This window comes from Anabaena sp. PCC 7938 (assembly GCF_049315035.1).
Classification (GTDB): domain Bacteria; phylum Cyanobacteriota; class Cyanobacteriia; order Cyanobacteriales; family Nostocaceae; genus Anabaena; species Anabaena cylindrica.
This window is the reverse complement of record NZ_CP186034.1, coordinates 2527501-2585171: the sequence shown is the minus strand read 5'-3', so window position 1 is coordinate 2585171 and position 57671 is coordinate 2527501. Positions and strand designations below refer to the sequence as shown.

42 protein-coding genes, 1 tRNA gene, 1 rRNA gene and 4 pseudogenes (2 of these 48 only partly in view) are annotated in these 57671 nt (G+C 38.5%); 22 read left to right on the top strand and 26 right to left on the bottom strand.

Going from position 1 to position 57671, the window contains the following annotated elements:
* A pseudogene (locus tag ACOWPH_RS11905) lies at positions 1-799 on the top strand (ISL3 family transposase) (it extends 493 nt beyond the left edge of the window).
* A 290-nt stretch (positions 800-1089) separates the two neighbouring features.
* Positions 1090-2028, top strand: coding sequence for a serine hydrolase (locus ACOWPH_RS11900; RefSeq protein WP_015215592.1), 939 nt, complete (start codon positions 1090-1092; stop codon positions 2026-2028).
* Between the two features lie 97 nt (positions 2029-2125).
* Here ACOWPH_RS11900 and ACOWPH_RS11895 read toward each other — a convergent pair.
* The 4 genes and pseudogenes from ACOWPH_RS11895 to ACOWPH_RS11880 all read right to left on the bottom strand — a co-directional run.
* A pseudogene (locus ACOWPH_RS11895) lies at positions 2126-2260 on the bottom strand (DUF4351 domain-containing protein); the annotation flags it as partial.
* A gap of 45 nt (positions 2261-2305) precedes the next feature.
* Positions 2306-7039 (bottom strand): FkbM family methyltransferase, encoded by a 4734-nt coding sequence (locus ACOWPH_RS11890; RefSeq protein WP_096713133.1) that lies wholly within the window; start codon positions 7037-7039, stop codon positions 2306-2308.
* Between the two features lie 283 nt (positions 7040-7322).
* Positions 7323-7775: a hypothetical protein gene (locus ACOWPH_RS11885; protein WP_015215589.1), complete on the bottom strand. Its 453-nt coding sequence runs from the start codon at positions 7773-7775 to the stop codon at positions 7323-7325.
* A 237-nt stretch (positions 7776-8012) separates the two neighbouring features.
* On the bottom strand, positions 8013-8465 hold the full coding sequence (locus ACOWPH_RS11880; RefSeq protein WP_015215588.1) for a hypothetical protein: 453 nt from the start codon (positions 8463-8465) through the stop codon (positions 8013-8015).
* 873 nt (positions 8466-9338) lie between these two features.
* On the opposite strand from ACOWPH_RS11880, the gene ACOWPH_RS11875 reads away from it, so the two are divergent.
* A complete protein-coding gene (locus ACOWPH_RS11875) occupies positions 9339-12593 on the top strand; it encodes a hypothetical protein (protein WP_150111026.1) in 3255 nt (1084 codons plus the stop codon).
* A gap of 254 nt (positions 12594-12847) precedes the next feature.
* On the opposite strand, the gene ACOWPH_RS11870 is transcribed toward ACOWPH_RS11875, so the two are convergent.
* The gene (locus ACOWPH_RS11870) at positions 12848-13402 is read right to left on the bottom strand and encodes a hypothetical protein (RefSeq protein ID WP_015215586.1); all 555 of its coding nucleotides are present in this window, start codon (positions 13400-13402) and stop codon (positions 12848-12850) included.
* A 199-nt stretch (positions 13403-13601) separates the two neighbouring features.
* On the opposite strand from ACOWPH_RS11870, the gene clpS reads away from it, so the two are divergent.
* On the top strand, positions 13602-13925 hold the full coding sequence (gene clpS / locus ACOWPH_RS11865) for an ATP-dependent Clp protease adapter ClpS (protein WP_015215585.1): 324 nt from the start codon (positions 13602-13604) through the stop codon (positions 13923-13925).
* A 5-nt stretch (positions 13926-13930) separates the two neighbouring features.
* Positions 13931-14227, top strand: coding sequence for a DUF2103 domain-containing protein (locus ACOWPH_RS11860; protein WP_015215584.1), 297 nt, complete (start codon positions 13931-13933; stop codon positions 14225-14227).
* Between the two features lie 53 nt (positions 14228-14280).
* On the opposite strand, the gene ACOWPH_RS11855 is transcribed toward ACOWPH_RS11860, so the two are convergent.
* Both ACOWPH_RS11855 and ACOWPH_RS11850 read right to left on the bottom strand, forming a co-directional pair.
* Positions 14281-14601, bottom strand: coding sequence for a hypothetical protein (locus ACOWPH_RS11855; RefSeq protein WP_015215583.1), 321 nt, complete (start codon positions 14599-14601; stop codon positions 14281-14283).
* Between the two features lie 214 nt (positions 14602-14815).
* A complete protein-coding gene (locus ACOWPH_RS11850; RefSeq protein WP_015215582.1) occupies positions 14816-15289 on the bottom strand; it encodes a molybdenum cofactor biosynthesis protein MoaE in 474 nt (157 codons plus the stop codon).
* Positions 15290-16475: 1186 nt separating this feature from the next.
* On the opposite strand from ACOWPH_RS11850, the gene ACOWPH_RS11845 reads away from it, so the two are divergent.
* The 4 genes and pseudogenes from ACOWPH_RS11845 to ACOWPH_RS11830 all read left to right on the top strand — a co-directional run bounded on the left by ACOWPH_RS11845 (position 16476) and on the right by ACOWPH_RS11830 (position 24015).
* On the top strand, positions 16476-19319 hold the full coding sequence (locus ACOWPH_RS11845) for a PAS domain S-box protein (RefSeq protein WP_015215581.1): 2844 nt from the start codon (positions 16476-16478) through the stop codon (positions 19317-19319).
* 138 nt (positions 19320-19457) lie between these two features.
* Entirely contained in the window at positions 19458-21515 is a 2058-nt protein-coding gene (locus ACOWPH_RS11840; protein ID WP_015215580.1) for a PAS domain-containing sensor histidine kinase, read from the top strand.
* A gap of 135 nt (positions 21516-21650) precedes the next feature.
* On the top strand, positions 21651-22097 hold the full coding sequence (locus ACOWPH_RS11835; protein WP_015215579.1) for a response regulator: 447 nt from the start codon (positions 21651-21653) through the stop codon (positions 22095-22097).
* A gap of 15 nt (positions 22098-22112) precedes the next feature.
* Positions 22113-24015, top strand: a pseudogene (locus tag ACOWPH_RS11830) (response regulator).
* A gap of 66 nt (positions 24016-24081) precedes the next feature.
* Here the strand turns inward: ACOWPH_RS11830 and pyrR are convergent.
* The 3 genes from pyrR to ACOWPH_RS11815 all read right to left on the bottom strand — a co-directional run bounded on the left by pyrR (position 24082) and on the right by ACOWPH_RS11815 (position 26305).
* The gene (gene pyrR / locus ACOWPH_RS11825; protein ID WP_015215577.1) at positions 24082-24621 is read right to left on the bottom strand and encodes a bifunctional pyr operon transcriptional regulator/uracil phosphoribosyltransferase PyrR; all 540 of its coding nucleotides are present in this window, start codon (positions 24619-24621) and stop codon (positions 24082-24084) included.
* Between the two features lie 214 nt (positions 24622-24835).
* Positions 24836-25798 (bottom strand): adenosylcobinamide-phosphate synthase CbiB, encoded by a 963-nt coding sequence (gene cbiB, locus ACOWPH_RS11820; RefSeq protein WP_015215576.1) that lies wholly within the window; start codon positions 25796-25798, stop codon positions 24836-24838.
* Between the two features lie 63 nt (positions 25799-25861).
* Entirely contained in the window at positions 25862-26305 is a 444-nt protein-coding gene (locus ACOWPH_RS11815; RefSeq protein WP_015215575.1) for an Rrf2 family transcriptional regulator, read from the bottom strand.
* Positions 26306-26989: 684 nt separating this feature from the next.
* On the opposite strand from ACOWPH_RS11815, the gene ACOWPH_RS11810 reads away from it, so the two are divergent.
* Positions 26990-27403, top strand: a complete 414-nt coding sequence (locus ACOWPH_RS11810) for an AbrB family transcriptional regulator (protein WP_015215574.1) — start codon at positions 26990-26992, stop codon at positions 27401-27403.
* 73 nt (positions 27404-27476) lie between these two features.
* Here the strand turns inward: ACOWPH_RS11810 and ACOWPH_RS11805 are convergent, their stop codons facing one another.
* Positions 27477-29381, bottom strand: coding sequence for a chloride channel protein (locus ACOWPH_RS11805; protein ID WP_015215573.1), 1905 nt, complete (start codon positions 29379-29381; stop codon positions 27477-27479).
* 272 nt (positions 29382-29653) lie between these two features.
* Between ACOWPH_RS11805 and ACOWPH_RS11800 the strand changes: the two genes are divergently transcribed.
* Complete coding sequence (locus tag ACOWPH_RS11800) at positions 29654-30025, top strand: hypothetical protein (protein ID WP_015215572.1); 372 nt, start codon at positions 29654-29656, stop codon at positions 30023-30025.
* Between the two features lie 64 nt (positions 30026-30089).
* Here the strand turns inward: ACOWPH_RS11800 and ACOWPH_RS11795 are convergent, their stop codons facing one another.
* Positions 30090-31706 carry an ArnT family glycosyltransferase gene (locus tag ACOWPH_RS11795; protein ID WP_015215571.1) on the bottom strand — a complete coding sequence of 539 codons (1617 nt, stop codon included), beginning with the start codon at positions 31704-31706 and terminating at the stop codon, positions 30090-30092.
* A 258-nt stretch (positions 31707-31964) separates the two neighbouring features.
* Here ACOWPH_RS11795 and ACOWPH_RS11790 point away from each other — a divergent pair, with 258 nt between their 5' ends.
* Positions 31965-33473, top strand: coding sequence for a hypothetical protein (locus ACOWPH_RS11790; RefSeq protein ID WP_015215570.1), 1509 nt, complete (start codon positions 31965-31967; stop codon positions 33471-33473).
* Between the two features lie 283 nt (positions 33474-33756).
* Here the strand turns inward: ACOWPH_RS11790 and ACOWPH_RS11785 are convergent, their stop codons facing one another.
* The 5 genes from ACOWPH_RS11785 to ACOWPH_RS11765 all read right to left on the bottom strand — a co-directional run bounded on the left by ACOWPH_RS11785 (position 33757) and on the right by ACOWPH_RS11765 (position 39213).
* Complete coding sequence (locus ACOWPH_RS11785; protein WP_015215569.1) at positions 33757-35052, bottom strand: recombinase family protein; 1296 nt, start codon at positions 35050-35052, stop codon at positions 33757-33759.
* Positions 35053-35102: 50 nt separating this feature from the next.
* Positions 35103-35462, bottom strand: a complete 360-nt coding sequence (locus tag ACOWPH_RS11780; RefSeq protein ID WP_015215568.1) for a VOC family protein — start codon at positions 35460-35462, stop codon at positions 35103-35105.
* A gap of 185 nt (positions 35463-35647) precedes the next feature.
* On the bottom strand, positions 35648-36508 hold the full coding sequence (locus ACOWPH_RS11775) for a hypothetical protein (RefSeq protein WP_171815802.1): 861 nt from the start codon (positions 36506-36508) through the stop codon (positions 35648-35650).
* A gap of 150 nt (positions 36509-36658) precedes the next feature.
* Positions 36659-37519 carry a polysaccharide pyruvyl transferase family protein gene (locus ACOWPH_RS11770; RefSeq protein WP_015215566.1) on the bottom strand — a complete coding sequence of 287 codons (861 nt, stop codon included), beginning with the start codon at positions 37517-37519 and terminating at the stop codon, positions 36659-36661.
* Between the two features lie 281 nt (positions 37520-37800).
* Entirely contained in the window at positions 37801-39213 is a 1413-nt protein-coding gene (locus ACOWPH_RS11765) for a glycosyltransferase (protein WP_015215565.1), read from the bottom strand.
* 747 nt (positions 39214-39960) lie between these two features.
* On the opposite strand from ACOWPH_RS11765, the gene ebsA reads away from it, so the two are divergent.
* The 5 genes from ebsA (at position 39961) to ACOWPH_RS11740 (ending at position 43501) form a co-directional block, all read left to right on the top strand.
* On the top strand, positions 39961-40335 hold the full coding sequence (gene ebsA / locus ACOWPH_RS11760; RefSeq protein WP_015215564.1) for a type IV pilus biogenesis protein EbsA: 375 nt from the start codon (positions 39961-39963) through the stop codon (positions 40333-40335).
* A 179-nt stretch (positions 40336-40514) separates the two neighbouring features.
* A complete protein-coding gene (locus ACOWPH_RS11755) occupies positions 40515-41609 on the top strand; it encodes a phosphotransacetylase family protein (RefSeq protein ID WP_015215563.1) in 1095 nt (364 codons plus the stop codon).
* 257 nt (positions 41610-41866) lie between these two features.
* Positions 41867-42370, top strand: coding sequence for a hypothetical protein (locus ACOWPH_RS11750; protein WP_015215562.1), 504 nt, complete (start codon positions 41867-41869; stop codon positions 42368-42370).
* 136 nt (positions 42371-42506) lie between these two features.
* Positions 42507-42926: an MAPEG family protein gene (locus tag ACOWPH_RS11745; RefSeq protein ID WP_015215561.1), complete on the top strand. Its 420-nt coding sequence runs from the start codon at positions 42507-42509 to the stop codon at positions 42924-42926.
* An 83-nt stretch (positions 42927-43009) separates the two neighbouring features.
* Complete coding sequence (locus ACOWPH_RS11740; protein ID WP_015215560.1) at positions 43010-43501, top strand: YajQ family cyclic di-GMP-binding protein; 492 nt, start codon at positions 43010-43012, stop codon at positions 43499-43501.
* A gap of 95 nt (positions 43502-43596) precedes the next feature.
* On the opposite strand, the gene ACOWPH_RS11735 is transcribed toward ACOWPH_RS11740, so the two are convergent.
* On the bottom strand, positions 43597-44157 hold the full coding sequence (locus ACOWPH_RS11735) for a glutathione S-transferase family protein (protein WP_015215559.1): 561 nt from the start codon (positions 44155-44157) through the stop codon (positions 43597-43599).
* 12 nt (positions 44158-44169) lie between these two features.
* Positions 44170-44634, bottom strand: a complete 465-nt coding sequence (locus tag ACOWPH_RS11730; RefSeq protein ID WP_015215558.1) for a hypothetical protein — start codon at positions 44632-44634, stop codon at positions 44170-44172.
* A 351-nt stretch (positions 44635-44985) separates the two neighbouring features.
* Between ACOWPH_RS11730 and ACOWPH_RS11725 the strand changes: the two genes are divergently transcribed.
* Positions 44986-45708 carry a tetratricopeptide repeat protein gene (locus ACOWPH_RS11725; RefSeq protein ID WP_015215557.1) on the top strand — a complete coding sequence of 241 codons (723 nt, stop codon included), beginning with the start codon at positions 44986-44988 and terminating at the stop codon, positions 45706-45708.
* Between the two features lie 342 nt (positions 45709-46050).
* Here the strand turns inward: ACOWPH_RS11725 and ACOWPH_RS11720 are convergent, their stop codons facing one another.
* The gene (locus ACOWPH_RS11720) at positions 46051-46461 is read right to left on the bottom strand and encodes a hypothetical protein (RefSeq protein WP_015215556.1); all 411 of its coding nucleotides are present in this window, start codon (positions 46459-46461) and stop codon (positions 46051-46053) included.
* A 252-nt stretch (positions 46462-46713) separates the two neighbouring features.
* Complete coding sequence (gene psaM / locus ACOWPH_RS11715) at positions 46714-46809, bottom strand: photosystem I reaction center subunit XII (protein WP_015141228.1); 96 nt, start codon at positions 46807-46809, stop codon at positions 46714-46716.
* Positions 46810-47049: 240 nt separating this feature from the next.
* On the opposite strand from psaM, the gene ACOWPH_RS11710 reads away from it, so the two are divergent.
* Positions 47050-48306, top strand: a complete 1257-nt coding sequence (locus ACOWPH_RS11710) for an FGGY-family carbohydrate kinase (protein ID WP_015215555.1) — start codon at positions 47050-47052, stop codon at positions 48304-48306.
* Positions 48307-48455: 149 nt separating this feature from the next.
* Positions 48456-50111, top strand: a complete 1656-nt coding sequence (locus ACOWPH_RS11705; RefSeq protein WP_015215554.1) for a serine/threonine protein kinase — start codon at positions 48456-48458, stop codon at positions 50109-50111.
* Position 50112: 1 nt separating this feature from the next.
* On the opposite strand, the gene ACOWPH_RS11700 is transcribed toward ACOWPH_RS11705, so the two are convergent.
* Positions 50113-51267, bottom strand: a complete 1155-nt coding sequence (locus tag ACOWPH_RS11700; RefSeq protein ID WP_015215553.1) for a CapA family protein — start codon at positions 51265-51267, stop codon at positions 50113-50115.
* Between the two features lie 477 nt (positions 51268-51744).
* Here ACOWPH_RS11700 and ACOWPH_RS11695 point away from each other — a divergent pair.
* A pseudogene (locus ACOWPH_RS11695) lies at positions 51745-52208 on the top strand (DUF2267 domain-containing protein).
* Between the two features lie 9 nt (positions 52209-52217).
* Here the strand turns inward: ACOWPH_RS11695 and ACOWPH_RS11690 are convergent.
* The 4 genes from ACOWPH_RS11690 to glyQ form a co-directional block, all read right to left on the bottom strand.
* A tRNA-Ser gene (locus ACOWPH_RS11690) sits at positions 52218-52302 on the bottom strand.
* A gap of 113 nt (positions 52303-52415) precedes the next feature.
* A complete protein-coding gene (locus ACOWPH_RS11685; protein WP_015215552.1) occupies positions 52416-54773 on the bottom strand; it encodes a ComEC/Rec2 family competence protein in 2358 nt (785 codons plus the stop codon).
* A gap of 158 nt (positions 54774-54931) precedes the next feature.
* Positions 54932-55411: a DUF4079 domain-containing protein gene (locus tag ACOWPH_RS11680; protein WP_015215551.1), complete on the bottom strand. Its 480-nt coding sequence runs from the start codon at positions 55409-55411 to the stop codon at positions 54932-54934.
* 249 nt (positions 55412-55660) lie between these two features.
* Positions 55661-56539: a glycine--tRNA ligase subunit alpha gene (gene glyQ / locus ACOWPH_RS11675; protein ID WP_015215550.1), complete on the bottom strand. Its 879-nt coding sequence runs from the start codon at positions 56537-56539 to the stop codon at positions 55661-55663.
* Positions 56540-56846: 307 nt separating this feature from the next.
* Between glyQ and ACOWPH_RS11670 the strand changes: the two genes are divergently transcribed.
* A 16S ribosomal RNA gene (locus ACOWPH_RS11670) occupies positions 56847-57671 on the top strand; it runs 663 nt beyond the window's last position.

The window sequence follows — 57671 nt, the reverse complement described above, 5'->3', positions numbered from 1 at the left end:
AGGTAAAAAGGTTAGGCATAGATGAAATTGCTTTGGTGAAAGGTCAAGGAAATTATTTGGCAGTACTAGTAGATTTAGATACTCGTAAACCAATTGAATTGGTGAAGTCAAGAAGAATAAAAGAAATACGTGAAGTTGTTGTCAAATGGGGATCTCAGGTACTTGAGCAAATAGTTGAAGTGAGTATCGATCTTTGGTCTCCTTATAAAAGTTTAGTAGAAGAATTAATGCCAAATGCAAATATAACTGCTGATAGATTTCATGTAATGAAACAAGTAAATGATGAATTAGATGCTATGCGTAAATCTGAAAAAAAGCCGCCATGTCTTTAGACAATAAATCAGAGCAAGACCGAATATTAGCAGGATTAAATAAAAGCAAATATAGCTTAATAAAAAATGAAGATTCTTTAAATGAACAACAAAAAGAAAGATTAAATAATGTTCAAGAAGTTTCCCCTATTCTGGCAAAAATGCACGCCCTAAAAGAAGAATTTCGGGACATATTTGAATCCACTAAGTCTTGGGGCGAAAGCATAATGAATTTATTAGATTGGATGCACGATGGACTTTCTTATTTTCCCAAAAGTATAGGAACAATGATTAGGTGGTTTGGTGAAGTTGTAGGTTATTTTGACGGCAGAACTACCAGTGGTACTGTGGTTCGCGTAGCGTTCCGCAGGAAAGGAATTAATAATAAACTCAAATTAATCAAAAGACTTGGATATGGATTCCGTAACTTTAGCAATTTTAGATTACGTAGTTTATTAAATTGGCACTTTAGTATTAATTCTCCATAAAATAGACGCAAGAGCGAGGATTTTCAGGATAATGCAATCAGCATTCTGTTTAATTCCTCAATCTTCATTTTGTCTGAATCAGGATGCTCAGGATTTAAGGATTTTCAGGATAATGCACTCAGCATTCTGTTTAATTCCTCAATCCTAATTCAGATAAACATTCTGTTAATCTTTAAATTCTGTAAATCCTGATTCAGTCTAATTATAGTTACTATCTCAGTAATTATACAGGTAATGATAGGATTGAGCGAGAAACTAGACTCCTGATAGCATAAGGACATTATTTACAAATGGTTTTTTTTAATAAAGACGAACAACTAGAAAATCTCGGTAATGAAATTTTAGAGGCAACTTGGTCTAATTTTGCAAGTTTAGCTCGAAACCAAATTGCTTTAACTTGGGTTGTGTATGATCCTCCCGTACTTGTAAATACAGGTGGTGCTTTAACTCCTGACGCTTTTTGGAGTCATCCGGTGCGAGGATTTAGTTATCGTGGTGTAGAACGTATCTATCCTGCTAGTGTGGTGAAGTTGTTTTATTTAGTAGCGGTTCATGAATGGCTAGGAAAGGGAATGACTCAGACTTCCAAGGAATTGGAGCGAGCTTTGCGGGATATGATTGTTGATTCTAGTAATGATGCTACTAGTTTAATTGTCGATATTCTCAGCGGGACTACTTCTGGAGCAGAGTTACCCGCTGGACCTTTTGAAACGTGGAAATATCAACGCAATATTATTAATCGCTATTACCAGTCTTTGGGGTGGGAAGAAATGGGGACGATTAATGTCTGTCAAAAAACTTGGGGAGATGGTCCCTATGGACGGGAAAGGGCATTTTATGGGGAGATGTTTGAAAATAGGAATATGCTGACTGCCAATGCTGTGGCGAGGTTATTGCATAGTATCGTGGGTGGGGTAGCTGTGTCGAGTGTGCGATCGCAATCCATGATGTCTTTACTCAAACGCAGTATTAAGGCTGATGAGTTACCCCAAGATGTCGAAGAAGACCAAGTTACAGGCTTTATAGGTGGTGGATTACCTGAAAATAGTCAAATCTGGTCAAAAGCTGGTTGGACAAGTTCTGTGCGCCATGATGCAGCTTATATTGAATTGCCAGATCAGCATCCTTATCTATTAGTGGTATTTACAGAAGGGAAAGCACAAGCTAAAAGCCGAGAAATTTTACCTTTTGTTTCTAGGAAAATTGCGGAAGCGGTTAGCAATTTATAAACATGATATAAGTTGTGCGTTAACACAGTTTAACGCACTCTACCAGATCAGCGATTTCATTAAAAATACTTTAATCCTTAACAGCTGCTAACCAAGCCTATAAATCAGCCAAACTCGTAAAATCTAACAATGCTTCACTCAAATCTTCCATAACAGGTAATGGTAAAGCAGAAATTGAAGCTCGTATTTCGACAGATAATTCACCAAACCGCTTGGTCAACAGCTCTACCATACTTACTTTGTATGGGAATGAGAAAAATAGACAGCCTTTTCTTGTCTAAATTTTGATGCTACCGATCGCATATAGTTCTCCCTCAATGCGTTTATTGGCAAGTATTAATCGGCTTTCTGACTGATGACTATGGAAAGGTTTTTGAACAATCTGATTGAGTAAAGATACCGTTTGCTGAACCGAGAAGTAAGAAGAGAACACACGTCTATTCTCAAAGGTTTCGATAATACTCACTAACAACCAGTCTTGCAAATTATTATTGAATATCTGATGATCATATTGCTGACTGACTGGGAGAAAAGGCTCATCAACCTTGATTAAGCTGCCAGAATTTAGATAAGTGATTAGTTGTTGGAGTGTTTCCACACTAACTTGTCTTTTACCTAACTCTGCTGCTACTCTGGCCAAACTGCAATATCTAGTCAACGAAGGTTTAGCTTGGACGGCTTGCTGAATACATTCAAAGGAATATTTTAAGGCTGCAAACTGTTCTGATTGAGAAAGGCTGGGTGTTTTTGCTAGAAAGAAATAGTTTAGCCCTTCTAAGTAAACTTGACTGTCAGTCTTGGAAACCGTTGCGTATTCTTGCCACTGATTCAGAAAAGGTGTGGCATAATTTAAAATTGCTATTGCTTCTAACCAATAGGATGGGTTTGTAAGTAAAGGCTTTTCTGGAATTTCTGTAACCAGCAAACCACGTTCAGCTAACTGTTGCGATCGCTCTATTTTACAAGCAAACAAGTTTAATTGGTAGCCATCGACAGGCTGATTTACATCAAAAGGAACTAAACAACCTATGCTAGAAACTAAGTAGTAAGTCTCATAGCCTAGATTTTGAAATAGCTGAATTAGCCGCATATTAATATGTTTACCATGCTTGAGTTCAAACATAATTAATGGCGATTGCTCGAAGAAAAATCTTTTGCCACCTGCCAGTATCTTGGCTTCTTCTCCTTCTGCATCTAACTTAATAAAATCAATCTTCTGCCAATTGTGTTGTTCTAATTCTCGATCTAGATTCAGCAGTTTAATAGTTTCTTGTTGTTGGGATAAACCATCTTGCTGTAGAGAATTTAGTTCACTATTTGTTGATAAAAATAAAGTTGCTTCACCCTCGCAATCTGATAACCCAGCATTGATTATCTCTACATTGGTGAAACCGTTAGCTTCTACACCTTTTCGCAGTAAGGAAACAACAGAACTGGCAGGTTCATAAGCAGTAATCTTACCTTGTCCTTGGAGTAACCTAGCCATAGTCAAGGTGTAGACTCCATGATTAGCACCAATATCTAGGATTTCCATTCCTGGTGTAATAAGTTTGCGAACAAACTCCATTTCTGGCTCAAACCAATCACCCTGCTCTAACAAAACATAACTTGTCAGGCTGTTTAGATCATTTTTAATACAGATTTTAATTCCACCCTCAATCTCAACGAGGCATTCATCAGGCTGAAGATGATCAGCGTCAATAAATTTAAAGTATTTAAGTTCTTCAGAATTGTTAGCATTTTTCAGAAAAATCGGAATAATTTTCTTGGCAGTTTTAGAGCAATACTGCTGTAAAAAAAGTTTTAAATTTTGCTGTATTTCACTATTATTTGGTTCTACTAATACTGCACACCGATAATATTTTTCAGCCTGATCTATTAATTCCTGTTCTGCCAACAGTTGGCCTAAAGCTTGATAGGTGGCAGCAGAAGAGCGATTAATGGCAAGAGACTGTAAATAAGATGGGATAGCATTTTCTACATCATCCAATCCTTGATAAGCCTGACCTAAATAATAGTAAGCCTGAGCATCATTAGGATTATTTTCGAGATATTGTTGATAATAATTAACAGCATCAGCAAATTCTAAATCAACAGGAAAAGAAGCGTTAGTAGGAGGATTTTCGCTGGTAGCTATTTTTGATTCCTGTTCAATATAAATTTGCCACATTTGGCGATAAGCTGCTTCTAACGTACTAGTCATGTTTTTGACATCCAACAGAGGAGAGTGCTGCACTCTTTCCCGCATAGTTGAGCGCAAAGATTGTAGATAATCTGGATTTCGGGCTAATGCGATCGCTTTTTCAACATACTCGACGGCACTATAGGCAATGCAATCATCCAAACCAACGCTATGGAGAATGCTTGCACTCATGCGTTCCATCTTCCGAGTCCCGGCTACAGTTATTGTTGGTACTCCCATCCACAAAGCTTCACAAGTTGTAGTGCATCCTGTATAGGGAAGACTATCCAAATGCAGATCAACCTGGTTATAAAGATTCAGGTGATCTTCATCAGCAGCATAACCACCATACAAAAAGATACGTTTCGGATCAATACCCTGTTCCACAAAGGGAGTTTGGATTTTTTCAGCTATTAAAGGGCTAAATACATCAGAACTAGCGCATTTTAAAACCAAGCGAGAGTTAGGAACTGCTTTGAGGATTTCAATCCACAGCGCAAAAGTTTCTGGTGTGAGTTTGCGTAAATTATTAAAAGATGAAAAAGTGAAGATGCCCGTTTTTTTACAAGGAAGTTCAGTAACTTCAGGTGCATTTTTCAGGGGTTCATAACCCACATAACAACGGGGTAAACGCCATATAGTTTCGCTGGTTTTTTCCTGTGTATCATGAGGATGGAGAACCTCATCAGTAATCCAATAGTCAATAGTAGGTAAACCCGTAGTCGCAAAATAGCCTAGATACGTGGTTTGAATTGGTGCTGGTTTTATTCCCAAAACAATCATCCGGTTATTTGCCGTATGTCCTGCTAAATCAACCAGAATATCTATGTGATCTGTTTGAATTAACTCAGCTACTTGTAAATCTGAAAGACCGACAGTAGAACGCCAAGCATCGCAGATATCTATAATTTCATCTGTAATTGCATCAGGTTCATTTACTTCACCATAGCAGAAAACCTCAACCTGGGTGCGATCGTGGTGTTGGAAAATAGGTTTAATAAATGTACTTACAGAATGTCTGCGGAAATCAGGGGAAATATAGCCAATGCGTAAACGACGATGTGGAGTTTTATCGTTACGATTAGTAGTGAGAGTCGGTAGCCATTGATTAACTACTTGTTGCTCATACCACAATTGAGTAGAATCTAAAATCTGTTGGGGTGTAAAACTAATAAGCGAACTTAAATTGAACAGAAAGCAAGAATGAAGTTTAGGATTATTGGGATTAATTTTTAAAGCTTCATTTAACAAACTAATGCACTCTGATAATTTTCCTTGTTCGCCAGCAATAAATCCTAAAATTTCGTAAGTTTCGGCATGATTTGGATTTAATTGCAGAATTTTCTGGAAACATTTCTCGGCTAAATCGCCCTGTCCATTTTTATAGTAAACATAACCTAAATTTTTGAGTGCATCAATATGATTAGCATTAATCTTTAAAGCACGATGATAAGAAAATATTGCCTCTGGATAGTATTTTTGATTTTGCAAAACACAACCTAGATTATAATGACCCAAAACACAATCTGGGTCTAGTTCTATCACCGATTTAAAACAGTTCTTAGCTTGTTCCCATTTACGCTCACGCACCAATATTGCGCCAGTATCATTAATTTGTTCTGTGAGTTGAGGCAACAATTCTAACTCTTTTTTTTCTAGCAGATTCTGAATAAAATCCGCACCCTCTCCTTGTTGCCACAGTAGAGCTAAATTGAATTTAGCACCTTGATGATCCGCATCTAGTTGCAAAACTTGGGAAAATTGCTCTATCGCTTTGATAAAATGCTTTTGACGTTTAAAAATCAATCCTAAACGATAATAAGCTTTAGTATACTTAGAATTGATGGTAATAGCATGAGTATAATTATCAATAGCCTGTTCCCACTTATCCTGTTGTTCATAGACAAAGCCCAGATTATAGTAAGACTTTGCTAACTGCGGTTGAATACTGAGAGCGCGTAAATACCATTTTTCAGAAAATTGTAAGTCATTTTGTAAAGTGAGGAATTTTCCTAACAAATGGTACACTTCTGCCGCTTCCTGTAACCGACCCCTTGCAGTTAAAGCGGTGATCAGACATTTATCAATAGATTCATAAAACTGTTCCCGTAATTTTTCCGATTTGAAATGACCAATTTGCCCAAGAAGTTTATCAATTTGTATTAGTAGTGGTTCTAATTGAATTGATACCAAATTTTGTTCTATTTTTTGAAATAAACTAGATTCATCTTCATCATGAAATTGCAGTAACAAGGGACTGAGTAATGTTTCAATAATTAAGCATTGTTGAGGATTAAGAATCTGTTGCCATTCCTCGCTCTTTTCTTGCTCTAGTCGATACTGTTTTAGTAACAATTCAATTTCGGGTTTTGTCGATTCAATTTCTAAATACGTGGATAACCGACCAATTTCCGAATGTGGTTGTGCGAGCAAGTTCTCTTTACGGATTAATAAAGTTTGATTGACATCACTAAACCACTGCTCTTGGTATTGTTGCCAAAGATTAATAAAAGTAGATTCAAAAGTTTCCTTTTGTTTAGGAGAAGTGATGACAGTAGTCAAAATTTCACGGGGATCTTGATGTAGATAAACACTCTTAGCCTGACCGTGATGGATTACTTCTAAGGCTAATTCTGAAAGAACCTGATATTGGATCAGTATTGGCAGTGCAGGTTTTTCTATGATTTTAAAATAAGCGTCAATTTCAGTTGCAGTTTTGCAAGTAGTCCCTTGAATATTTGTTCTACCAGTTTGAGTGAGCAGAGCTTGGCAAAGGTTGTAAGAAAGAGTTCTTAAATTTTGAGCAGTGCCACCACAAAATATAATCATAATTACTTTCAATCCCTGATAATTTATGTAAAAGTTTCAAAAAATAATATAGCAATTGCCAAGCTCATGAAATACACCCCACCCGCGCTGTCGCGCACTCTCCCCTTACCAAGGGGAGGGTTGGGGAGAGGTAATTTTGTATTTAACTAGAGTGGGAAAGGCTATATTCACAAAAATCTAAATAGTAGGATAAACGGTTAATTTCGTAGTTGGGGAATTTTTTTAGTAATATTGGGCAGGCAAGATGCCTACCCCACAAGATTTTTAATTTATCAAACTACAACTAATCAAGAGCCGCAGAACCACCACTCTGCCATGATTTAACAATGCCGATAATGTCACCAAAGCGATAATCATTAATAGCAGAATTAATGGCGCGAGCAATAGCAGATTGAATGCTATTGTCTGTATAATTAACAGTTCCAGCATTCATATTTCCCTTGATAATTGTCACTTGACTTGGATCATGTCCTACAGCACCATAGATAATTTTCAGTGTCAGATGACCACTAGGACTGATGGAATCTTGTGGAAATACAATTTCCGATGCAAAGCTGTTAGTTGTACCATTCGATAAAATGCTAGTCACTGCCGCAGAGACTCTAGACTGGGAATCTGTACCAATAAACTGAGCCTGAGCAGGCTTTTCCTGAATAAATGAGGCTGCAACTGCTATCCCTACTAATAAAAATGCAATGACTGATGCCTTTGATATGTGGGTACAGTTGGTGTTCATGATTGGGACACTCTAGTTGTTGACTATCCCAACATTTCCCAGCTTAAACCTTCATTTCTGGAGAAAAAATAGCAGACGTTCATTCAAAATCAGATTAAAATAAATTCATCCCCTAGTTGAAGCTGAGGGGATGAATTGTAGGGCATAAGGATTTAATATTCCTGCCTATGTCCCTTAAAGGTGGTTGACGATTCCTTCTATTCCCTTTTATTAGTGGGAATCGCCGACTTTCCTTAACTAGTCCAAGGCAGCAGAACCGCCACTTTGCCAAGATTTAACGATACCAATAATGTCACCAAAGCGAGTAGCAGCTTCAGCGGAGTCTATCGCACGAGCAGTAGCGGCTTCAACTGTGCTTGCAGAATAAGTTGCTGTACCAGCACTCATGTTTGCTGTTGTAATAGCAACTTGGCTCACGTCAGCTGACACAGTTGCATAAGTAGCGCTAATTGTTACTGTACCACTAGAGGCTATAGACTGCTCTGGAAATACCATTTCCGCAGCAAAGCTGTTGGTTACATCATTTGATAAAACGCTAGTAATCGCACCAGATACTCTGGACTGAGAATCAGCACCAATAAACTGAGCTTTGGCTGGTTCAGCAGAGATGAATGATGCTGCTACTGCACCACCTGCTAAGAGAGAAGAAATAGCAGCAGCTTTTAATGTTTTGTTAGATTTTGCGTTCATGATTGGTAATTCCTAGCTTTTTTGATGAAAACTTACACACTACAAAAACTTACGATTGTGCCTGAAAGTATACAGATGGATACTTGGTTGCTTTGGGAACGGGTAAGAATCTATGTCTAATACAATAAACGCTATTTTGAAAGGTTGTTACGGGGTAAATATTGAACTTAAATACCTATTTTTAAATGTACTTTTATGTAAGTAGACTTAGTGGAACTTCTCAAGAATTTTCCTGAAAAATCCCGTGATATTTCAGGTATTTTTTAAAATTGCAAGGTTAAGGCAGTGTTAAATAAAACTCTAAGATATAATGTGCTGGGATGTATGGCTATAAACTGCCAAAAACAAATATTTTGTTATTCAAATTTTTCCAGTGTAGATCTACTTAAGTAACCTATTCTGTACTTAAGCAATATCACTTATATATTTGATTTATCTACTGAAAAAATTCAGTATTAGTTAATAATCTAGTTAATTATAATAATGTGCAAAAATCGTGGAGAAATCTTGGTATAAGTTAAATCAACTGCTATCATCGGGCTAATATAGATATTCAGTTACAGCTATTTGAGCTTGCTGAATAAGATTTTTAGGCAATTGTTCCCAAACTACAGGCTTAAATGCGGATGAGATGGGATTTATTTCTCATGCTTATGCTCACGAGCATTGACATTGTTGCCACTGCCTAAAACAATGATTTTATTGAACAACAATTTTCACGATGGAGAATTTTTATCAAAAAATTCTCTATATATATCATCAAAAAATGCAATCCCAATAGCAATGGGATTTAATTTGATTCCAATATTTTAAATAAATATGAATAAACTATATTTTTTCTGGAATAGTTGGATTTTTTTAATTTTGTCAATCATGACATTATTACCAATCAAAACTATTGCGAATGAAAAAGAACCAGTTAACGATCTTCCGAGTGTGAATGCCACGAATGAGAATAGTCATACCGAAAAACAGTTAGAATTAGAAGAGGTAGCTTTGGAACAAAAAGACTTAACTCCTTCTTTTCCAGAGAAAACAGACGTTATTTCTTTTTCAGCAGAGCAAAAGTTAATTAAGGCAAAAATAAATTCTATTCACAATTCTGCATATAAGTTACCAGAAAAGCGCTTACATACAACTATAGGTTGTCGGGGACATACCCTAGAAAATTACCCATTTACACCCATTATCAGGGCAGACAAACCCCATACCCAGGAGGAATTTCAGCCAGAAATATCTAGTTGTGAAGAGAATAATACATCTTTTACATTATCTGACTATAGTGCTAGTGAAATTATCTATGGCGATTATGAACAGAATATAAATACAAAATCTATAATTACTCCCTATTATAGTAAATCTTTACCTGAAGTTACGCTTAAAAAAGAAAAATTAATTGCACAATCAACGAATAATCAAATTCAATCACAATTTAATCCAGTTGAGCCAAATCTCCCTGTACTTCCCAAGGAAGTACCCTCTTTACCTATTCCAGAGGAGAAACCAGAAAAAAACCCTGAAGAGAAACCAGAAAAACCCCCACAATTAACACCTGAAGAAAATCGAAAAGTCTTGAGAACTTTAATGCGTAATTTGTTAAATAATAGCGCTTCAAGATATCCCTTTTTCGTCAATACCAGTGATAAACTAATTATTAATCCCCGGAATTTTCAACCTTTGAATTTTGAGTTTTATTCAGATTTTACTTTTGACTTAGATAAATTTAAAACGGGTAATCCTTTTCAAAAAGATGAATTTAGTGATATTCTGATTAAATCAGCTAATATTTCTTTTTATCCGGAAGATGAACAATTTTATTGGGTTTTAGATGGAAATCGAGTAGTGATTGAGACTGAAGGTAGACATCTCAATGTTGGTTATCAGGGAAATTCTAATCAACAAAAAATTAGACAAATTGCTAAAGTTTCTACTGTTTTTTGGGGTGTACAAACAGTATTTGCTATTCCTAATATTTTTGAAGATTTAGTTGGAAATAAAAAATTAGATGATCTCAATATTATTAGTGGGGCTGCGGAAATCGTATTACCTCCAGGAGCAAATCTTGCCGATAATGCCAGTTTTACTATTAATGTAACTAGACCTGATGGTAGTTTTTTTGAAAAATTTATTCCTCTAGATGATACCCGCAAAGCCACAACAAATGCGCTACTAGGAGGAGGTTCTTTCTTTGGTAATTTGGATGCTACGAATACACCTAGATTTTTACAAGGGTTTCCGACTGTAAATTTACAACCTTTATTAAATAATGGTGTCAAGCTGGAAATTGGTAGTATTATACCCCGTGAAAATCTTGCTGCTGCTGGACTGATATTAGGTGATGTTTTCACCAAACAGGGATTTAGTTTTAATTCTCCTATTACTTCTTTTCCCGGAATCAAAACTTTACAAGTTAATCAAAGTGACAACGATGATATTGTTGCAGTTCTCAGTAATCCTTTTTTAACTAAAGAACAAAAAGATTTTCATTATCTCAATTCTTTGATGTGGTATAACTTAGGTCAACAAAGTCCTGAAGTTGCCACTTTTTCTATATCAGATCCTCAGAATAAAGATTGGTTTAGATATACTTTAAGTTGGTCACATAACCGGACTTTACTGAAATATGATCCAGAAAAAATTAATTTGAATTATTTGAATGTTTTTTCTAATCCTGGTTTATCTATAACTACAGCCCAATGGGAAGATACTGATTTAAATCAAACTATGAATGCTAGTTTTGGTTTAATGCTGGGCAGTGTTTTTAATTTTATTAATCCGGGTAATTTAAATCAATCTATTAGTGAAGCAAAAGAAAAATATAAAAACTTGCAACCTTTAGCTACTCTGAATACAAAGGCTACATCTCAACAACGAAGACAGATGAATCAAAGGTTAAATGATACACTTAATTATGGCAATACTAATAGCAATTTTTCCCAAGTTTCAGGAAGTTATACTTTTGCAAGTAATATTACTCCAGATAGTTCATTATTATTCCAATTGAGAACAGGCATTTACCGCAGGAGTGTACAATTTATTGAGCAGAAAATAGAACCGTGGACTCCTGAAGCACCTGTTATCATAGATTTTGTCCGTCCCAGTGACTTGGGTCCTATATTTTTTACGGGTATTAATATTCCTACTAATTTAACTCAAATTAATGCTCCCGAAACGTTTGAAGTTACTTTTATTCGCGGTGAAACTTCAGATGGAGAAGTTTTATTTGATCAATCTTATGTTTTTGATAATAACCTATCTAGTATGTTTACAGCAGTTCCTATTATTGGTCCAGGAAAAAGTTATGATTTAGATTTTGGAAGAATAAAACTGAGTACGTTTCCACAAAGAGATATTGAAACATCTGCTTATACTGGACATCTTTATTTACCAGCTATTGAGTTGGTAGCTTCTGGAAGTATTGATAATTTTAGTTATGCCCTATCTACAGGAATGTGGTTTAATCTATTTCCAGATTCTGCACCCGTGATTGATAGCAATTTGGGTAATTTAAATTCTAATGCTACAGTAGAAACTTCTATAGGAGGAATGTTGAAATTTGCAGCTAAGGCAGATTTTCAGAATATATTTTATGATGATAAGAAGCAGTGGCATACGATTATAGCTAATTCACCTTTTTTTTCATTAACTTATAACACTAATCCTAATCGTTTAAATCTGTCGAATATTTCCCTTGGAAATGTGTTTCAGTTTGCCAAACCAGATTTTAATATCACTTTTTATCCGGTGTTGAGTTATTCTCCAAAATTCCTAAATCCTGATGTTAAATCTAATAGTTTAGGTGATATGAGTGCTTTTTTACTTCTCAATTTTTCCCATAAAATTGGTTTTGATTTTAATAGTTCTATTTCTCTTGGTAATCAGGCTTTATACCAGTTTGAAACTACCTATAACATCATCAAAAGTAAAAACTTTGGTACTTTAAAAATTGGACCTTACTATACAAATAATTCTATGGCTACTAAAGGATTTGAAGGTCAATTAGTAGATCCTAATTATGGGATGATATTTCGCTATGAAAGTGCTAGTTCTGGTTTGGTGATTGATTCTCGTTTAGGTAATAGTGAATATGGTTTTAGAGGACAGTTGAATATGGAATTAAAATTTTAGCTTAGGTGTAATTGCTAATTAATGATATATAGTCTTTCGCACTCTAGTTAGATACAAAATTACCCCTCCCCAACCCTCCCTTTGGTAAGGGGAAGGTGCGCGACAGCGCGGGTGGGGTGTATTTCATGAGCTTGGGAATTGCTATATTTCATTCATGTGCATACCGCTATAAGCAGTAGAGACTATCTATCATAAGTCTCTACATTAGACAGGATATGGAAGGTAAATGAGCTACAAATTAATCAACTCAAAAGTCAATCTAAAATTGGTAATGGCAATGAAAGATTAACACTATTCATAACCGAACCTTGATCACTAATTGGAGTTGTAGTGACATTAAAGTTGATATTTCCAGGGTCAACAATATTTGTAGAAGGTACAACTACATTAATAGTAGAGAGTGTTGTGGTTGCAGTGGGAATATTAATAGTGGTATTGATCTTGGTGTTTTCAATAACAGTAGTCTGTCCTATTCCTGTTTGAATTTGAGGTATATTAATTCCATCTTGGATAACGGAAATAAAGCTAGGGCGTGTATTATTTGCTGCGCCATTGATGACAAAATTAGTCGGCTGCTTAAATATATTATCTTGAGGCTTAATAACTGATGGAATTTCTATTTTAATTGTTGGTTTTGGGATGTTGATTGATGGTCTAATAACTGATATGTCTAGTACTTTTATGGTAGGAATATTGATGCTTGGTATAGATTGAGCTTGGGCAGTTTCAGCCATTAAGACCGATAGGAGCAAAGTTAAGATTAAGCCCTTAACTTGAGGATGAGCAGTAGGTTGGATTTTGGGTGTCATTGTATTTAATGCGTTATTTCAAAATAGTGTCTTAATTTTCAGGCTAGTGTTGATTATGTTATGTTTGCTTAGATCAATCTTCAGACTTAACTCAATTGTGTTAACTTCATTAATCCTACAACTTCATTAACCCAACAATGGATTAAACTGGTTATTTGGAGTAGAAGTTTGTAAAACCTCGTTTTTGACTCATTTTTCTATGGTTACAAGACTTGCAGCGATTTATGGGATGGCTACAGCACCAACTGTAACACCTGACCGGGTTAATCAAGTTACTCGCAAAACTTATCCAAATTACAAGGTGATTGTGTTGAACGACGATTTTAATACTTTTCAACACGTGGCTGAGTGTTTGCTCAAGTATATTCCAGGAATGTCGAGCGATCGCGCTTGGGATCTTACCAATCAGATACATCACGAAGGACAGGCGATTGTTTGGGTAGGTCCTCAAGAACCTGCGGAACTCTACCACCAACAACTACGACGGGCTGGATTGACTATGGCCCCCCTGGAAGCAGCTTAATCATCATGAACAAACCCACAGATGGCAGACTAGTTTGGAATCACTCTACTCACATTTCTGGACTAATCCCAATTTTAGAACGTTTGTGTCGGCATGATGGCATTCATACAGTCACACCTGCGGTGATTGGAAGGGTGAGAGGTCATTGTCCCAAAATGCAGTTGCGTGTGTCTGTACCCATTCGCGGGGGTTATAAAGTCATTGCACGGCAGGGTAAGACGGTACAAGAGGTATTTATCCTCACAACTTTGCTTCAGGAACAACTGGAAAGTGCGATCGCGATCGCTATGAGAATTACATGAATAAGACGATTAATCAATAGAGGAGCCTTTCTAACTCCTCTTTCGACTTTTTACTATTCCTCAACACGGTGTACTGCAAACTTATGTAATGGCAAACTAAGAATACAAGAAAAAGTTAACAAATATGACAAAGCTATAGTGATTCTCAAGGTCATTGTTAAACCTTCCCAATTCGGTAAAACTATTTTCTCAATTCCAAAAGCAACACAGTAAACTAGCCAGTAAGCAAAGCTCATCCTTAACAGGATTTCCTCTGTTTCTTGGATTTCATCTTTTGGTTTATTATTATCCCACAGCATCAGTAGACCAAGAATACAAGCTACACAAGAAACAGCAACTACAAATTCATGACAAAATAGATTTACTGAATGCATTTGCCTTTATCCCACTGTTTTGATTTTTCTGTTGTCAATTAGTCTAAAGGCATAGTCCCGGAGATTATTCAAAATAGTTACAAACTGCAATAGTTAATAGCAATATCTGTAAACAATTGCAACATATACAGCAGAAATCAGGAGTTAGAAATCAGAAGTCAGAATCATCTAGAACCTGAAAAATACGGTATTCTGCTGTATATAGAAAAAACTTTCAAGATTCTTCTTGTTCACAAGCACCAATACTTACCCAGGAATTAGAACCATCTTGCCAATGTTCTTTTTTCCAAATTGGTGCATTATGTTTGAGGGTATCAATTGCATACTGACAAGCTGCAAACGCCTCACCTCGATGAGGACACCCTACCGCTACTAAAACACTGATTTCGCCTATTTTTAACCGTCCAATACGATGATATATAACAATGCGATTTACATCAGACCATTGGCAGCGAATATCAGCCGCAATTTGATAAAATACTTGTAAAGCCATAGGTTCGTAAGCTTGATACTCTAAAGCCACCACAGGTTTCCCATCGGTTTGATTACGAACCATACCACTCATCAGCACTACTGCACCATTAGCCGGGTTGTTAGCCTGATTGTACACTTCTTCAAGAGATAATGGAGCAAAGAAAATACCAAAGCTATCTTCGACTTTGGGTTTTATGGGAAGTTTCGTTTTCATGACTAAGTTCTGAAACGGTGGATAGCTTGATAGTAAGAGTTCTCCAATTAAAAAAATATCCCAAAATTTCTTGTGGTGCGGGCCGAAAAGCCCGCTAATAATATAAGGACGGGCAAGATGCCCATCCCACAAGATTGGATCATCTTTTTTGTGGAGTTCTCTAAGTGCTGAGTCTTAAGTTCTGTAAAAACTTGCGGGCATGGCTGCGTTTAGAAATATAACGAAGAATTTAAATGATATAGAACCAGTTGCTACAAGGCTTTGAGCAATCAACCATTTCCTCAGCCATGTGACTACAGCTATACATAAAAGATACCAGTTACATTTTACATACTTTGATGTGACAAAATAAATATATAATACAGTGTATTCCTTTTATTACATACATTGTATAATGTCTCTTAGGCGGATATATATTCAACTTGCGTATCTATGAGTTTTAGGAACAGGCAGAGTTTTAGAGAAGCCACACCTCTTAGCATATGGTAATTTTCATAAAACAAGAAGAGTAAATCAATATTAATGCCCATTAAATTTTTACATGATTTTTATTATTGTAGGAGTAATTTAATTGAATAAAAATATTCCTAATCTATTAGTAAATATCCTGAATTTCCATTTAATTCATACACAAAATCTATTTTGCTGTCATCCTCCCCCAGAAAGATTAATATATAATTGGCGTAAGGAGTCAGGAGTCAGGAGTCAGGAGTCAGGAGGAGGAATATTTTTCTTTTCTGTTCTCTGTTCCCTTCTATATTAAATATTCTGTACCCTGAATTTTTACTAATTGGCAAACAACAAATTTATGTATTTACTGAACATTAGACACCTTTGAATAGCAACTTTATGAACCAATGAAGTACAGTAATAATTTAATTAACAAAGGATAAAATTTACTATTAAGACCAGCAATTAAAATCTGCGCATCATACTTTAATTCAAAATTTAAGCAGGAAGCATTAGCTTATTCCCGGTTTAGGAGATGTTTAAGACAGAGATTCATACAAGAATACGTAGTCATTTTATAGGACTCCTATTTGATTTTTGATAGCTTGCGTGGCGTAGCCATACAAGACTCAGTAGGTATCAATTCTGTCTTTCCTGTTAAGAGTTCCTTGGCTACACAAGTAAATTTAGGAATCAAACCGGATTTCTATATAAAAACTATAGTAGGAAAAATTTGATGAAATTCCCAGTGTCTAACAATGAAGCCGCGAGACTTAAAACTCTTCACCAGTATAAAATTCTGGATACTTCACCAGAAGAACCTTTTGATGATTTAGTATTGTTAGCCGCGCAGATTTGCAACACACCTATTGCTGTGATTAATCTAATTGATGCCCATCGTCAGTGGTTCAAGGCTAAGGTAGGGTTAGATGTGCAGGAAATGCCTAGAGATGAAGGTTTCTGCCCAATTTGCTTGCTAGAAGGTACGGTTTTGATTATTCCTGACACATTGGCAGATGAACGTTTTGCCACAGCAGATATCGTTACCGCAGAACCATATGTAAGGTTTTATGCTGGTATCCCTTTAATTGTACCAGGAGGTGAGGTCATAGGCACTTTGTGCGTGGTGGATAAAATACCACGTCAAATTACCCCTCAACAGTTAGCCGGATTAGAATCTATTAGTCGCCTTGTAGTTAGACAATTAGAAATTAGGCGCAATTTATCCGAACTGTCCCATATAAATGAAGAATATAAAGAGGCACAATTAGCGCTGCGTCAAAGTGAATCTACCTTACACAGCTTTTTTGAGAGTGCGCCAATGATGATGGGAATTGTGGAATTAGTCGATAACGACATCCTACATATTTCTGATAATCCCAATACGGCGAAATTTTTGGGACTTACCCCAGAAGCAATGCAAAATCGTCTAGCGCGGGAAATGGGTGCAGAGAATAGGGATTTAAACCAGTGGATTAATCACTATCGTCAAGCAGAACTTACCCAGTTACCAGTTAGGTTTGAATATTCTTACGAAACCCCCCAAGGACAAACTTGGTTATCAGCGACAGTTTCTGCGATCGCTAAAAATCATGGTAGTAGTCAGCAATTTGCCTACATAGTAGAAGATATTACTGAACGCAAGCAGGCAGAAGATGAATTGCGTTGGCAAGAAGCACTGTTGCGATCCATGAATAGTGTTTCACCACTAGCATTTTATGTTGTTGATAATCGGACTGATGACATCCTGTATTTTAATGACCGCTTTTGTGAAATTTGGAAAATTGAACATCTCAAAAAGCGTATGGAAGCGCAAGAATTAAAAAATCAAGATATTCTTCCTGATTGCTGCCAATTAATAGCAGATATAGCTGGCTTTACGGCATCATGTCAAATTTTACAAGATGAAACGAATCGTTCTGTAATTGAAGATGAAATTAGCTTTAATGATGGGCGCATTATCCGGCGCTTTTCCACCCAAATTCGGAATACATCATCTGCTAAATATTTTGGGCGATTATACATTTTTGAAGATATCACAGCCCGTAAAGAAGTAGAACAAAAACTCCGTGAACAAGCAGCATTACTAGATATCACCACTGATGCCATTATTGTGAGAGATTTAGACAACAAAATATTACTATGGAATAAAAGTGCTGAAAAATTATATGGTTGGAAAATTGAAGAAGTTATAGACATAAATGCTAATCAAATCTGGCTTAATGAACCTGTGCTAGAACAACAGAAAATTTATCAAACCGTCTTGAAACAAGGTTTATGGCAAGGAGAATTAAATAAAACCACAAAATCTGGTACAGAAATTATCGTTGAAAGTTGCTGGACTTTAGTACATGATGAGGATAAAAAAGCTAATTCTATCCTGGTTATTGACACTGATATTACCCAGAAAAAACAGTTAGAACAACAATTTCTACGCGCTCAAAGAATGGAGAGTATCGGTACTCTAGCTAGTGGCATCGCTCATGATTTAAATAATGTACTATCGCCCATTTTAATGTCAGCACAGCTATTAAAAAATAAATATCATGATCAAGAAAATCAGCCGATATTATCGATTATAGAAAATAATGCTAAACGGGGTGCTAATTTAGTTAAACAAGTTCTTTCTTTCGCCAGGGGAATTCAAGGTAATACCTATGGTGGCATCAACCAACGCGCAGTAATTCAAGTTAAGTATGTGATTTCCGAAATGCAGCAGATTGTTGAACAAACATTTCCTAAATCCATCATAATTCATGCGGAAATTCAGCCAAGTTTATCGCCAGTTTGTGGTGATATTACCCAACTAGACCAAGTATTGATTAATTTATGCTTAAATGCTCGTGATGCCATGCCTAATGGTGGTAAATTAACAATCACGGCTGAGAATATTTGGATTGATGAAACCTATGTAAAAATGCATTTAGATGCACAAGTTGGTTCTTATGTTGTCATCACGATCAGTGATACAGGAACTGGTATTTCCAGCAACATATTAGATAGAATATTTGAACCTTTTTTTACAACTAAGGAATTTGGCAAAGGGACAGGACTGGGTTTATCAACAGTTATAGGCATTATTAAAGGGCATGGTGGTTTTATTACTGTATCTAGTTCTGTTGGCAAAGGGACAGACTTTAAATTATATTTGCCAGCGGTTTATACAGAAGTTGTTGAGTCTTTAATAGAAATAGAAATGCCTATTGGCAATGGAGAATGGATTTTACTCGTAGATGACGAAGTTTCTATTCAGGAGATTACCAAAAGTTCATTAGAAAACTATAATTATAAAGTAATAACTGCTGGTGATGGACAGAAAGCCGTAAACCTGTACAAGCAAAATCAAGATAGAATTAATACTGCAATTATTGATATGATGATGCCAACTATGGATGGAAGTACCACTATTGATAAATTGCAAAATATTAATCCCAAATTAAAAATTATTGCCATGAGTGGACTAGGAATAAATAAAAATATTTTATTGGATAATCCTTGTAATAATCTAGTCTTTTTACCTAAACCATTCACAGTACAAGAACTATTAAAAACCCTGTATCAACTGAATAGTCAGGAATAGTTAAGTAGATAGATTGGTAAAGAGAAATCAATCCATGTTAAGTAAAGTAACAATGTCCAAAATTCGCTCTTAGTCAAGTCTTTAGACCTGACTACAAACCTTTAATTATTTACGTTACTCTACTTGTATAGATTTAAAATGATCAATAAATTACCAGAAGAAACTGAGCAAGGGCATCAGTGGGAAGCACAGATTAGAATGGCACTAGATGCGGCTTCTATGAGTATTTGGAACTTCGATATAATCAGTAATAAAATTACTAGATCGGATAATTTGGAAGTACTTTTTGGTTTAGACACAGACAATTTTAATCACAGTTATGAAGCTATTCTTGACCGCATTCACATCCAAGATCGTGAATTTGTTAAACATACTTATCAAGAAGCTATTGAAAATGGGGGAGCATTTGCAATTGAATTTCGAGTTGTTTTAGCTAATGGTAGTATTCGTTGGTTAGCTAGTAAAGGGGTAGTTTCTCAAAACTCATCAGGAGTGTCTGTACGAATATGTGGTGTAGATACAGATATTACAGAACGTAAATTGGCAGTAGAACAATTACGTCAAAGTGAAGAACGGTTTCAAATAGTGGCATTGGCTACTAATGATGTGTTGAGAGATTGGGATTTGCTGACTAATCAAGTGTGGTGGAATCAATCTGTACAAACCCTTTTTGGTTATACTTCGGCACAGGTTGATTTAGATGCAATTTGGTGGCGCGAACGAATACATCCAGATGATAGAACCAGAATTACTGCTGATATACGGACTGCGATTGATAGTGGTAAACAATTTTGGTCGAATGAATACCGCTTTTTGCGTAACGATGGTACTTATGCCTACATTTTTGATCGTGTTTATGTAGTTCATAACCAGGCAGGTAAAGCAGTGCGGATGATTGGGGCTATGATGGACATAACTGACCGCAAGCGTGTTCAAGCAGAACTACAAAGGCAAAATTTGCGATCGCAATTATTCGCTAATATCACCCTCAAAATTCGTCAATCTTTACAAATTGATGACATTCTCCAAACCAGTGTCACAGAAGTACAAAAATTACTCCAAGCAGATCGAGTCTTAATCTTGCAATTACATAGCAATGGTTCTTTCCTAGTAGTTAAAGAAGCTGTAGTTCCTGGTTTACCGATTATCCTGGGGCAAAATATTACTGACCCTTGTTTTGATGAAGGATACATCCAAAAATACAGTCAAGGGCTAATTAGCGCTATTAGCAATATCGAAACAGCACAGTTTCAACCTTGTCATATTGAATTTCTCCAACAATTCGCAGTTAAAGCTAACCTTGTCGTCCCCATTTTTCGCCAAAATCAACTTTGGGGACTACTAATAGCCCATCAATGTCTACATACCCGTCAATGGACTAATTGGGAAATTGGACTTTTGCGACAACTTGCTGATCAAATCGCCATTGCACTAGCACAAAGCCTAATTTTAGAACAAGAAACCAAGCAGCGACAAGAACTCACCCGTTCTAATGAAGAACTGCAACAATTTGCCTTTATTGCTTCCCACGATCTACAAGAACCACTACGAAAAATTAAGACCTTTGGTGAGCGTTTAAAAATTACCTGTAGTGACTCTTTAAGTGAACAAGGACATGATTATTTAGAACGGATGCAAAATGCAACCTTGAGAATGCAGACTTTGATTGAAGACTTATTGACACTTTCACGGGTCACAACTAGAGCGCAGCCATTTGTAGAGGTAAATTTAGCACAAATTACCCAAGAAGTATTATCTGATTTAGAAGTACGCATTCAGCAAACTGGTGGACAAATTGAAGTAGGTGAATTACCCATTATTCAAGCAGATCCTTTACAAATGAGGCAATTATTACAAAATCTCATTGGTAATGCTCTCAAGTTCCATCGTCAAAATCAACCACCTATTATTAAAATACATGGTCAATTTGTAAACAACATTGCTGATGACTTAGCTCTCGGCGGTGCATATTTTCAAATCATTGTTGAAGATAATGGAATTGGTTTTGCAGAAAAATATCTTGACCGTATTTTCAATGTTTTTCAACGTCTGCATGGTCGCAGTGAATACGAAGGTACTGGCATCGGTTTGGCTATCTGCCGAAAAATTACTGAACGACATCATGGTACTATTACTGCACAAAGTCAGCCAGGAGCAGGAGCAATATTTATTGTCACATTACCAATTAATTCCTAATTTTTAATTTTTCTTCCTAGAGAGGGATTACTAGCACACATAAAAATTAGGTTAATTGTAAAAATGTGGACGGCAGTTTGTTTATAGCAATTACTTATTAAATACTAATAACTAGTACAAAGGAGAAAATTTAGAGTGAAAGATCGGCAAGCAACCGTCACCATCTTAATGGCTGATGATGACGATGATGATAGTCTATTAGTTCATGATGCTTTGGTAGAAAGCAGATTGCCCATTCAACTATATATCGTTAGAGATGGTGAGGAGTTAATGGATTATTTATGCCACCGTGGATTATATACAGATATTAGCAAAGCACCTGATCCAGTTTTAATTTTACTAGATTTAAATATGCCTAAAAAACACGGACTTGAGGTGCTAAAAGAAATTAAAACTGACCCGAAATTACGGCGCATTCCCGTGATAGTTCTGACAAGTTCTAAGGCGGAGGAAGATATCTATAATACCTATGAATTGGGCGCAAATTCCTTTATTATTAAGCCAGAAACTTTTACATCCTTAGTGGAAGTGATGAGAACTATAGGAAAATACTGGTTGGAAATTGTAGAAATGCCTCTATAAGCACTAAGAGACAATATGAATGATAGCCTAATTAAAGTATTATTAATTGATGATGATGAAGATGATTATATTTTAACTCGTGATTGGTTCAGTGAATTTCAGGTAGCTGCCTGTGAGTTGGAATGGGTGAATAGTTATCCAGTAGCCAGAAAAGCGATCGCTCAACACCAACATGACATCTATTTAGTAGACTATCGTTTAGGAGCGCATAACGGTCTAGAACTTTTACGCGAAGCCATTGACAAAGGTTCAACTTCTCCCTTAATCTTACTCACAGGTCAAGGCGACAGGGAAATAGATTTAGAAGCCATGAAAGCCGGAGCAGTAGATTATCTAGAAAAAAGCCAATTAACTGCACCTTTATTAGAACGCTCTATTCGCTACGCTATTGAACGTAAACAAACAGAACAAAAAATTCGCCAACAAGCCGCTTTACTTGATGTCGCTACCGATGCTATTTTTGTAGGTGATTTAAACGACCAAATTTTATATTGGAACCAAGCGGCTAAACATCTCTATGGTTGGAGTACGGAAGAAGCCCTAAAGAAAAAAATACATCATCTGTGTCCAGAAAAAAAATTGTCGCAATTATCAAAAGCACTCATAACTATCATCAAAAATGGTTCTTGGAAAGGAGAACTAGCGCAAACTACAAAATGTGGTAAAGAAATTATTGTTGAGAGCCGTTGGACATTAGTACCTGCATACGGTAAAAACCCTCAATCTATTTTAGTTGTCAACACCGATATTACTCAAAAAAAGCAACTAGAACAGCAATTTTTACGCGCTCAAAGACTAGAGAGTATTGGCACTTTAGCAAGTGGTATTACCCACGACTTAAATAATGTCCTCGCACCCATTCTGATGACAGCACAACTTTTAGAAACTCAAGTCCAAGATGAACGTTCTCGACGACTAATTCCCATATTAATTAACAAATGCTAAACGAGGAGCTAATTTAGTTAAACAAGTATTGTCATTTGCCCGTGGGTTAGATGGCGATCGTACCCTTGTACAATTAAAACACTTACTAATTGAAATTCAGCAAATTATTAAAGAAACGTTTCCAAAAACAATTGAAATTATTACCCAAATTCCCCAAACTCTTTGGACTGTTTCTGGTGATGCTACTCAGTTACACCAGGTATTAATGAATCTATGTGTTAATGCCCGTGATGCTATGCCCAACGGTGGTACTTTAAAAATTACAGCCGAAAATCTCTTAATTGATGAAAATTACGCCCAAATGCACATTGAGGCTCAAGCCAAACCTTACATTGTCATTACTGTAACTGATACTGGAATTGGTATTCAACCAACTATAATAGACCGGATATTTGAACCGTTTTTTACGACTAAGGAATTCGGTCAAGGCACGGGTCTAGGTCTTTCTACAGTATTGGGAATTGTTAAAAGTCATGGTGGTTTTATCAATGTTAATAGCGAAGACAAAAAAGGCAGTCAATTTAAAGTCTATTTACCTGCACAAGATACAACCGAAACTATAGAAGCACCAGAAATATTTTTTCCTCAAGGTAATGGAGAACTGATATTAGTAGTCGATGATGAAGCTGCTATTCGTGATATTACAAAAACATCACTAGAAAATTATACTTATAAAGTAATTACAGCCCATGATGGTATTGAAGCAATAGCCTTATATGTAGAACATCGGGATAAAATATCTTTAGTATTAATAGATATGATCATGCCATGTATGGATGGAATAACCAGCATTCGTACCTTGCAAAAAATTAATCCAGAAGTCAAAATTATTGCCGTTAGCGGACTAGTCTCAAGCGATAAAGTGAATGCAGCTTATAATATGGGTGTAAAAGCTTTCTTATGCAAACCTTTCACAGCAAACCAATTATTACAAACAATTAAAACTGTGATCAGTTGTGATTCGTCAAATTAGTACTGAGTATTGAATAGCGACTCCTACTCTTAGAGGATATTTGAAAAATTTAATACCAATTACCAATTACCCATTACTAATTAACTCCACCGCATCACGTCCATCTGCATCGTGTAAATAAACTTTCACAATTTCTTCTTGAGCCGTGGGCAGTTTTTTACCCACAAAATCTGGGTGAATTGGTAACTCCCTATGTCCCCTATCCACTAATACAGCTAAACGAATCACCTCTGGTCTACCATACTCATTAACAGCATTTAAAGCAGCACGAATTGTCCGTCCTTTGAAAATGACATCATCCACTAAGACAACCGTTTTTCCCGTTAAGTCAAAAGGGATATCGGTTTTGGCTGGAGTTCTTAAGCCAATTTGGTCTAAATCATCACGATAGAATGTAATATCTAATGCTCCAACACATATACTGACACCTTCGAGAATCTCTATTTGACGTGCCAATAAGTTAGCTAATGGCACGCCTCTAGTATGAATGCCCAAAAGTATCAATTGTGACAAATCTCGCGTCCTTTCCACAATTTGAGAAGCAAGACGAGTCAAAGTACGACGCAGTTCTTCTGATGAGAGAATTTCAACTACTTTAGTAGACATAAATTCGGGACTGGGGATTGGGGATTGGGGACTGGGGATTGGGGACTGGGGATTGGGGATTGGGGACTGGGAAGTTGGGAAGTTGGGAAGTTGGGAAGTTGGGAAGCTGGGAAGTTGGGATAAAATTTCTCTTTTTCTTAGCTTTTGCCTGTTCCCTGTTCCCTATCTCCAATTACGAATTACGAATTACGAATTACGAATTACGAATTACGAATTACGAATTACGAATTAAAAATATTGCCAAACCCAACCATAACAAAAACGAATATCGAGTCAATTGCAAAGCTTGGTGAATCGAAGTTGGGGTGATGGGATAAATAGCATCTCCTAAAAATGGCTTATGTTTAGCAACCCCACGATACCAATTTATTCCACCCATCTGCACACCTAAAATAGCAGCATAGGCACACTCGCTCCAACCAGAATTAGGACTAGGATCTTGAATAGCATCCCGGTGGCAAATTCGCCAAACATTGACGGGTTTAAGTGATAAAAGTGCTAAAGTCATGACTGTTAAACGGCAAGGAAGCCACGTTAAACCATCTTCTAACCTCGCGCTAAACCAGCCAATATAAGTATAAGGTGCTTCCCGATAACCCACCATTGAATCTAGAGTACTACTAGCTTTATATGCTAAAGCCAAAGGAACCACACCAACCAATGGCATAAATGCACCCAGAATTGCATAAAACAAAGGAGCCATCACTCCATCAGTAGCATTTTCCGTCACTGTTTCCAAAACTGCTCGTAAAACTTCTGCTGCTGAGAGGTTTGTTGTATCCCTACCTACATAATTACTTAAAATTTGTCTTGCTTCCTCTAACTTTCCTATAGTTAAAGGTTGGATTACATCTACCGCAGCTGTTCGCAAACTATGAAGAGCAAAACAACTGCCTAGGAGAATGCTCTCTAAAACAATTCCTAACAATGGATTTAGCCATCTGGCAATTTGAATTATTAACCAGCCAGATAAACCACTCCCGACGATGAGAATCATAGCGATTACAATTCCAGCTAGACGTTGTGTTAGAGAACTCTGACAATGTTGCAGAAAAAATTTACTCAACCAAGAAATTATCCATCCCATCACTCGCACTGGATGAGGCCAACCCCAAGGATCACCAATTAAGTAATCTAACAAGGCAGCAATAATTAAGATATAGATATTATTGATCATTGGTCATTGGGGAGAATATTTATCTTCTTACCTCTTACCTCTTGCCTATTCCCTGATAACTGACTAAACGACAAAACTAGCTTCTTCACCTAAAGATGCTTGCCAACTACGGGCATCATAATAAAGGTCTGCCAAAGTGATGCTGTACAAAGCTTCTTTCAGCTTTTGGTTCAGTCTTTGCCACAAGGTAAATGTTACCCAATCTTCTGCTTGAGTTAGTGGTGGACTATTCAAAGGTAAATGAGTTATGTTTTCTCCCACTGCCTCTAAAATTTGTCCTATAGAGATTTGTGCAGGCTTTCTGGATAATTGATAGCCACCGACGCTACCACGAATTGATTTGACTAACCCAGCGCGACGCATTTCTATGAGTAACTTTTCTAGATAAGGAGCCGGAATATCTTGACGCTTGGCAATTGTTCTTACAGATACGGGTCCATATTCTGGCTGTAAAGTCAAATCTAGTAATGCCTTAACACTATAGTGTCCTTTAGTCGTTAGTTTCATTTATCAGTTATCAGGTAGGCATATGTAACAGCAGGTTGTGCCAACATCGCACACTCTTAAGCCTTGGGAGTAATGTGATCGACTTTAAACGAAGGCTAACATCATTTATTCAAATGCTGTTGGTGTAGCCTGTGGTTAGCCATAAGCTGAATGCTTACGTTATCAGTTATCAGTTGTTTTGTCACTGACTTACGATTCATGACTTATGACTAAAGATCAGGTTTGCTTATCATTTTGTCTGATCAGGTTCATCTCCGGTGAGTAGACGACTATTTCACATGGCTTTAAAAAACTTAAACAAATACAGCTTGGTAGTAATTCACAAACCATATATATAGGAATCATATTTGATTTTTTGAATAAACGACCTAATCATCTACCTCCCCTCTTTCCTATTGTCAATTCCTAACTCCCTGTTAAGCGCTTCTACTTTCGCGTAGCGTCTGGTAGAGAGTAAGTTTATAAATCAAATCTGATTGCTAGAGAGAAGATATATGAGCATGACCAGAATTATTTTTAGAAAATGTCTGAAAAAGATTGGTAATTGTGCAACAATTTTGCCTGTGTGTGTAATATACTTGGCTATGCTGAGATAAAAATAAAGGATTCCGTTCCTATTATCTCAGTATCAGTTAAAATAAAATCGATTCAACCACTTCAAACATTCATTTTCGACCTAAGTTGATGCCTAAACTGAAAAAAATTGACCCCCTTGTCGGTGATGAACTCCTCAAAAAAGTTAAGGAGCTAGAGAACGAGAGCAAAGAAGATAAAGCTAAACAGTGTGGCTATTATACCGTTACTAAAAATGGTATAGAGCGCGTCAACATGATGAAGTTCCTAAATGCTCTAATTGATGCTGAAGGCATTCAGTTGGATAGTACACCTAGCGCCAACGGCCGTGGTGGACGTAGTGCAAGCTATAGAATTAGTGTGCAGTCCAACAACAATTTATTGATAGGTTCAGCTTATACAAAACAGATGAATCTCAAACCTGGAGATGAATTTATCATCACTTTAGGGAAAAAACACATTCGACTACGGCAAGTAGACCCAGAAGATAGGGAAGATGATGCCGAAGTAGAAGCTACTGCTTAATAAATAGTCATTAGTCATTAGTCAGTTGTTTATCTTTACCAATAACCAATGACCAATGACCAATGACCAATAGCTAATGACCAATGACTATCTCTGTTGTTGGTAAGACTTGTAAATAGTGCTGTAATGCTTTGCGTGTTGCTGCCAAGTTACAAGTTAAAGCAATTTGTTCTTTTTCTAGTAAACCTAAAATGCAATCTGGTTTGTCTCTTGCTACCACTGGTAACTGATGCAAGCCACGCAACGCCATACGATCTAAAGCTTCAGATAATGGTTCATCCTGCCAAGCATAGAGGATGTCAGTTGTACAAATGTCTATGAGTGTTTGACTAGAAAAATTAGCCTGTATTTCAGGAGGGGAATTTTGGTAATTTTCCCAAAAGGAAAGAGCGCGGTTAATATCGTCTAGAGAAAGAATACCAACTAATTTCTCAGATGCATCAATTACTAAAGCACTGCGTGTGCGATCGCGGATCATTTCCATAGATGCTTCTAAAATCCCCAGAGTTACAGGCAGTTTTTTGGGAGAGGAGTTCATTGCATCTGCCACTGAAATTTGTTGTACTATCTCCACTTGTTCATCTTTCAACTCCGCCAGACCAATCTGTTGAAGATTAGAATTAGAATTAAAAGTTGGCTTGATACGCTCAACTAACCATACACTTAAACCCACCGCTGCCATCAAAGGTAAAACAATGCGGTAATCACGGGTTAATTCAAACAACATTAAAATAGCTGTTAAAGGCGCTCTGACACTACCTGCTAAAACAGCAGCCATACCCACCATTGCATAAGCTGGAGGAGCCGCCATATATTCAACAATTGTTGGCACTATCAAAGCTAAAAATTTGGCATAAGCAGACCCAAAAGAAGCACCTAAAAACATTGCTGGTGCAAACAACCCACCCACAAAACCACTAGCGGAACAAACGGCGGTCATCAGCAGTTTTAAAACCATCAATATCAGTAACAGATTTAAAGAAAATTCCTGATCTTGCAACATGGGTTGCACAGTACCATAACCAATACCTAGAATTTGTGGGTAATAAAAAGCTACTGTACCAATGATCGCACCACCAATGATGGGCTGAATTGGTTGAGGAATTTTTAAAAGAAATTCAAACCCCGGAACCCGTCCTGCAAAAAACGCTTTAGCCAAACGTATTGCTTCTGTGTAAGTTACAGAAATCAAACTTGCGCCCAAACCCAATCCAAGATAAAGCGGTAATTCTAAAGAACTGCGGACTTGGTAAGCAGGTAAGGCAAAAGCAGGTTGGGACCCCAAACCAATTTGAGCAATTAAGGCTGCTACTACTGCTGCTAGTAAGACCACACTCACCGCCGAAGTGGCAAAGGATGTAGTACCCATGACCACCTCTAGAGCAAAAAATACTCCAGCAATGGGAGCATTAAAACCAGCGGCTAAACCAGCCGCTGCACCAGCACCCAAAAGTAACCGCTGTCTCTCTTGAGAAACTTGCAGCACATCTGATAGCAACACCCCAAAATTAGTACCGATTTCTACACTTGGCCCCTCTGGTCCTAAAGAGGCTCCACTACCTAAAGAAACAGCCGCCGCTATCATCTTGGTTACAGGACGCAATTGTCGCTTTACCTCTCTACCTTGAGAGACGGCTATTAGAGATGAAAGTCCAGGGCCAAAGTCTTGAGTACGCCAACGCATCAAGCCCACAATCAGTCCGCCTAATGTAGGAACACAAGCTAAAGTCCAACCACCCCAGACTCCAATCAGTCCCATCAAATTTTCCAGCATCAAGTTGTGAACCAGCTGGATTAGATAGTGAAAGGTAACTACACCCATACCAGTACCACCACCAATAAGCATGGCTAAAAACAGCACTACTGTTTCTGGTGATGGTTGAAAACGATTAATTAGTTGAGTCAAATTGGCAGAAGGTGAGGGAAAGGCAGGTAGTGGCCTTACCTTCCTCAATTGAGTAGGAGGCAAGAGAGTCATGGAGAAACGGGGTAAGTGCCAGAAAAAATTAAATTTTTTATTTGTTAATTCTCATTGTGAGCCATGATTTAGTAACCAGACAAGTATGCTTGATTTACTAAATCTGGCTATACTCGTGTTACGACTATATAGCCTCAATTAGTAGTCAGAAAAATTGTATGTGTGATGCATTACTAATGTTCAGACAATATTGCCGAGGCTACTTATTGGTGATCAAAGTTCAATATAGCTATTGTTATAGAGCGAGTAAATGGACTAGGCGGACGAGCTAGATGAATATACACACTTTTGATAATCATTATGTTACTTGCCCTATTTGTCAAAGAAATAACCGGACACAGCCTGTTAAAACTTATAGAGGCTTATTTACCTGTCCATATTGTCAGGAAAGGCTTGTAGTTTGTAAAAGTGGTCACTACGTCCGTGATCCGTTTACTTGGAAACAAATTATGATTTCTTCAGCATTGCGTCGTCAAAGCCGACCTTTAGCTAGGATGATCAGAGATTTAATTCTTCTCAAGGGACCTTTAGTCGCTTTGGCTGTGGGAGGTGTTATTTTATTGACAGCCGTTGTGATGACTCAAGAAAAAACCAACGACAATATCCCATTGGTTCCAGGAACTGAGAAGGTGAATGAGGAATGAATGAGTACTGAGTTATGAGTGAAAATCCAAGTCAACCACTCACTCAGTACTCGGTACTCAATACTCAGAACTTATTGCTGTCTTTTGTGATTAATTGCCAACCTTCGGCTTGATCAACTACTTTGATAGATTTGAGTTTGAGGGTTTCTAAAGCAGAGGCATTTAAGAGGAAATAGGGTTGGCTATTGTATTGCCAATAATATAGCAGTTCACCAGTAGAAGCGGGAGTAATGGTGCGATCGCTATAAAAATTCAACGATGAACGAGAATAGGGAAAAGATGTGTAGATTTCCCTGGCTTGTGGATTGGCACTAGCTATCATTGTAGCGATTGGTTTGACTGGATAAGCCTCTCCCAATTCCCACACCCAGTAATTAGATTTCATCAACAACAGTAGGGAAATATAACTTCCCCACACCAAAATTTTCAAAAATTGCCTATCACCTCGCTCTGCTAAAATAGCCGCTAAAGTCATAGTCATAGCTACTGCGGCCAAAATTACCTGTAAGTCTGTTTTACCGCTGACCCAACTAAAATAAATGCTACCAGCGGCAGCCACCACAGCCAAAATTGCAAAACTAGTCACCCAAGCGCGAGGATAGGATGAAAATAAACGTAATTTCTCTATCTCTGCTAACTGGAAACCAAAAGCTAATGCCAAACTGGGATAAATGGGGAAGACATACCAAGGTAATTTGATGCTAATAAGGGAAATCAGCAGTAAATAAACACCAGTCCAGACAATAATGAGTTTTGCCCAGCTAAGATTTCTATTTTCCCAGGTAAAGCGCACAGTTTGCGGTAAAAATACGAGCCAAGGCCATGTCCATTTGATAATTTCTAACAGATAATACCAAAATGGTTCATGGCGACCACTGGCAACAGCAGCAGTTTGATGAAATGGTTGATTCACCGCCTCAATTTGCGAGAAAGGATAACCATAGTGCAGTAGTTGGGCAGCATACCAACCCATCACAGGTAGAATACCAATGAAGATTGCTATCCACAGATAGTAACTAGTGAGTAGTCTGGGTGTATCCCAAAAGAGAAAGACCACAGCAATAGAACCTAATAAGATGCCCACCATGCCTTTAGTGAGGCAAATTAACCCAAAACTGATACCAACACCAAGACAGTAGCGTAAATCTCGGCGCGATCGCAACACACACAACATCATCACCATCAACAGGCTTACCACTACCCCATCCAACATTGCTAACCTGCCATGACGCACTACCGGTAGCATTGTCAAATAAATCAAGGCGCTATAAATAGCTACCCAACGTTGGCGAAAAATCTCCCTACCCATACAATACAGTAAAGGTACAGACATCGCTGTCAAAATTGCACCAGGTAAGCGAGTTGTCCATTCATTCACACCACCCAGAGAGTAAACCCAAGCAATCAGCCAATGCATGAGGGGTGGCTTGCTATGGTATGGTTCACCTCCCAAGGTAGGGTAAAGCCAGCGCATGGAACCTGCTGGGGCCTGCCAAATTTCTCTAGCAACTTGTGCCACGGTCCCTTCATCCCAATCTCGTAGCGGTATTCCTCCCAGATTGATGCTAAAGAGTAACACCGCTGCTAACAGCAATACCATCAGCCATATCCAATCAATCCATTTGTCAACTGCGCGATGTTGTTTTTCGAGATGAGTCCAAATATAGCTTCCTTCAGGCATATTCTATGCTAATCATTTTACTCGCTGGTTTGATTACATAGAGACCAGAGTGAATCTCCAATGTTGCCACACAGTCACAAACCATTTTCACTAGCAATGGCTAGATCCCAAATTAACTCAGTTTTCTCTGAACAATGATAATTTTTTGAACAAAATTTTTCTTATTTATTTTTTAAAGAAGTTAACAAGCATTTTTCCCGTTAAATGATATAAAGAATACAAACCGCAACTGGTCAATTTCCCTGAAGGAGTCTGTAAATGCGCCTACCATTTATTTTGGATGTAGCCCTAGGTTTAATTTTTATTTACTTAATTTTAAGTTTGTTAGCCGCAGAAATTCAAGAACTAATGGCTACAGTATTACAGTGGCGAGCTATACATTTAAAAAAATCAATTGAAATTCTCCTGGCTGGAGATGTTAGCAACTCACAAGCCAAGGATGTAATTGAACTAGTCAATAAAATTTATAGTAATCCTTTAATAAAAAGTATCAATCAAGAAGCAAAAGGATTTTTCTCTGTTTTACCGAGAAAACTAACTTGGTTAATAGCTGATATAACTCGTCCAATCCGAAAATTATTGTCTAAATCTCCACAGGGAGAGAAGACCTTTGATCAATCACACAGTGGACCTTCTTATATTGGAGGAGATACTTTTGCTGCAACTCTCATAGAAGAATTACAACTACCAAAAATTATCCATAGTTTAACAGAAGTAAGGCTAGAAAAATTCAAAACCCAACGGTTGCAGGAAGTTGAAACAATTTTAACCAGATCCCTAAGACAAATAGAGCTTACCGAATTATCAAATCATATCACCCAAGACATAAATGATGATTTTGAAAATCTCAAGTCAGAATATACAAATATTGTGGCTGATTTTAAAGACCATAAAATTGATATAGATACCAGCGTTAATCGGATGAAAGAAAGTTTGGAAAAATATATAGATAATTTTCAAGCGAATATAGATAATGAAAATAAAGTATTGATAGAAACATTGCTGCGATTGCAAGCTTTTTGCAAACATACTTTTGCAAATACGGAAGAAGCAATAATAGTAGGAGGATTAAAGCCTAATATCAACGAAATTGTGCAATTAATGAATACAAGTAACGCTGTGTATAAAGAAATGAAGACAGCTTTCCAAGGTGGAGATAATCAAACATATCAAACGATTAACCAATTTGTGGATGGTTTACCACCTGCAATCAGAGAAAATATCGAAACCATAGCTAAACGAGCGCAATACAGAGCTAAAAGCACAGAAGAAGGTATTCAACTCTTAAGAAGAGAAATTGAAAATAGTTTTGATAGTTCCATGCAGCGAGCAGGTGGTGTTTACAAACGAAATGCTAAAGGAGTAGCAATTTTACTTGGTATTGTCCTAGCTTTCGGTGCTAATGCAGATACCTTTCATATCATTGATCGCTTATCGAAAGATACGGTACTGCGAGAAACAATTGTTTATAAAGCTGAAAAAATAATAGATCAACAATCTGGTTCTACCAATTTAGACAATATAAATACTACGCAAATTTTAGAAGACGTTAATTTCCCAATTGGTTGGACAGATGATAACTTAAAAGAGCAACTGGAACGAAAAGCAGTTAAGATTAATGGCTGGCCTGTTATTAATGTATTAAGAATGACTTTTGGTTGGCTAATTAGCGGTTTAGCTATTGCCATGGGAGCGCCATTTTGGTTTGATTTACTTAGTAAAGTGATGAATGTAAGAAATGCAGGTAAATCTCCTAAATCATCTTGATAGTTAGGGTTTGCGGAAAAAGCCTTTCCGTTAGGGCTAGGAGTCAGGAGGAAGAATTAGAAGAAGAGAAGAATAGTCTTGAATCAGATCCACTAATAGGTTTTTGGTAGTTTCAACGCTTATTCCTTGCACCTGATTTACTTTTTTAACCTTCCAACTCTTGATATGTCTAAGTTTTAGCTTTATTAAGCAAGCCATAGTTAGATACTAATTCATTAAGTAATTGGTAAATCGAGGAATTAGAGTATTTCCGGTTTTTCTCCTATTCTTGATTCCTCTTAGATTAAAAAATGAAAATGACTTGTAAATTCCATTTTTTATCCTGACGAATTATATCTATTTCGCGGATAAATTCTCGCAAATAAAACCGTCTTTCTACTTCTGATAAATCTAACCAAAATTGGGGAATAGAAACAGCTTCAGCCACAGAACGCAAATTGACAGGTGGAAGAGTTGCTAACTTGGCTTGGAGTTGAGAAATTTCTGTACGGAGTTTGTAAGCCCTGATTTTAGCTGTTTCTGTATCTAAAACTCCAGTTTCTATCAATGTCGGTAGCTGTTGGAGGATTTCTTGCTGACGGGAAATGTGATCACTTAAACTATTTTTAATAGCATCCAGTTGAGGAAAATTCATCCCTGCTACCGCTAAAGGTAAATCTCGACAAACAATTTCAATCGTCTTTTCTAAAACTTCTGAGTAAGAAATAGCACGACATTTAGGAATTTGGGGACAGTCTGTATTGCGTAAATACAAATACTCCTTATCTTGGTATCGCTGAGTCACACGAGTAACTGTCATCGGAGACTGACATTGGTTACAAACAACTAACCCAGCTAAAGAACGAGGCGCACTAGCGGTACGAGATGGTAAACGACTATTGCGGCGTAGAAGTCTGTCAACTTGTGCTGCCTCTTCCCTAGAAATAATTCCCACATGGGTATCAGAAATAATTTCATTATTTTGATATGCCGTGTCACCCCGGTAAACTGGATTTGTCAACCAACGCCTTCCTGTGGTGACAGAGATTTTTTTACCGTATTTTTTGGCTAAGTGACGAACTGAACCACGTAGAGAACCATAGAGTAAAAAATTATCAAAAAATTCTTTGACTACAGGTGAAGTACTGCGGTCAATTATATATTTACCTTGACCTCTGCGGTAGCCGTATGGGACTTTACCCGGTGGTGGAGAGGCTTCGAGACGATTTCGGGCGTGTCCTTGACGGATGCTGCGACTACGTTGTTGACGTTGGATTTCTTGGAGTAAATTCAGCAATTCGACGCGGAATTTAGCAGATTCAGAAGTGTATGCTTGTTCTGTAGCAATGACAATGACTCCCATTGCTTCAAGTTGGTTGAGGGAATTGCTTACTTGTGCGATCGTATCCCCTAATTCTTCTAACCGACGAATTAGTAAATAGTTTGCTGGTTCTGATTTACAGTCATTTAGTAATTGTTGTAATTGCGACTGTCCCTCTCCCAAATCTTGATAAACTCGATCTACCTCCCAACCCCAACTAGCTTCATCGGGAGCAGTTTCTAAAAGGGGATCACTGTAAATATAAGCAATAATTCTCATTTAGTCATAAACTTAAAGTTTCTCTAAAGGCTGTCACAGCTTTAGTTTGACTATTGTTGATTTAGTTCAATAATATTCCCATCTGGGTCTTGGGTGAAAATAGCCGGACGACCAGAAGCACTAGCTTGAATGGGATAATTCTGACTCAGTAATTCTGCTTTTGCTATTTCTAAATCAACAACTGAGAAAGCAACGTGCGGGTTACGTCCCCATTTTTCGTTTTGATTTTTGGTGGGGACAGATAATGAAACTATTAAATGTATTTGATAATTACCGATTTGATACCAAGCACCAGGATATTTGAGAATGCGGTCTATTTTTGTTAATCCTAATACTTTGCCATAAAAGTGTTCTGAACGTTGTAAGTCGGTGACGAGTATAGCAGTATGAAGACTTTGGGTAATTTGCATTTTTGTTAATATTTGGAAGTAACTATATTTATCGCTGAATCTTGATTGGTAAGCTTGGCGTTACGGAGCAATATTATATTCGCCCAAAACTTTTCAAACAGACTCTAAGATTAATTAATTAAAATTAACAGTTTAGCAAAAAGCCGTCAATTAACAACAGAAAATCACGACAATCCAAAAAATAATTAAGGATATATTTTTACGTCAAAAAGTTTGTAAAACTCAGAATCATGTTTAGCAAAATTTCTCAGTCGCAATAATCTATAAAGAAACACGGTTTCTTTAATTAATTTATCAGTTATTTTTCTATAAATTGGACGTTTTGGATCTTCAATATTTTTTTGAATCTCGAAATAGATTTTTTTTTCCAACAAATTCGATTGTCCATTTTTTATTCTTACTCGCTCTATATTGTCCTTAAAGAACGGAAACTTATCTTCGCGTTCAAATCTGATTGTCATGCCTACTTTAGCGGCAGCTAGTCCCATAGCATAGCTTTCACCATGATAAATTCCTCGTATTTCAAATAAGTAAGAAATTGTTTGCCAAAGCTGAAAAAACTTTCCTTCCAATCCTGCTTCTCCCTTCATAGCAAACATGAATTCATGGAACCACTGGACTTGTTGAAGATCAATATTTAGTTTCTGAGCTACTTCTTCTATAACTTGAATTTCTTTGGAGTTACTGATATTTGCCATACGGTGCAGCAAATCACTACCAGCTCTCGCTGTGATTCCAGAAAGCCAATTCATTTCTCCTACTACAGGACCAAGAATTCTGACATCAGAGTCTAAAAACATACAACTATCATATAGTGAGAGAGCCTTTTCAAGGACGAAGCGTTTATCATGATACCCTTTCACACTTTGAAGACGGTGCTTGAATGCCAGAACGTGAGGAAATTCCTTAAAAAACTCTGGCTGATCAGTTAGAATGCATAGGGTTGTAGCAGGTGTGTGTTGCTGAATATCTTTAGCTAACATCCGTGTGTGAGTACGATATTTTTCACCTACAGCCAAGGTACAAAAGCAGAATTTGTTAGACATATTCATATATTTTCATTTATTGTTTGGAATACTTTAAGATGTTAGGACTTAAGAATTGACAGGTTATACAAAATTTGAAAGAAATGCTTGTTCTGATTTTATACCCATACAACTTCTTTGCTGTAACCTATTCCCTGTGTTTCTTGAGAATTATTTAATAAAAGCACCTTTTGCCAAATCTTCCTTGAATTTTTGAAGTATTTTATCCATTTCTTCAGTCAGATTTTCCACCTTTTTATCAGTACTTAAACTAGGATGTACGGTTTTGGTAATATTAAGTAATTGTGATGCAGCCTCTTGTTGTCTGAACCAATCACGGGTTAAGCGCGCGGGCAATAAGATATCTAGTTTTTGACGAGGATGATGCAAACGTTTTACATATGATGGTTTATATTCTGTATCAATAGACTGACACCAGTCTTGCCACTTAAATGAGAGAATAGTAGAGTTAGAAACAACTGGAATCCAGGGTATACGTAATGAATCAGCAATAATCGCACCATGCATAGCTTCTGCAAGTATAACTTGGGATTGGCTGATACAAGACAAAACTTTTTCTATTGGCCAGCGTGGATCTATATACCCAAATCCTAATCTTTCACAAACTAAACGCCAACCTTCTCCAGCCATTTCATAATGGGGTATGTAAGAAAATTTGTATAGCTTTTTGCTATTACTATTAAATAATTTTCTAATTAGTATTGCTCCATCTGTTACTGCTAATTTAGTCGAAACTCCTAATGCTTGTGCTGATAGCGGGCCACGAAGGCAGTAAATTTTATAAGATTTATCTATCTGTGGTACACCTTGTGCGTAACCCACTCCTGAGCCAAATATCACTCGCAAACGGGCATTTTTTGTCTTTAGCGGTAATTTATCATTAATTAAAGTACCGATACCAATAAAAGCAGTACTCTGATCTTCATCTATTACTTCTGGTATCAACTGACTCCATAGCCAAGGATTCAGTTTATCGCCGAAATTATTCTCCTGATAATAAAAAAGCTTCATAACTTCATAATTGGATTGTCGGTAGCAAAACATCTAAATTTTAAAATAGTATAACCATATAGAGAATGTTTGCAAAGTGGGTAGATGAGTAAAAAAGCTCTCACGGTATAAGCTGTAAATACGTACATACACTACCATTGAGAGCTATAAGTATTGATATTGATACGGCTTATATACAAATTTAACTTACGAAGCCATGCAATAAGCAGATTATTTGCTGCCTGCTGCTGCATCAAAAATTCGCCAAATCTCGTTTGGTATGGATTGCCAGAACCAGAATATCAATCTTTATCAACGCCTGTATGCACAGTTTTTACCCATTTTAGGCGTTTGGGACGAACCGACATCCGGGCAGTGGTGCTACTCATAACTACTAACCAGTGCAACATATAAATACTGCCGCGAATGGTTTGGAGAAGTAACACAAAATAGTTAGATGTTTTCTGATCTGGGCGTGTCCGTTTCAAACCAGCAAACATTCCTACAAAAGACATCGTAACTGACAAACCAGTTACAGGGGCTAATACAGGTGGACGATGGCGAATTACTGACATTAATAAATCTGGTATTACTGCTGTCGGTAAGATATACATAATCAGCAGAAAAATCAGTAAATCCCAGGTTTTGCGTCTCCCCATGCGGTTTTTGAGGATCAGATTCCAGTAATCTAAATAACGCTGATAACCCCCTTCGGCCCAACGGTTGCGTTGATGCCAAAGTGCGATCGCATTAGTGACTCCTTCTTCTTCTACTGGGGGATAGAACATACATTCAATATCCCATTTATCCAGATTCAAGCGAATTGTCAAATCTAAATCATCGGTGATTGTTTCCTCATTCCAGCCACCGCAGCTATCCAAAGCTTGACGACGGACAAATTGACCATTTCCCCGCAATTCACCAAGTCCACCAATAGCAGTCCGTTGTTGTTGAAACCAGGTATCAACAGCCATTTCTGCCATTTGTCCCTTAGTCCAAAAATTTTCTTTGGCGTTAGCGATCGCTTTTCGCACCTGCACCGCTCCCACCTGTTCTTTTTGGAACAAGGGTACTACCTGTAATAGTAAATCTGGGTTAACTTGAGCATCGGCATCAAATACAGCAATAATGTCTCCCTTAGTCATAGGTAAGACCTGATTCAAAGCGCCTGATTTACCACCAGTTGCTTCCGGTGAACGTCTGAGTACTTTGAGTTGCTTGTATTCCTGCGTTAGTTGTGCTAATAACTGCGGCGTGCTGTCGGTACTGTTATCGTCAATAATCCAGACTTCATATTCGCCATTGGCATATTCCAGACTACAAAGACTTTTAACCAACCTGCCAATTACTGCTTCCTCATTTTTTGCAGCCACCAACAAAGAGACACAAGGCAAATCTCCCTGTATTTCTTTAGCGTGATGGCGGGGTCTAGCAAAAATGATCCCCAAGGCGTGAATGCCTAAGACAGTAGTGAGTCCGAAAATGAAAATAGAACCCCAGGAAACTAGATGTAGAGCGATCGTCCCACCCCAGACTATAGTCAAGACTAGGGCGGCTTTGGGTCTACGTTGTTGGAACTGGGAGGATGATAATAAAGACACAGCATTTGGATCTATCACAGACTCCTCTTCTGCCGATAGGTCAGACAGTAAGGAATTAAGCGGATCAGAACTTCCGTTATAAGATTCGTTTTCGGGCCAGGAATTCGCTGGCATAGTTACTTGATTTAAAAACCAGTATTTGTCTACACCGCTCTCTGAAACTTATTCAAATCTACTTACACAAATTTGATGTTCAGTTCCTACTTAAGTTTTTATCTTTCAGCAGGTTGACAGGGCAGAGCAATCCCTGTTGACGGTAAACAACCGTTAGTTATCTCCTTAATATACATCAAGGGATCTGACACTCTGCCCACCAAAGAGAGGCAGATTCTTTAAGACTTGCTTAAAAGGGATAGTCAAATATGCCCTTAGACGCTCAAAACAACTATCAAAAAGATGCTGCAATTGCGCTTACTTTTACGAATTATTCCGCGATCCTAGGTTCATCACAATGCCAATTCGGTACGCTCAACATTCTGTCGTTACTTGCTCGTCTAGTCGTTTCGCGCGGGAGCGTTCGGTTCTTCGTTGCAGGGATTTCGCCTTACTAGGAGTGCTTTTTCACGTAGATGGTTATTTCTACTTGCTACTCAATATTCTACCATTTTTGAATGCAGATAAATCTGCACTTTTCGAGAAGCAAGCTACCTGTCCTTTTTCCACCCCGCTTTAAAAACACGGGGCTACCAAACGAAACTTCTGTACTATTTGCGTGTTTCCCGATTTTTGAGAATCTTGAAAAACCACCTAATTTAATTTGGGCTATTTTTTTTAGTGTGTGCAAAGACACATCTTTATGGGAATACTATTGATGAAAACCAAATATACCCAGTTATTAGCTAAGTGGAGGAATCTTAAACAATGTCTATAGATCAACTACAGCCTGTAACTCAGCAACAAGCAAGCGTCTATCTCCCTTATATTCAGCAAAGTAAACGAAATTTCTTGCCCTATGCTATCAGTCTTTATCAAAAAGGCTTTGTGGAAGGACATCGCAATATAGAAGGCAGTGATAATATTCCCTTTATCGCTACCTGGAATGTTGCCACCCTACCATCAGACCTCACCCGCTGCCGAATCCAGTTTGATGGCAATGCTGAATTAGGTTATGAAGTGATGATGGCAAGTTTTGAGTTTATTAATTTCTTAATTGAATTAATGGAAAACTATAAGCGCCAAAAAATTAGCGATTTTTCTATAACCTTTTACCGCAAACTGCTGCGTGTAGAAGAATAAGAGGAGACAGGGAGCAGGGTGTAAGGGCCAGGGTGTAGAGGGGAGACATTGACCCATTACCAATTACCAATTGCCTATCACCCAATCCCCAATGATGCGTCAGCCTTCCGTCAGAAGCAACTAAAATTAGGAAACACCTAGCTGGGTTCAACAGACTTTTGAAATTAGGAGTGCATGGCGTGCCAACATCTGCTAAATATTTGCTGATTGGATCAGTAGAGACTTACAGTGGTAAATCCGCAACAATTTTAGGGTTGTCTCATCAGCTAAAGCAAAAAGGACTGGATATAGCCTACGGTAAGCCACTGGGTACTTGTTCAAAGTCCGCAGATGGAACCTTGGTTGAAGAGGATGTTCAGTTCATTACTCAAAGCCTAGAATTGCCGGAAAACCGCGTTGCACCGACTTTATTAGCGTTAGATGAGGCCAGTGTCCGAAAACGCTTACGTGGTGAGGATCAAACTAATTATCAGCAGTTACTAGGTCAGAATTATTTACAAATACCAAGAGGTGATTTGGTGCTGTTAGAAGGGCCTGGTGATTTACCTGAAGGTAATTTATTTGGCTTGTCTATGTTGCAAGTTGCTGAAATCTTAGATACTGCTGTGCTATTAGTACATCGTTATAAGTCACTTCTTTCAGTTGAAGCGTTGTTGTCTGCTAAGAAACAGATAGGCAATCGCTTGATTGGTGTGGTGATCAATGAAGTTCCAGCCGAACAATTAGACGTATGTGATAGTCTCTTACGTCCATTTTTGGAACAAGAGGGAATTCCTGTACTAGCAATGCTGCCTAAAAGCGACTTGCTTCGCAGCGTTAGCGTGGGAGAACTGGTAAAACAGTTAAAAGCCGAAGTTCTCTGTCGCAGCGATCGCTTGGATTTATTGGTAGAAAGTCTGGCAATTGGGGCTATGAATGTTAATGCGGCTGTTAAGTATTTCCGCAAACGCCGCAATAAAGCGGTAGTTACAGGGGGAGATCGCGTGGAAATTCAGCAAGCAGCTTTAGAAACTTCTACCCAATGTCTGATCCTCACAGGACAATTACCACCTCCTACCTTTATCCTCAATCGCGCTGAAGAATTAGAAATTCCCATTTTGTCTGTTGATCTCGACACCTTAACCACAGTGGAAATTGTTGACCGCACTTTTGGTCAAGTCCGTGTCCACGAACCTCTCAAGGTGGAGTGCATTAGCCAGTTAATGTCCGAACATTTTGACATTAACCGTTTGTTATCTCAACTAGGAATGAACTCGGCAGCGACTTTATCTTAAGTCTCATTATTTACCCCAATTACTAGTTAATTGCCTGCGTAAACCATAGATTTGAGTTATCAACCAGTAAACAACTTACCTTCATATCCTCGGCGTAACTCCTACTTTCTACTATTTGTCAACACGTTTATAACCATAAAATCTTTGTTACCTAGCAAAGATTTTGAGAAAACGTAGCAATCTGTAACTCTAGTTGGCTTCCCACCTACACGCTGTTTGGTAGAATATCTGGGTTGTTTAATCTGATTACTCCATCTTTGAGCCAGTCAACCGACATCATCAACCTCGATACATTAGCGCAAGAACTAGCAACAATCCAGCAAACAGGTTCTAAAAGAATCGCTTTGTTGGGTTCTCGTCATGTGCCAATTACTCATCAAAATCTCATTGAAATGATGACTTATGCCCTAGTCTTATCGGGCAATCGAGTCATCACTTCCGGTGCTACAGGTACTAATTCAGCCGCCATTCGCGGCGCAACACGAGCTGATGCGAACTTGTTAACGGTAATCCTGCCTCAGAGTTTGGAACGCCAGCCCCATGAATCGCGCCAACAACTAGAACAAGTCATGCATCTAGTTGAAAATCCCAGCAATGACAATCTATCTTTGGCTGAGGCAAGTTATTTGTGTAACAAAGAGATTGTCTCCCGTTGCCAACAACTGATCTGCTTTGCTTTTCACGACAGCCGCACCCTGCTGCAAACTTGTGGAGACGCAGAAGAACAAAGAAAAGTGGTAACACTGTTCTACTTTGACTAAAGTGAAACGTAGTCTCCACATAGCTAATGATAGAGATGGGAAATTACCAATGGGTATTGAGTAATAATTTTTCTAAATTACTCAGTACCCCTTCACCCTCACTTACCAAAAACTACTAGCAGTATTTATTAGGTTAATGTCACTATTACAACTGCCCATCCCTGCTATTTTTCTGTACTCTATTGCTGCTGCCGTTGGGCTAATTTATGTACCTTATCTATTGGTAGCCTACGGTCGGGCGCGGGTTGGGTTTGATCTTTCTGCGCCTCGTGCCATGTTTGAGAAATTACCCCCCTATGCCCAAAGAGCTACCTGGGCGCATCAAAACTCCTTTGAGGCGTTTATGATTTTTGCAGCTGCTGCATTAATGGCCTATGTAACAGAAGTAAATTCTTCCCAGGCAGCAATGGCCGCGATCGCATTTATCCCGGCTCGGTTGCTATACTCTTTCTTTTATATTGTGAATATACCTCTTTTGCGATCGCTCATGTTTGGCATCGGTTCTTTTAGCTCTGGAACCCTCTTCTACCTGAGTATCATGCAAATTAGAGGATAGAAAATTGGGGAAATGGTGAGATTAATCACCCAATCACCAATTACCAATTCCAAAATTAAACATCTCACATCCAAAAATCTGTTATGGCTTCTACTTTTTCTTTTGACATTGTGAGCGACTTTGACCGCCAAGAATTAGTCAATGCTATTGATCAAGTAGTGCGAGACATCAAAAGCCGTTACGATCTCAAAGATACGAAAACGACTGTCGAGTTAGGCGAAACAACCATTACAATCAGTACCGACAGCGATATGACTTTAGATGCTGTACACGGCATACTGCGTGAAAAAGCAGCTAAACGCAACCTCTCTCAAAAAATCTTTGATTTTGGCAAAGTTGAATCTGCCAGTGGTAATCGCGTGCGTCAAGAAATTACCCTCCAAAAAGGCATCAGTCAAGAAATTGCCAAACAAATTTCCAAATTGATTCGTGACGAGTTTAAAAAAGTGCAAGCCTCAATTCAAGGTGATGCCGTGCGGGTTACAGCCAAAGCCAAAGATGATCTGCAAACTGTGATCTTGCGACTCAAGCAAGAAGACCTTCCTGTAGCTTTGCAATTTACAAACTATCGTTAGGGACTGGGGACTGGGGACTGGGGACTGGGGACTGGGGACTGGGGAGAGGAAAGGGAGCAAGGGTGAAAATACCTGTCTCCCCTGCCCCTCTGCCTCTAACTACGTCCTGCACCGATACTTTTTTGAAAAGCAGGGCGTTCATTTATTTGCTGAATATACTTCAACACCGCTGAGTAGGCACTCAAATCTAGCTTCAACATGATGGGAATATAGGCGAGTATAGATCCCACAGCCACATCAGCAGCAGTAAATTCATTACCTAGCAAAAAAGGTTGTTGTTCTAATATTTCATTTAGGGAAGTTAACAAGCGGGGCATTTCCCTCTCCCGATTAGCTTCCACAAAAATTCCTGTAGCCAAACTGGAATTGCCAAATAATACCCACTGAGAAATTATGGCGCGTTCCTCTAGTGATAATGGTTTATTGCCATACTTTTCGGCAAGATACAACAAAATTGCCCCAGATTCCCACAGTTGAAAATCACCATCAACAATTGCTGGTACTTTACCTATGGGGTTAATTGCTAGGTATTCAGGCTGTCGGTGTTCACCTGCTTTCATATCCAGCAGGACAAACTCATAGGGAACTTCTAGTTCTTCTAAATACCATTGAACAATGGATGCACGACTAAAAGTGCTACCGTAAAGTTTTAGCATAATTACCTACAATTAAAGAACTTTATGAGTGTGGGAATGCTGTTTAATATTATCTTCTTTGCTCACAACTCTGGCAGCATTTAGTACCCGTTTACGTTCTGTAGAATAATTGAAATCGCTTTTGGTTACACCCACGGGTATGAATGATTGGGCTGATGGACGACGCTTGTAAGTACGAGCAGCAGAAAATGCTCTTAGCACAAATTCATCTCCGAACTGCGCTGACTCTGGAAGTTCATGAGGTAAAACCAGTGTATCACCTTCTAAAATAGCGCCTAGAGTAGTTGCATAAGCAAGCTTGTAAGATGTAGGAATGCCTTTTAATATCGCTTCCAAGGCTGCTGAAGGAATAGGTTCTATAACTTCAATTTGATGCACTTCTCCATCATCTTTGTAAAAGCAAGTTGCCAAACCGATCACAATGTAATCATCGGCTGTGAGGTCGGGAGCATCTGGATAAGAAATTGCTGTTGTCATGGAAAAATTCACTCAATAATTTAAATCTAGAGAAATGGGGAGGTCAAGCAGATAGAGGACGGTTAGAATCTTGATCTTTGCTTCTGCTGTCACCTAAATTTCCCGGCTTGTTGGCATTCTACCAATTTGTCACTGATACTACTTGACTATTCTTGAATATTGAGCTAATTCTTTCAGGAATTCGACTTGTGGGTGAAGTATATATTATTGGGCTGATAGCTCAATTTTTTAAGTAGTTTAAATTTAGTCGGTTCAGCATAGACTCCTGAACAAGTGACACAGTGGCTAAACCACTTGTAGGCAAAAAACTATAATTTGATTTCACAGAGCGAGTAGCTCAGGCAGGAATATATGGATCATTACTCCTTTTTAGCTTCTGGCAGTCAGAAAAATCAACTATACAGAGATGAGCAGAAAAATACTGTATGTACAAAAACTGGAGTTAAAGATAGTAGTAAATCTCAGGTTGAAGACAGCTATTTACGATCTTGTGCTTTAAAGTTAGCTCACCAAGGAGATTACACTAAAGCGATCGCTTTGTTAAGCCAACTCATTGACAGTCATCCTCACAATGCAGTTGATTACAACAACCGGGGTCTAATTTATTTTCAAAGTGGGGAATCGCAAAAAGCACTGCATGATTACAATACAGCAATGCAAATAAATCCTAAGTTAGCTAGTGCTTATAATAACCGAGCTAATTACTATGCTGCTTGTGGGGAGTTAACAGCAGCATTAGCTGATTATGATCAGGCTTTAGATTTGAATCCCCGTCATGTTCGCGCTTGGATCAACCGGGGTATTACCCTGCGTGATTTGGGGCAATATAAGGAAGCAATTGATAATTTGGAAATTTCACTGCTGTTTGGTCAACTACAAGGTCACATTTGGGCTGAACGTGGCAGGACTTATCATTTGTGGGGTGACTGGAATTGTGCGATCGCAGATTATTACCGCGCCCTTACACACATAACCTCTTCAAACACCAAGGAAGATGTTTCTAGTTATCGCCTCCGGTTACAACTAGAAAGTTGGTTAAATGAATTGCTGTTTCCCCAAAAAACAGATTGGTAGATTTTTAACAAATTCAAAATTAAAATAATTCTTAATAGTGCTGACCGCAGGCTACGCTAACGTAATTCGTAAGTCGTTGATGCTAAATATATTCAGATGTCAGCAGTACAAACCTTTTGGTGAATAAATAATTTTTCACTCTTTTTCAGCACTTTATTTGTAGCTGTCTGGGCAGTTCTGAGATAAAATTTTGATCTAAAAAGCTGGCCTTTTAAGGTGTAAAATCCCTCAATCAGAAGAACTTTAATTCCTACAAATGCCGCTTTATAGACTAACTATTCAATAAATCTGGCGTAGATTGTTGTAAAAAATTCAAAATTATCAAAAACCCTAAAATTTACCTCACGGTCTGGAATCTGATTTGTCAGCCTCTTTACGATCTGGGTCAATCAGTACTATTTGTCGCTGACTGGGATCAAAACGATATGATTGCTCTTGCCTGATACTCTTAGCTTGGCGGGGATCAAAATTACGGCTAAATTCAGCCCTTAAATTATGAACACGTCCTTCCATTAACTTGACTTCCGTGCGGATTTCTCGCAACTTGTCTTGCTGTAGCCAGTGATAAGGTAAAAGCTGTACTAGAGCAGATACTGCTGCTGTAAGAATAACTAAATTAACAGTTATTTTTGCAGTGGTTTCTATTGCCATTATTTGGTAAGAACGCTGGCGAAGATGTTTTTTTGGTCGGGGTACAGAACGACGCTGTTTTTCTGGCTGTAGCGGGGGTCTGGATGGTTGAAAGGCGTTCATGATGCTAAAAAGAGCCTCGCTGATTGAAGGGCAGCACCGTCAAAAGCAAACTGGCGCTAATTTCGGCTTGATTTAGCTGCCATATTACTTCATTTTTTGGAAATTTCTACAAGTATTACATTATTAAAAAAGATACCTGGCATACTTGAGTACATTTTTCTAGAAACTTTTGGCTCAAAGTCATAAGAGTCTAGACACTGTACCCTGTATTGCCAGGATCAATTAGTCTTCCGAGCGTGTCACATCTGGGTGTTATTTGTAAAGTTCAGTAGCTAAACGCCAAGCCAAAATGCCTGGAATTAGAGCCACAGCTAGAGCAATGTACACTTGAGTATCTGATATAGACATGGTGGAAACCCTCTTAAACGTCAAACTATGATGATTAACACTTCCTCTACTACTTTTCCCTGTTTTGCCAAAATTGGGAAATATCTTGTTACAAGATGCAACAAAAACATGATTGGAAGGAGGAGTCAGGAGTTCGGAGTTCGGAGTTCGGAGTCAGGATAAAGATTAATGCTCTCCCTTATCTTCATCTGTTCCCCATTCCCCATTCCCCATTCCCTATTCCCTATTCCCTAACTCCCTATGACCTTCTACTTGGGTATTGATTTTGGTACATCTGGCGCACGAGGTGTAGTGATTGATGAAGAAGCTAGGATTGTGTCCCAAATGCGTCATCCCTGGGCATTGGTAACTGATTGGGTAAATTGCTGGGAGAAGACTTTATGGAGCCTTCTAGAGGCAATTTCAGAGGAATGGCGGCGAGAAATTGGTGCGATCGCTATTGACGGTACTTCTTCCACAATTTTGCTCACAGATGCCGCTGGTCAACCTGTAGATACCCCTCTATTGTACAACGATACGCGGGGATCATTGATGCTAAAGGATTTGAGCCATATTGCACCGCCAAATCACACTGTTTTAAGTGCAACTTCCAGCCTCACCAAACTCCTATGGATGCAACAACTACCCACTGCTAGTCAAGCTAGATATTTACTACATCAAGCCGATTGGTTAGCGTCTTTATTGCATGGAAAATTAGGTATTAGCGATTATCACAACGCCTTAAAGCTGGGTTATGACGTAGAAAAATTGCAATATCCAGAATGGCTAAAAAAATTGCCAATTCAGGTTCATTTACCGCAAGTTTTAGCCCCTGGTACTCCCATTGCTGAATTACGTCCAGAAATTGCGGCTAGATTTGGTTTTAGGCGTAATTGTTTAGTATGTGCAGGTACAACAGATAGCATTGCGGCTTTTCTGGCTAGTGGAGCAAAATTACCAGGAGAAGCTGTAACTTCATTAGGTTCAACTTTGGTACTTAAACTTCTGAGTCGTACCCGTGTAGAAGATTCACAATATGGAATTTACAGCCATAAATTAGGTGATTTGTGGCTCACTGGTGGAGCTTCTAATACGGGAGGTGCGGTATTAAAAAAATTTTTCAGTAATGACGAGTTAATCAACTTGAGTCGGGAGATTGATCTATCAAAAGAAAGTGAGTTAGATTATTATCCATTATTGAAAGAAGGCGATCGCTTTCCCATTAATGATCCCCACCTACCTCCAAGACTAGAACCCCGTCCAGATCATCCTAGAGAATTTTTACATGGCTTGTTAGCAAGTATGGCAAAAATTGAAGTACGGGGATATGAATTATTACAGCAACTAGGGTCTGACAAATTAATTCGTGTTTATACTGCTGGTGGTGGTGCAGCAAATTCTACTTGGACAGTTATTAGAGAAAGGTATTTAAAAGTTCCTACATTTTCCTCTGTAAATACCGAAGCAGCTTATGGAACTGCCCTTTTAGCAATGCGGGGTATAAGAAAGGAAAATTAAATTAAGACTTATAGACTCAGGACAGTCAAACTATTATTTAAGGAATTGGTAAACCTAATCAGCGGTTAGGGTGAAAATAAAAAACCCTTGCCATAATGGGTAGGAGTTAATCCTGAACTAATCTGTTCACTAAAGACTGAAGATTCCCTATGTTAACAGGCACAACTTTACAGAATGGAAAATATAGTATTATCCAGGAAATAGGCCGGGGCGGATTTGGTATTACCTTTAAAGCAATGCATCACTACTTGGGTCAAGAGGTAGTGATGAAAACTATCAATGAACGACTACGACAAAACCCTGATTTTCCCAAATTCGAGCTACAATTCCAAGACGAAGCCAGAAGATTAGCCACTTGTGTCCATCCTAATATTGTGCGAGTGAGTGATTTCTTTGTTGAGGATGGGCTACCTTACATGGTGATGGAATATATTCCTGGGGAAAATTTAGGTGAGGCGTTTGTTTTACCAGGAATACTGCTACCAGAAGAGACAGCAGTTCATTACATCCGCCAAATTGGTGCAGCATTACAGGTAGTACATAAAAATGGCTTGCTACACCGAGATATCAAACCTGATAATATTATTCTCCGCCAAGGAACTCAGGAAGTAGTGCTGATTGATTTTGGCATTGCCAGGGAATTTAATAGTGGTGTTAGACAAACTCACACAGGTTTAGTGAGTGAAGGTTATGCACCGATTGAACAATATTTAACCCAAGCACCGCGTACTCCAGCTACTGATGTTTATGGTTTAGCAGCAACTTTATATGCACTATTAACAGGACAAGTTCCCATACCAGCATTGTTGAGAGATAGAGAACCAATGCCTTCTCCCCGTGAACTACAACCTCACTTGAGTGCATATATTAATCAAGCCGTCATGCGGGGTATGGCGGTTGAGTCTCGGTTTCGTCCTCCCACAGTAGCAGAGTGGCTGCAATTACTACCAGGAATTGGGTTAGAGATAACACCGCAAATACTCACTCAACCAGCACCGACTATAGATTTATCCACCCAACAGTCAGAAAATTTGCTCAAAACAGTTGCACCTACTTCTATTCCTACACCATCATTAACAGGGAAGTTAGCAGGACTATCTCAAAAAATTGGTACTAAGGCATTTATGGGCGTTGGTGCCATTTTAGTTGCTACTACGGCAGGATTTAGCATCACTAGCATATTACCCAAATCTCAGTTGCAGTCAGATCCCACGCCACTTGTTGAACAACCTACTCAAGAATTTACCACGCCAAAAGCTGTTGTTGAAAGTCAACCCTCACCTCAGAATCAAGAAACTCGAACTTTCTCACCCCGTAAATCGTCATCTCTTTCTAGTGATGTGAGTGAAAGACGCAAGCGTAATCAGCGTGTTTCCCCAGAACTAACTCCTGATAGTGATAGTGATAGTGTTTCTGATCAGAGTTCTCCAGAAAAATCGCCTCAAGATAACTCTCCCAAATTCTCACCCCGCAAAATTCGGCAACCCGCTTCTACACCTGTTATTACTCCTCCACCTTCCCTGCTTGAGAAACTACGGGAAGTCCAATCGTCTCCTTCAGATACCTCGGTACCATCTTTAGAAAATACCTCACCCGTTAAGATTGAGAATAACGACTCGCCCAAACCTTCGGCACCTAAAAATTCTGTAGTTATACCCGTAGCACCACCACCTAAAAATTCTGTAGTTATACCCGCAGCACCACCAACAGAATCGAAGAGTTCAGATTCTTCTGCGGTAGTTGTTCCAACGCAGGATACAAAGTCCAATTCGGGTTCAGAAAAATCAGAAAGTGAGGGCAATTAGCTCAATTTGGGTTTTGATTCAAAACAATAATTTCTCCTTTTTCATCAATTTTGAGCATATTATCAGGAAAATCATGATTATTTAAATAACGCAACAGTCCGACGGTTCGGAAATATTGATCAATTTGTGGTATACCTTGGCGATTTAAATGAATAGGAATAATTTTACTGGATACTAATTTTCCTTTTGAGTTGAGTTTTACTTCTAAAATCATTGAGTAAGCTGTTTGGGCATTTGTCGATAAAGTTCGATATCCTAAAAAATTACCCAAAGAATAAGCAATGATTTTTTCTTTGTAAATTTCCATTGCTCTGGGAACATGAGGCCCATGTCCTAAAACCAAATCGGCTCCTGTATCAATCATTGTCCGGGCAAATTTTAAGGAATTACCTCGGTTTTCACCATAGAAGAATTCTGTTTTATTCTTTACGTGTAAAGCACTGGTTCCTTCTGCTCCAACTTGCATCGACACAATAACAATTTTGGCGTTGTTTTTGGCTTCTTCTACCAAAGCTTTGGCTGCTTCTAAGTTGTGAATAGAATTATATAAGTCATAAGTTGTAAAGCCAATCATCGCAATTGGTATTTGATTAGCTTCTAAATAAAGGATTTGATTTTTATGACCTAATGTTTTTATACCTTTAGCTTCTAAATTTTGAATTGTATCTTGTTGTCCAATTAGACCAAAGTCCATTGTGTGGTTGTTAGCAATATTGAATACATTAAAACCAACTTCGGCAAATAATTGGGCATAAGCGGGTGGTGAACGAAAAGCAAATGTTTGTCCGCGACTGATATCTTTGGAACTGTAGGGATAGTTAGTTAAGTTGCTTTCAAAGTTACCAAATAAAATATCTGCTCCTTGTAAATAGGATCTGACAGATGTTGGTAATAGCTGATTGCGATCGCGTGGCAATCTATAATTAGGAAAATTCGTACCAGGTATAATATCCCCAACTGCTTTAATAGTGATTGTTTGCTCTTCTTCACCTAAGCTAGGAATCGAATCGGGAGTGAATACAGGAATCTCTGTCGCAGCAGCATCTGATTGTTGTATTTTTCCAAACCTGATTGTCACTCCTAAACTAATACCGAGACAAAAGCAAACACTCAGAAAACTCCAAGCAAATAATTGCGTCTGGCTACGACTTGCCATTTGTCACTCCTCAAACACTGGCATTAGTCTAACTCAAAATACCGTGATGTAAAGGTATCCTTTCGTTTGCTTTCCAAAAATTATGACTGGCTCACTAGGAAATAGTACTAAGGAATATTTTGACTATTCTCTTAAGTATTTATAAGTAGATAAACTCATTAAACTTAATATCACTTTTGTTTAAATAATATAAGCACTCAAAATCCTAAGTAGTAGAACTTTTGGTTTGAGGTTCAGATAGTAGATAGAACAGCATATCCAAAATCATGCTCCATTAGCTAGAAGTTGATAAATATTCAGCTTTCTATAATCTGATTTCTATAATCTGAACTGATACTAAATTTTTAGATTCTCAACAGAGTTTACATTCCTGTGCTGAAGAGACAAAAGCCCATTCTAACCCATGATTTTTGGCAGTAATTGGGTTTTTTTGGTGTATATCTTCCAGCATATTGCCAAAAAATAGGAGAAATAACTATGACAATGACAGGACTAGATACCTTTGACGCAACAGTGCAGAAGACAATTCCTTGGATTAATGAGTTAGCAAAAGAATTGGGATGGGAAAATAAACATCAAGTTTTCCAGGGGTTGCGAGCTACATTACACGCGCTGCGCGATAGCTACGCTGACCAAAGGTACGCTTAACAGTAGAGGAAGCTGCTCATTTAGGAGCGCAGTTACCGATTCTATTGGGTGGATTTTACTACGAAAATTGGCGACCAGGCGCGAAAATGATCAAGGATCGAACAAAGGAAGAATTTCTCAACCATATCCGTGATTACTTCCGCAATGTTAACGCTGACATTGATCCTGAATCTTTAGTGCGTGCTGTCTTCAAAATCATGGCTCAACGAGTTTCCGCAGGAGAAATTGAAGATGTTATTAACATGATGCCACCTGCGTTGCGAGAGCTTTGGCCAGAAACAGTTCGCAGATGAAAAAAACAACGGAGAGGGGGGGATTCGAACCCCCGTTGAGTTACCCCAAAACGCATTTCGAGTGCGTCACCATCAACCACTCGGACACCTCTCCAAATTTTTTATTCACAAAATTTTGTGAACAAACGAGAAACTATTCTATTACATTATATCACCAAATGTGAATGACTGCTTTGTCTGCGGTGGGCATCCCTATTCCTCTACTTGTTACAAACTGGAAGCTTTATTTTCTGTGACTTGAATAAAAGCTTCAAATTCGCCCTTGGGAGTCCATTGAATAGCCCCATCTCTACCGGTGAAGAACAGTTTAGTTTTTTCTTGACTTAAAGAAGATAAAGTTTTGCTATCAAGATTATTAGCCGTAGCGATAGCTACTTGTGGTTTCAGTGCGACAACCAAGTCTTGCAAAGATTCCGATGGACACCAAAGCACTTGCGGACTAGATAAATCACCAGTTTTCATCAACTGTTCTATTTGTTGAGATTTGACAGTACCTACTAATAACCAATTTTGTCCAAAAACTTGCAATCGTAAAATTGGTAATTTCTCATTCATAAATTGGGAAATACTAGAACTAGTATTCACTATTTGCCCTAATCCTAAAGGCTGATAAATTCCCTCATACTTTTGTAGCTTCTGTTGAATTGCTTGAGTTGAAATATTATTATTGGGCTGGGAAGCATAATCATAAAAATTCTTAATAGGTAACCTTTGTAGAACTTCTAACCAAGCATCATTTTGATTACCTAAAAAATTACTGGCAATTGCCGAATCAATTTTATTAACACCCTGCTGTTGTAGAAATGGTAGAATTGTGAAGCGTCCTGTACCTTCATCTCCACTATTAATCAGAGTAACTTTTCCTCTGTCTTGGATCACTAAAACTGGTTCTGTGTCAGTTGCTAATAAAGTGATTCGCAATAAATTACTAGTAGAATGCCAAATAGGAATTATTACTAAAATAATAGTAATTAATCCAGCAAACCACCAACGCCGCTGCCACCATCGCAGCAACCAAGTAGATATAATTAATCCATAAATTACCAGCATTTGCCAAGTTGATATACTACCAACTGCAACTGAGCTTCCTGGCAGGTTTCCGAAAAATTCTGCTAATTGAATTAACCAATGAGTTGGATAGTACAAAAAACTTGCTAAGGTACTGCCCACATCCGGCAAAACTAAGCTTGCCAAACTGCTAACCATTCCACCAATACTAATAACAGAGATTAATGGTGTAGTGATGATATTTAATGGCACACTGTAAACAGCTACAACACTAAAAACTTGCAATAGTAATGGTAAAGTCCAAATCGTGGCAGCTAGGGGAACAGAAATTAAAGAAGCGATCGCAGGTGGTAGCCAATCCAAACGTTTAGTTATCGGTGTTGCAGTGACAACTAACCCCAAAGTTGCCAAAAAGCTGAGTTGAAAACCTAAATCCCAAATCCAAAGCGGATTAAATAATAATAACAGCGTAGCTGCCAGCAGCAAAGATCCTAGTTGTTGAACTTTCCTTTCCAACGCTAAACCAACTAAGGCTGCAAAACCCATAATTACCGCTCTGAGTACCGCAGCCTGAAACCCTGCTAAACCCAAGAAAGTAATTAAACCCAAGGAACCAAAGATAATCTGCGTTACCTTTTTTGTACGTCTAGTTAGCTGTAAAATAACACCCAAAATCAGGGAAGTTTGAAAACCAGAAGCTGCTAGAGCATGAGCTAATCCCACCTTCACAAATAAATCGCGGATATCGTAGGGTAAATCAACAGTTTTACTACCCAAAACCATAGCACTCACAAGCGGCCCTTCAGGAACCCCTAACCAACGTACTTGCGATCGCACAATTTTTTCCCTAACCTGCCACCATCCCCATTTTCGGTTTTCATCAATCAAATTTATTTGTTTTCCAATCAAACCAGCAAATGTACCTTCCTGCTTTAAATATTTCTGAAAATCAAAAGCACCAGGGTTTGATGCAGCTTTTGGCTTGTACAACATCCCCGTCACAGCAATTTGTTGACTAGGATATAAACCAGTAGCTTGGAGTATAGGTACAGTTACATATAACTTACCCGTTACCCCTTTTGGTACACTAGCTGGGCCTTTATCATTTTTAACCTCATCTAGCTGTGTCGCTTCCAACCAAAATTGCCCTCTCTGATTCCGCGTTAAACGGGGATTACTCGCAACTTCCCCTCGCACGATCACAAGTTGTTCTTGATTACTATTATTTTCCTCAGAAATGAACTGACTAATATCTTTTTCCCCTGGTTGTGGCATTCGCAATTGAAAATATAGAGTAGCTAACAACCCCACTAAACCAGCTATTAGCCACACTCTAGGATGAGGAGTAGTTTGTAGAGTATTCGCAGATCCCTTAGCTTTAGTTAAAGGTTTTTCTCGTTTCTGAGCAAATTTTCGCAGATTAATATAAATTGCCCGAAATAGAACTGCGGCTAATATCCCCAGAACTAAAATTCCTACACCACCCCAAGGAACTGCCGTCAGCAGCAACCCTAGAATATAGGCAAGACAAATGATTACGCTACTACTCTGCATCATAAAACTTTAATCGCCAAAGCACAGACCTAAATTTTATTAAACTCTGGTGGGGTGGGCATCCTCGGACTGGGTCTGTCGAAGTCTTGCCCACCCTAGTTACGCCAGTTAACTGTCAAACAACAGAAAAATCATAGCTGTTCGCTTTAGCAATACCAGCCTCACAAAGATATACCCAAATTAAACCCTAATACAGCATGAACAAACAAAATCAAAAGTGCTGTACTTCCTAAATAAGTATGAACCGCACGTAATGCTACTTTATTTCCCAAAAATCCGCTTAGAGAAATTGCACCATTAACCAATAGCAATAACAGCACAATCGAACCAGTCCAAAAATGAGGACTTTCAAAAAGTGGCTGATGCTGCATGACCAAAGACAACACACCACCAATGTAACCACCTGCCAAAAATACAAATAGCCAAGGTGCTAATTGACGATGGGCATTTCGACTTTTAGCAGCAGCATCTTTATCTTGCAGCAGTTTTCCTTGCCAACCTGCCACACCTACAAAGCTACCCACTACAAAAATCACAATCCCCATCATCACTGGATGTCCCCAATGCACAATCACTTCAGGCACACCCAAAGAACGAAACCAAGCAGCAATAGGTTCCAAAGCTTCACTGATATTTACCATCTGACACACACCACTGTTTGTACCGTAAACCGCTACCCCCCCCTTTGTAGGCTACGGTGTACACACAAGTGGTTACCTCATAAGTTTCAGGTTTTTAGCCCATGAAATACTCGATATTTTGCGAAACTCAAACCTCCATCTCTCTATTAAATTGGGATTTGGAGTAGCAAAACCAAGTGTTAAATATGATTTTAAGACTTCTGTGTACACCGTAGCCTTTGTAGGGGGGTAAAATTTCATGCCTACTGTTCAACTTACGGCATTTTTAAGCAATGGAAAACCCAACTTCTCCCTTTGCTCAACATATAAATGAGCAACTTTCCTTGCTAAATGCCGAATCCTAGTAATGTAGCGAGTCCGTTCCGTCACCGAAATCACACCCCGTGCATCCAGCAAATTAAAAGTATGCGAACACTTAATCACATAGTCCAAGCTGGGTAAAACCAGTCCTCGTTCTGTTAACTGGCTGGCTTCCTGCTCATATATATTAAACAGAGTCAATAACATCTCAGGATTAGATGCCTCAAAGTTGTAAGTACACTGCTCAATCTCACCCTGAAGATGAACATCGCCATAGGTTATATTGTCGGTCCATTGGATCTTAGTAATGGCCTCTACTTGCTGGAGATACATCACCAGTCGCTCTAGTCCATAGGTAATCTCAATCGACACCGGACGGCAATCAATCCCCCCACACTGTTGGAAATAGGTAAATTGAGTAATTTCCATTCCATCTAACCATACTTCCCAACCAGTACCCCAAGCCCCCACCGTCGCATCTTCCCAGTTATCTTCCACAAAACGAACATCATGATCTTCTGGACGAATACCTAAAGCCCTTAAAGAATCAAGATAAATATCTTGGATATTATCTGGTGAAGGTTTAATCAAAACTTGATACTGATAATAATGTTGAAACCGATTCGGGTTTTCGCCATAGCGTCCATCTGTAGGACGACGACAGGGTTCAACATAAGCCACAGACCAAGGTTCTGGACCCAACGCTCTTAAAAAAGTATGGGGGTTTTTGGTGCCAGCGCCCTTCTCCATGTCATAAGGTTGGGCAATTAAGCAGCCACGCTCACTCCAAAACTGATGCAATATTGCTATTACTGACTGAAAATTCACTATCTACTCTTCCTTGAGTCAACAATGCCTCAACCATTGTTGCCTAAACCCAGCATTATGAGCAGCTTTGAGGCATTAAAAAAAATCCCCAAAATTTTTTTGTCAAAGTAGTTGACAAACCAAAGAAGGTTCGATATATTGAATAAGTGCCAAAGAGAGAGCCGCGAGAGAGCGGGACTCGGAGGGACACCGAACCTTGAAAATATTATAGTTTGAAAGCCAGTATACAACAAGAGATTGTGTCAGTAAAGAAAATAACCTGACCGTGGTTGTAAAAACGGTCAAAAGAGCTTAAGAAGAACGAACCAAAATGGAGAGTTTGATCCTGGCTCAGGATGAACGCTGGCGGTATGCTTAACACATGCAAGTCGAACGGAATCCTTAGGGATTTAGTGGCGGACGGGTGAGTAACGCGTGAGAATCTGGCTTCAGGTCGGGGACAACAGTTGGAAACGACTGCTAATACCGGATATGCCGAGAGGTGAAAGATTAATTGCCTGTGGAGATGAGCTCGCGTCTGATTAGCTAGTTGGTGGGGTAAGAGCCTACCAAGGCGACGATCAGTAGCTGGTCTGAGAGGATGATCAGCCACACTGGGACTGAGACACGCCCAGACTCCTACGGAGGCAGCAGTGGGAATTTTCCGCAATGGGCGAAAGCCTGACGGAGCAATACCGCGTGAGGGAGGAAGGCTCTTGGGTCGTAAACCTCTTTTCTCAGGGAAGAAAAAAATGACGGTACCTGAGGAATAAGCATCGGCTAACTCCGTGCCAGCAGCCGCGGTAATACGGAGGATGCAAGCGTTATCCGGAATGATTGGGCGTAAAGCGTCCGCAGGTGGCCATGTAAGTCTGCTGTTAAAGAGTCATGCTCAACATGATAAAAGCAGTGGAAACTACACGGCTAGAGTACGTTCGGGGCAGAGGGAATTCCTGGTGTAGCGGTGAAATGCGTAGATATCAGGAAGAACACCGGTGGCGAAAGCGCTCTGCTAGGCCGTAACTGACACTGAGGGACGAAAGCTAGGGGAGCGAATGGGATTAGATACCCCAGTAGTCCTAGCCGTAAACGATGGATACTAGGCGTGGCTTGTATCGACCCGAGCCGTGCCGTAGCTAACGCGTTAAGTATC

Bases quoted from the DNA above. Each gene is read 5' to 3' on its own strand.
- ACOWPH_RS11900 (WP_015215592.1), top strand. From the start codon at position 1,090: ATGGTTTTTTTTAATAAAGACGAACAACTAGAAAATCTCGGTAATGAA.
- ACOWPH_RS11890 (WP_096713133.1), bottom strand. From the start codon at position 7,039: ATGATTATATTTTGTGGTGGCACTGCTCAAAATTTAAGAACTCTTTCT.
- ACOWPH_RS11885 (WP_015215589.1), bottom strand. From the start codon at position 7,775: ATGAACACCAACTGTACCCACATATCAAAGGCATCAGTCATTGCATTT.
- ACOWPH_RS11880 (WP_015215588.1), bottom strand. From the start codon at position 8,465: ATGAACGCAAAATCTAACAAAACATTAAAAGCTGCTGCTATTTCTTCT.
- ACOWPH_RS11875 (WP_150111026.1), top strand. From the start codon at position 9,339: ATGACATTATTACCAATCAAAACTATTGCGAATGAAAAAGAACCAGTT.
- ACOWPH_RS11870 (WP_015215586.1), bottom strand. From the start codon at position 13,402: ATGACACCCAAAATCCAACCTACTGCTCATCCTCAAGTTAAGGGCTTA.
- clpS (WP_015215585.1), top strand. From the start codon at position 13,602: ATGGTTACAAGACTTGCAGCGATTTATGGGATGGCTACAGCACCAACT.
- ACOWPH_RS11860 (WP_015215584.1), top strand. From the start codon at position 13,931: ATGAACAAACCCACAGATGGCAGACTAGTTTGGAATCACTCTACTCAC.
- ACOWPH_RS11855 (WP_015215583.1), bottom strand. From the start codon at position 14,601: ATGCATTCAGTAAATCTATTTTGTCATGAATTTGTAGTTGCTGTTTCT.
- ACOWPH_RS11850 (WP_015215582.1), bottom strand. From the start codon at position 15,289: ATGAAAACGAAACTTCCCATAAAACCCAAAGTCGAAGATAGCTTTGGT.
- ACOWPH_RS11845 (WP_015215581.1), top strand. From the start codon at position 16,476: ATGAAATTCCCAGTGTCTAACAATGAAGCCGCGAGACTTAAAACTCTT.
- ACOWPH_RS11840 (WP_015215580.1), top strand. From the start codon at position 19,458: ATGATCAATAAATTACCAGAAGAAACTGAGCAAGGGCATCAGTGGGAA.
- pyrR (WP_015215577.1), bottom strand. From the start codon at position 24,621: ATGTCTACTAAAGTAGTTGAAATTCTCTCATCAGAAGAACTGCGTCGT.
- cbiB (WP_015215576.1), bottom strand. From the start codon at position 25,798: ATGATCAATAATATCTATATCTTAATTATTGCTGCCTTGTTAGATTAC.
- ACOWPH_RS11815 (WP_015215575.1), bottom strand. From the start codon at position 26,305: ATGAAACTAACGACTAAAGGACACTATAGTGTTAAGGCATTACTAGAT.
- ACOWPH_RS11810 (WP_015215574.1), top strand. From the start codon at position 26,990: ATGCCTAAACTGAAAAAAATTGACCCCCTTGTCGGTGATGAACTCCTC.
- ACOWPH_RS11805 (WP_015215573.1), bottom strand. From the start codon at position 29,381: ATGACTCTCTTGCCTCCTACTCAATTGAGGAAGGTAAGGCCACTACCT.
- ACOWPH_RS11800 (WP_015215572.1), top strand. From the start codon at position 29,654: ATGAATATACACACTTTTGATAATCATTATGTTACTTGCCCTATTTGT.
- ACOWPH_RS11795 (WP_015215571.1), bottom strand. From the start codon at position 31,706: ATGCCTGAAGGAAGCTATATTTGGACTCATCTCGAAAAACAACATCGC.
- ACOWPH_RS11790 (WP_015215570.1), top strand. From the start codon at position 31,965: ATGCGCCTACCATTTATTTTGGATGTAGCCCTAGGTTTAATTTTTATT.
- ACOWPH_RS11785 (WP_015215569.1), bottom strand. From the start codon at position 35,052: ATGAGAATTATTGCTTATATTTACAGTGATCCCCTTTTAGAAACTGCT.
- ACOWPH_RS11780 (WP_015215568.1), bottom strand. From the start codon at position 35,462: ATGCAAATTACCCAAAGTCTTCATACTGCTATACTCGTCACCGACTTA.
- ACOWPH_RS11775 (WP_171815802.1), bottom strand. From the start codon at position 36,508: ATGTCTAACAAATTCTGCTTTTGTACCTTGGCTGTAGGTGAAAAATAT.
- ACOWPH_RS11770 (WP_015215566.1), bottom strand. From the start codon at position 37,519: ATGAAGCTTTTTTATTATCAGGAGAATAATTTCGGCGATAAACTGAAT.
- ACOWPH_RS11765 (WP_015215565.1), bottom strand. From the start codon at position 39,213: ATGCCAGCGAATTCCTGGCCCGAAAACGAATCTTATAACGGAAGTTCT.
- ebsA (WP_015215564.1), top strand. From the start codon at position 39,961: ATGTCTATAGATCAACTACAGCCTGTAACTCAGCAACAAGCAAGCGTC.
- ACOWPH_RS11745 (WP_015215561.1), top strand. From the start codon at position 42,507: ATGTCACTATTACAACTGCCCATCCCTGCTATTTTTCTGTACTCTATT.
- ACOWPH_RS11740 (WP_015215560.1), top strand. From the start codon at position 43,010: ATGGCTTCTACTTTTTCTTTTGACATTGTGAGCGACTTTGACCGCCAA.
- ACOWPH_RS11735 (WP_015215559.1), bottom strand. From the start codon at position 44,157: ATGCTAAAACTTTACGGTAGCACTTTTAGTCGTGCATCCATTGTTCAA.
- ACOWPH_RS11730 (WP_015215558.1), bottom strand. From the start codon at position 44,634: ATGACAACAGCAATTTCTTATCCAGATGCTCCCGACCTCACAGCCGAT.
- ACOWPH_RS11725 (WP_015215557.1), top strand. From the start codon at position 44,986: ATGGATCATTACTCCTTTTTAGCTTCTGGCAGTCAGAAAAATCAACTA.
- ACOWPH_RS11720 (WP_015215556.1), bottom strand. From the start codon at position 46,461: ATGAACGCCTTTCAACCATCCAGACCCCCGCTACAGCCAGAAAAACAG.
- psaM (WP_015141228.1), bottom strand. From the start codon at position 46,809: ATGTCTATATCAGATACTCAAGTGTACATTGCTCTAGCTGTGGCTCTA.
- ACOWPH_RS11710 (WP_015215555.1), top strand. From the start codon at position 47,050: ATGACCTTCTACTTGGGTATTGATTTTGGTACATCTGGCGCACGAGGT.
- ACOWPH_RS11705 (WP_015215554.1), top strand. From the start codon at position 48,456: ATGTTAACAGGCACAACTTTACAGAATGGAAAATATAGTATTATCCAG.
- ACOWPH_RS11700 (WP_015215553.1), bottom strand. From the start codon at position 51,267: ATGGCAAGTCGTAGCCAGACGCAATTATTTGCTTGGAGTTTTCTGAGT.
- ACOWPH_RS11685 (WP_015215552.1), bottom strand. From the start codon at position 54,773: ATGATGCAGAGTAGTAGCGTAATCATTTGTCTTGCCTATATTCTAGGG.
- ACOWPH_RS11680 (WP_015215551.1), bottom strand. From the start codon at position 55,411: ATGGTAAATATCAGTGAAGCTTTGGAACCTATTGCTGCTTGGTTTCGT.